At 41.9% G+C, this 54,638-nt stretch carries 68 protein-coding genes (2 of these 68 cut by a window edge); 50 read left to right on the top strand and 18 right to left on the bottom strand.

The window, feature by feature from the left end; translation table 11 throughout:
* Together K1F36_RS09025 and K1F36_RS09020 are read right to left on the bottom strand one after the other, a co-directional pair.
* Positions 1–948: the 5' portion of a SusD/RagB family nutrient-binding outer membrane lipoprotein gene (locus tag K1F36_RS09025; RefSeq protein WP_220113520.1), read on the bottom strand. It extends 744 nt beyond the left edge of the window; only the first 948 of its 1,692 coding nucleotides appear in the window; the start codon lies at positions 946–948; its stop codon lies beyond the left edge, outside the window.
* 12 nt (positions 949–960) lie between these two features.
* A complete protein-coding gene (locus tag K1F36_RS09020) occupies positions 961–4,167 on the bottom strand; it encodes a SusC/RagA family TonB-linked outer membrane protein (protein WP_220113519.1) in 3,207 nt (1,068 codons plus the stop codon).
* Between the two features lie 517 nt (positions 4,168–4,684).
* Between K1F36_RS09020 and rpsL the strand changes: the two genes are divergently transcribed.
* From rpsL to K1F36_RS08840, 36 genes are all read left to right on the top strand, one after another.
* Positions 4,685–5,059 carry a 30S ribosomal protein S12 gene (rpsL, locus tag K1F36_RS09015; protein WP_014032016.1) on the top strand — a complete coding sequence of 125 codons (375 nt, stop codon included), beginning with the start codon at positions 4,685–4,687 and terminating at the stop codon, positions 5,057–5,059.
* A 19-nt stretch (positions 5,060–5,078) separates the two neighbouring features.
* Positions 5,079–5,555 (top strand): 30S ribosomal protein S7, encoded by a 477-nt coding sequence (rpsG, locus tag K1F36_RS09010; RefSeq protein ID WP_127140093.1) that lies wholly within the window; start codon positions 5,079–5,081, stop codon positions 5,553–5,555.
* 8 nt (positions 5,556–5,563) lie between these two features.
* Positions 5,564–7,690, top strand: coding sequence for an elongation factor G (gene fusA / locus K1F36_RS09005; RefSeq protein WP_207035013.1), 2,127 nt, complete (start codon positions 5,564–5,566; stop codon positions 7,688–7,690).
* Between the two features lie 12 nt (positions 7,691–7,702).
* Complete coding sequence (gene rpsJ / locus K1F36_RS09000) at positions 7,703–8,008, top strand: 30S ribosomal protein S10 (RefSeq protein ID WP_108246808.1); 306 nt, start codon at positions 7,703–7,705, stop codon at positions 8,006–8,008.
* A 162-nt stretch (positions 8,009–8,170) separates the two neighbouring features.
* Positions 8,171–8,794 (top strand): 50S ribosomal protein L3, encoded by a 624-nt coding sequence (gene rplC / locus K1F36_RS08995; RefSeq protein WP_220113518.1) that lies wholly within the window; start codon positions 8,171–8,173, stop codon positions 8,792–8,794.
* Positions 8,794–9,423 (top strand): 50S ribosomal protein L4, encoded by a 630-nt coding sequence (rplD, locus tag K1F36_RS08990; RefSeq protein WP_220113517.1) that lies wholly within the window; start codon positions 8,794–8,796, stop codon positions 9,421–9,423. Before rplC ends, rplD begins: the two co-directional genes overlap by 1 nt.
* Positions 9,424–9,430: 7 nt before the next feature.
* Positions 9,431–9,721 carry a 50S ribosomal protein L23 gene (rplW, locus tag K1F36_RS08985; protein WP_163626144.1) on the top strand — a complete coding sequence of 97 codons (291 nt, stop codon included), beginning with the start codon at positions 9,431–9,433 and terminating at the stop codon, positions 9,719–9,721.
* Between the two features lie 9 nt (positions 9,722–9,730).
* A complete protein-coding gene (gene rplB, locus K1F36_RS08980) occupies positions 9,731–10,555 on the top strand; it encodes a 50S ribosomal protein L2 (protein WP_166249057.1) in 825 nt (274 codons plus the stop codon).
* A gap of 12 nt (positions 10,556–10,567) precedes the next feature.
* Positions 10,568–10,846, top strand: a complete 279-nt coding sequence (gene rpsS / locus K1F36_RS08975; RefSeq protein ID WP_108246813.1) for a 30S ribosomal protein S19 — start codon at positions 10,568–10,570, stop codon at positions 10,844–10,846.
* A 7-nt stretch (positions 10,847–10,853) separates the two neighbouring features.
* Positions 10,854–11,261 (top strand): 50S ribosomal protein L22, encoded by a 408-nt coding sequence (gene rplV, locus K1F36_RS08970; protein WP_108246814.1) that lies wholly within the window; start codon positions 10,854–10,856, stop codon positions 11,259–11,261.
* 10 nt (positions 11,262–11,271) lie between these two features.
* Positions 11,272–11,982, top strand: coding sequence for a 30S ribosomal protein S3 (rpsC, locus tag K1F36_RS08965; RefSeq protein WP_108246815.1), 711 nt, complete (start codon positions 11,272–11,274; stop codon positions 11,980–11,982).
* Positions 11,983–12,001: 19 nt separating this feature from the next.
* Positions 12,002–12,421, top strand: coding sequence for a 50S ribosomal protein L16 (gene rplP, locus K1F36_RS08960; RefSeq protein WP_220113516.1), 420 nt, complete (start codon positions 12,002–12,004; stop codon positions 12,419–12,421).
* 19 nt (positions 12,422–12,440) lie between these two features.
* On the top strand, positions 12,441–12,632 hold the full coding sequence (gene rpmC, locus K1F36_RS08955) for a 50S ribosomal protein L29 (protein WP_108246817.1): 192 nt from the start codon (positions 12,441–12,443) through the stop codon (positions 12,630–12,632).
* Between the two features lie 13 nt (positions 12,633–12,645).
* Positions 12,646–12,903 (top strand): 30S ribosomal protein S17, encoded by a 258-nt coding sequence (gene rpsQ, locus K1F36_RS08950; protein ID WP_100816200.1) that lies wholly within the window; start codon positions 12,646–12,648, stop codon positions 12,901–12,903.
* A gap of 2 nt (positions 12,904–12,905) precedes the next feature.
* Positions 12,906–13,274, top strand: coding sequence for a 50S ribosomal protein L14 (gene rplN / locus K1F36_RS08945; protein WP_014032002.1), 369 nt, complete (start codon positions 12,906–12,908; stop codon positions 13,272–13,274).
* Between the two features lie 16 nt (positions 13,275–13,290).
* Positions 13,291–13,602, top strand: coding sequence for a 50S ribosomal protein L24 (gene rplX, locus K1F36_RS08940; RefSeq protein ID WP_220113515.1), 312 nt, complete (start codon positions 13,291–13,293; stop codon positions 13,600–13,602).
* Positions 13,603–13,604: 2 nt separating this feature from the next.
* Entirely contained in the window at positions 13,605–14,156 is a 552-nt protein-coding gene (gene rplE / locus K1F36_RS08935) for a 50S ribosomal protein L5 (RefSeq protein ID WP_220113514.1), read from the top strand.
* A 1-nt stretch (position 14,157) separates the two neighbouring features.
* Entirely contained in the window at positions 14,158–14,427 is a 270-nt protein-coding gene (gene rpsN / locus K1F36_RS08930; RefSeq protein ID WP_108246820.1) for a 30S ribosomal protein S14, read from the top strand.
* Positions 14,428–14,445: 18 nt separating this feature from the next.
* A complete protein-coding gene (gene rpsH / locus K1F36_RS08925) occupies positions 14,446–14,844 on the top strand; it encodes a 30S ribosomal protein S8 (protein WP_220113513.1) in 399 nt (132 codons plus the stop codon).
* A 19-nt stretch (positions 14,845–14,863) separates the two neighbouring features.
* Positions 14,864–15,406 carry a 50S ribosomal protein L6 gene (rplF, locus tag K1F36_RS08920; RefSeq protein ID WP_220113512.1) on the top strand — a complete coding sequence of 181 codons (543 nt, stop codon included), beginning with the start codon at positions 14,864–14,866 and terminating at the stop codon, positions 15,404–15,406.
* 11 nt (positions 15,407–15,417) lie between these two features.
* Positions 15,418–15,771, top strand: coding sequence for a 50S ribosomal protein L18 (gene rplR / locus K1F36_RS08915; protein ID WP_207034999.1), 354 nt, complete (start codon positions 15,418–15,420; stop codon positions 15,769–15,771).
* Between the two features lie 6 nt (positions 15,772–15,777).
* Entirely contained in the window at positions 15,778–16,302 is a 525-nt protein-coding gene (gene rpsE / locus K1F36_RS08910; RefSeq protein ID WP_090293767.1) for a 30S ribosomal protein S5, read from the top strand.
* 12 nt (positions 16,303–16,314) lie between these two features.
* Positions 16,315–16,494 (top strand): 50S ribosomal protein L30, encoded by a 180-nt coding sequence (rpmD, locus tag K1F36_RS08905; RefSeq protein WP_108246825.1) that lies wholly within the window; start codon positions 16,315–16,317, stop codon positions 16,492–16,494.
* A gap of 13 nt (positions 16,495–16,507) precedes the next feature.
* Positions 16,508–16,960 (top strand): 50S ribosomal protein L15, encoded by a 453-nt coding sequence (rplO, locus tag K1F36_RS08900; RefSeq protein WP_220113511.1) that lies wholly within the window; start codon positions 16,508–16,510, stop codon positions 16,958–16,960.
* A gap of 11 nt (positions 16,961–16,971) precedes the next feature.
* Positions 16,972–18,315, top strand: coding sequence for a preprotein translocase subunit SecY (gene secY, locus K1F36_RS08895; protein WP_220113510.1), 1,344 nt, complete (start codon positions 16,972–16,974; stop codon positions 18,313–18,315).
* A gap of 3 nt (positions 18,316–18,318) precedes the next feature.
* A complete protein-coding gene (gene infA / locus K1F36_RS08890) occupies positions 18,319–18,534 on the top strand; it encodes a translation initiation factor IF-1 (RefSeq protein ID WP_014031991.1) in 216 nt (71 codons plus the stop codon).
* Between the two features lie 4 nt (positions 18,535–18,538).
* Positions 18,539–18,655 (top strand): type B 50S ribosomal protein L36, encoded by a 117-nt coding sequence (gene ykgO / locus K1F36_RS08885; protein WP_010519235.1) that lies wholly within the window; start codon positions 18,539–18,541, stop codon positions 18,653–18,655.
* 2 nt (positions 18,656–18,657) lie between these two features.
* Positions 18,658–19,032: a 30S ribosomal protein S13 gene (gene rpsM / locus K1F36_RS08880; RefSeq protein WP_207034994.1), complete on the top strand. Its 375-nt coding sequence runs from the start codon at positions 18,658–18,660 to the stop codon at positions 19,030–19,032.
* 101 nt (positions 19,033–19,133) lie between these two features.
* A complete protein-coding gene (rpsK, locus tag K1F36_RS08875; protein WP_220113509.1) occupies positions 19,134–19,526 on the top strand; it encodes a 30S ribosomal protein S11 in 393 nt (130 codons plus the stop codon).
* Between the two features lie 113 nt (positions 19,527–19,639).
* Entirely contained in the window at positions 19,640–20,245 is a 606-nt protein-coding gene (gene rpsD, locus K1F36_RS08870) for a 30S ribosomal protein S4 (RefSeq protein WP_108246830.1), read from the top strand.
* Positions 20,246–20,266: 21 nt separating this feature from the next.
* Positions 20,267–21,259 (top strand): DNA-directed RNA polymerase subunit alpha, encoded by a 993-nt coding sequence (locus K1F36_RS08865; protein ID WP_127023976.1) that lies wholly within the window; start codon positions 20,267–20,269, stop codon positions 21,257–21,259.
* Between the two features lie 59 nt (positions 21,260–21,318).
* A complete protein-coding gene (gene rplQ / locus K1F36_RS08860; RefSeq protein WP_220113508.1) occupies positions 21,319–21,822 on the top strand; it encodes a 50S ribosomal protein L17 in 504 nt (167 codons plus the stop codon).
* A 97-nt stretch (positions 21,823–21,919) separates the two neighbouring features.
* The gene (gene carA, locus K1F36_RS08855; RefSeq protein WP_220113507.1) at positions 21,920–23,032 is read left to right on the top strand and encodes a glutamine-hydrolyzing carbamoyl-phosphate synthase small subunit; all 1,113 of its coding nucleotides are present in this window, start codon (positions 21,920–21,922) and stop codon (positions 23,030–23,032) included.
* A 118-nt stretch (positions 23,033–23,150) separates the two neighbouring features.
* Complete coding sequence (gene eno, locus K1F36_RS08850; RefSeq protein ID WP_108246834.1) at positions 23,151–24,443, top strand: phosphopyruvate hydratase; 1,293 nt, start codon at positions 23,151–23,153, stop codon at positions 24,441–24,443.
* Between the two features lie 122 nt (positions 24,444–24,565).
* Positions 24,566–26,104, top strand: coding sequence for a glycogen synthase (locus K1F36_RS08845; protein ID WP_220113506.1), 1,539 nt, complete (start codon positions 24,566–24,568; stop codon positions 26,102–26,104).
* A 120-nt stretch (positions 26,105–26,224) separates the two neighbouring features.
* Complete coding sequence (locus K1F36_RS08840) at positions 26,225–27,508, top strand: citrate synthase (RefSeq protein ID WP_220113505.1); 1,284 nt, start codon at positions 26,225–26,227, stop codon at positions 27,506–27,508.
* 68 nt (positions 27,509–27,576) lie between these two features.
* Here K1F36_RS08840 and K1F36_RS08835 read toward each other — a convergent pair whose 3' ends face one another.
* Positions 27,577–27,909, bottom strand: coding sequence for a hypothetical protein (locus K1F36_RS08835; protein ID WP_220113504.1), 333 nt, complete (start codon positions 27,907–27,909; stop codon positions 27,577–27,579).
* Positions 27,910–28,331: 422 nt separating this feature from the next.
* Between K1F36_RS08835 and K1F36_RS08830 the strand changes: the two genes are divergently transcribed.
* The 3 genes from K1F36_RS08830 (at position 28,332) to K1F36_RS08820 (ending at position 30,912) form a co-directional block, all read left to right on the top strand.
* The gene (locus K1F36_RS08830; protein WP_220113503.1) at positions 28,332–29,246 is read left to right on the top strand and encodes a dimethylarginine dimethylaminohydrolase family protein; all 915 of its coding nucleotides are present in this window, start codon (positions 28,332–28,334) and stop codon (positions 29,244–29,246) included.
* 81 nt (positions 29,247–29,327) lie between these two features.
* Complete coding sequence (gene ctlX / locus K1F36_RS08825; RefSeq protein ID WP_417944004.1) at positions 29,328–30,233, top strand: citrulline utilization hydrolase CtlX; 906 nt, start codon at positions 29,328–29,330, stop codon at positions 30,231–30,233.
* A gap of 61 nt (positions 30,234–30,294) precedes the next feature.
* Entirely contained in the window at positions 30,295–30,912 is a 618-nt protein-coding gene (locus K1F36_RS08820) for a Pr6Pr family membrane protein (RefSeq protein ID WP_220113502.1), read from the top strand.
* Between the two features lie 95 nt (positions 30,913–31,007).
* On the opposite strand, the gene K1F36_RS08815 is transcribed toward K1F36_RS08820, so the two are convergent.
* The 4 genes from K1F36_RS08815 to K1F36_RS08800 form a co-directional block, all read right to left on the bottom strand.
* The gene (locus K1F36_RS08815) at positions 31,008–31,193 is read right to left on the bottom strand and encodes a hypothetical protein (RefSeq protein WP_220113501.1); all 186 of its coding nucleotides are present in this window, start codon (positions 31,191–31,193) and stop codon (positions 31,008–31,010) included.
* A gap of 134 nt (positions 31,194–31,327) precedes the next feature.
* Positions 31,328–32,839: a carboxypeptidase-like regulatory domain-containing protein gene (locus K1F36_RS08810; RefSeq protein ID WP_220113500.1), complete on the bottom strand. Its 1,512-nt coding sequence runs from the start codon at positions 32,837–32,839 to the stop codon at positions 31,328–31,330.
* Positions 32,840–33,187: 348 nt separating this feature from the next.
* A complete protein-coding gene (locus K1F36_RS08805) occupies positions 33,188–34,609 on the bottom strand; it encodes an SDR family oxidoreductase (RefSeq protein ID WP_220113499.1) in 1,422 nt (473 codons plus the stop codon).
* Positions 34,606–35,031: a hypothetical protein gene (locus tag K1F36_RS08800; protein ID WP_220113498.1), complete on the bottom strand. Its 426-nt coding sequence runs from the start codon at positions 35,029–35,031 to the stop codon at positions 34,606–34,608. The genes K1F36_RS08805 and K1F36_RS08800 overlap by 4 nt, the downstream gene beginning before the upstream one ends.
* A 93-nt stretch (positions 35,032–35,124) precedes the next feature.
* Here K1F36_RS08800 and argS point away from each other — a divergent pair, with 93 nt between their 5' ends.
* Positions 35,125–36,903: an arginine--tRNA ligase gene (argS, locus tag K1F36_RS08795; RefSeq protein ID WP_220113497.1), complete on the top strand. Its 1,779-nt coding sequence runs from the start codon at positions 35,125–35,127 to the stop codon at positions 36,901–36,903.
* Between the two features lie 159 nt (positions 36,904–37,062).
* Here the strand turns inward: argS and K1F36_RS08790 are convergent, their stop codons facing one another.
* From K1F36_RS08790 to K1F36_RS08780, 3 genes are all read right to left on the bottom strand, one after another.
* Positions 37,063–39,621: a TonB-dependent receptor gene (locus K1F36_RS08790; RefSeq protein ID WP_220113496.1), complete on the bottom strand. Its 2,559-nt coding sequence runs from the start codon at positions 39,619–39,621 to the stop codon at positions 37,063–37,065.
* Positions 39,599–40,513 carry a FecR family protein gene (locus K1F36_RS08785; protein WP_220113495.1) on the bottom strand — a complete coding sequence of 305 codons (915 nt, stop codon included), beginning with the start codon at positions 40,511–40,513 and terminating at the stop codon, positions 39,599–39,601. Before K1F36_RS08785 ends, K1F36_RS08790 begins: the two co-directional genes overlap by 23 nt.
* A gap of 75 nt (positions 40,514–40,588) precedes the next feature.
* Entirely contained in the window at positions 40,589–41,089 is a 501-nt protein-coding gene (locus K1F36_RS08780) for an RNA polymerase sigma factor (RefSeq protein WP_220113494.1), read from the bottom strand.
* 114 nt (positions 41,090–41,203) lie between these two features.
* On the opposite strand from K1F36_RS08780, the gene K1F36_RS08775 reads away from it, so the two are divergent.
* The 3 genes from K1F36_RS08775 to folD all read left to right on the top strand — a co-directional run bounded on the left by K1F36_RS08775 (position 41,204) and on the right by folD (position 44,683).
* A complete protein-coding gene (locus K1F36_RS08775; RefSeq protein ID WP_220113493.1) occupies positions 41,204–42,262 on the top strand; it encodes a hypothetical protein in 1,059 nt (352 codons plus the stop codon).
* A 174-nt stretch (positions 42,263–42,436) separates the two neighbouring features.
* Positions 42,437–43,765 (top strand): signal recognition particle protein, encoded by a 1,329-nt coding sequence (gene ffh / locus K1F36_RS08770; RefSeq protein ID WP_108247058.1) that lies wholly within the window; start codon positions 42,437–42,439, stop codon positions 43,763–43,765.
* Between the two features lie 39 nt (positions 43,766–43,804).
* On the top strand, positions 43,805–44,683 hold the full coding sequence (gene folD / locus K1F36_RS08765) for a bifunctional methylenetetrahydrofolate dehydrogenase/methenyltetrahydrofolate cyclohydrolase FolD (protein ID WP_220113492.1): 879 nt from the start codon (positions 43,805–43,807) through the stop codon (positions 44,681–44,683).
* Position 44,684: 1 nt separating this feature from the next.
* Here the strand turns inward: folD and K1F36_RS08760 are convergent, their stop codons facing one another.
* Positions 44,685–44,831 (bottom strand): hypothetical protein, encoded by a 147-nt coding sequence (locus K1F36_RS08760; protein ID WP_220113491.1) that lies wholly within the window; start codon positions 44,829–44,831, stop codon positions 44,685–44,687.
* 120 nt (positions 44,832–44,951) lie between these two features.
* Here K1F36_RS08760 and K1F36_RS08755 point away from each other — a divergent pair, with 120 nt between their 5' ends.
* Complete coding sequence (locus tag K1F36_RS08755; RefSeq protein ID WP_220113490.1) at positions 44,952–45,578, top strand: DUF2306 domain-containing protein; 627 nt, start codon at positions 44,952–44,954, stop codon at positions 45,576–45,578.
* Positions 45,579–45,580: 2 nt separating this feature from the next.
* Here K1F36_RS08755 and K1F36_RS08750 read toward each other — a convergent pair whose 3' ends face one another.
* Both K1F36_RS08750 and K1F36_RS08745 read right to left on the bottom strand, forming a co-directional pair.
* A complete protein-coding gene (locus K1F36_RS08750) occupies positions 45,581–46,003 on the bottom strand; it encodes a VOC family protein (RefSeq protein ID WP_220113489.1) in 423 nt (140 codons plus the stop codon).
* A gap of 33 nt (positions 46,004–46,036) precedes the next feature.
* A complete protein-coding gene (locus K1F36_RS08745; RefSeq protein WP_220113488.1) occupies positions 46,037–46,876 on the bottom strand; it encodes an alpha/beta hydrolase in 840 nt (279 codons plus the stop codon).
* A 97-nt stretch (positions 46,877–46,973) separates the two neighbouring features.
* On the opposite strand from K1F36_RS08745, the gene K1F36_RS08740 reads away from it, so the two are divergent.
* Complete coding sequence (locus K1F36_RS08740; RefSeq protein ID WP_220113487.1) at positions 46,974–47,396, top strand: winged helix-turn-helix transcriptional regulator; 423 nt, start codon at positions 46,974–46,976, stop codon at positions 47,394–47,396.
* A gap of 10 nt (positions 47,397–47,406) precedes the next feature.
* Here the strand turns inward: K1F36_RS08740 and K1F36_RS08735 are convergent, their stop codons facing one another.
* Both K1F36_RS08735 and K1F36_RS08730 read right to left on the bottom strand, forming a co-directional pair.
* Positions 47,407–47,955, bottom strand: coding sequence for a hypothetical protein (locus K1F36_RS08735; RefSeq protein WP_220113486.1), 549 nt, complete (start codon positions 47,953–47,955; stop codon positions 47,407–47,409).
* Positions 47,956–47,960: 5 nt separating this feature from the next.
* Positions 47,961–49,469, bottom strand: coding sequence for a helicase HerA-like domain-containing protein (locus K1F36_RS08730; RefSeq protein ID WP_220113485.1), 1,509 nt, complete (start codon positions 49,467–49,469; stop codon positions 47,961–47,963).
* A gap of 56 nt (positions 49,470–49,525) precedes the next feature.
* Between K1F36_RS08730 and K1F36_RS08725 the strand changes: the two genes are divergently transcribed.
* Together K1F36_RS08725 and K1F36_RS08720 are read left to right on the top strand one after the other, a co-directional pair.
* Positions 49,526–49,978, top strand: a complete 453-nt coding sequence (locus K1F36_RS08725) for a RidA family protein (protein WP_220113484.1) — start codon at positions 49,526–49,528, stop codon at positions 49,976–49,978.
* A gap of 32 nt (positions 49,979–50,010) precedes the next feature.
* Positions 50,011–50,643, top strand: coding sequence for a 7-carboxy-7-deazaguanine synthase QueE (locus K1F36_RS08720; RefSeq protein WP_220113483.1), 633 nt, complete (start codon positions 50,011–50,013; stop codon positions 50,641–50,643).
* A gap of 7 nt (positions 50,644–50,650) precedes the next feature.
* Here the strand turns inward: K1F36_RS08720 and K1F36_RS08715 are convergent, their stop codons facing one another.
* Together K1F36_RS08715 and K1F36_RS08710 are read right to left on the bottom strand one after the other, a co-directional pair.
* Positions 50,651–51,448, bottom strand: a complete 798-nt coding sequence (locus tag K1F36_RS08715) for a hypothetical protein (RefSeq protein WP_220113482.1) — start codon at positions 51,446–51,448, stop codon at positions 50,651–50,653.
* A 44-nt stretch (positions 51,449–51,492) separates the two neighbouring features.
* Complete coding sequence (locus tag K1F36_RS08710; RefSeq protein WP_220113481.1) at positions 51,493–52,200, bottom strand: class I SAM-dependent methyltransferase; 708 nt, start codon at positions 52,198–52,200, stop codon at positions 51,493–51,495.
* 73 nt (positions 52,201–52,273) lie between these two features.
* On the opposite strand from K1F36_RS08710, the gene K1F36_RS08705 reads away from it, so the two are divergent.
* The 3 genes from K1F36_RS08705 to K1F36_RS08695 are packed head-to-tail and all read left to right on the top strand — an operon-like array spanning position 52,274 to position 54,026.
* Positions 52,274–52,768 carry a YkgJ family cysteine cluster protein gene (locus K1F36_RS08705; protein WP_220113480.1) on the top strand — a complete coding sequence of 165 codons (495 nt, stop codon included), beginning with the start codon at positions 52,274–52,276 and terminating at the stop codon, positions 52,766–52,768.
* 21 nt (positions 52,769–52,789) lie between these two features.
* On the top strand, positions 52,790–53,632 hold the full coding sequence (locus K1F36_RS08700) for a sterol desaturase family protein (RefSeq protein ID WP_220113479.1): 843 nt from the start codon (positions 52,790–52,792) through the stop codon (positions 53,630–53,632).
* Between the two features lie 13 nt (positions 53,633–53,645).
* Complete coding sequence (locus tag K1F36_RS08695; protein ID WP_220113478.1) at positions 53,646–54,026, top strand: hypothetical protein; 381 nt, start codon at positions 53,646–53,648, stop codon at positions 54,024–54,026.
* On the opposite strand, the gene K1F36_RS08690 is transcribed toward K1F36_RS08695, so the two are convergent.
* Positions 54,023–54,638, bottom strand: partial view of an exo-beta-N-acetylmuramidase NamZ family protein gene (locus tag K1F36_RS08690; RefSeq protein WP_220113477.1) — the 3' portion only. The gene runs 608 nt beyond the window's last position; the window shows 616 of its 1,224 coding nt (coding positions 609–1,224); its start codon lies beyond the right edge, outside the window; its stop codon occupies positions 54,023–54,025. The genes K1F36_RS08695 and K1F36_RS08690 overlap by 4 nt on opposite strands.

Genomic DNA, 54,638 nt, shown 5'->3' with positions numbered 1-54,638 from the left:
TGAATCAATTGCACCAGGAGTAGTTGCGGATTGTCTGTAGTAGTAGTACCTAATCCTAGGATCACTATCCTCATAGATGGCCACACCATTTTCAACTTTGGAATTATCCATGTAATTCATAAGCCAATTGCTCATATAATCTGATGAGCCTTGTGGAGTATAGTTATCGATATAATTTGGGTGCCTTGAATCAGGGTTTACAACATTGGTTCCCCATTCGAATTGGAAATCCTCATCTACAGAAGTGATGTAATCACCGCCAGCGATTATAGCATTGAATGCGTCAATAGCACCACCATCTACTAATCTGGATTGTGCATAAATCTTCAACTTTAAGGAGTTTGCCAGTTTTACCCAGTTATCCCAGTCACCGTCATAGTAATAGTCATTGCTAGGATCTGCTGTGTTGTCCTCTGTGGTGAAATTAGCAATGGCATCATCCAATAATCCTAGAGCTGCCTCATAAATATCGGCCCCGCTGTCTGCTGTAGGGTTAAGGTTGTCTAAACCCTGTATAGCACTAGTGTAAGGTACATCCCCATAAAAATCAACCAAAGTAACTGCAGTGAACGCTTGGAATACCTGTCCCATACCTATATGGCGTCTGAAGTTGGCTTCTTCTGCCAAAACGTTCATGGCAGAGATGTCTGTGAACATAGAGGAATAGGCAAACCTCCATTCCGCATCTTGAGATGCTGGCGAGTAAGCTTGTTGATACAATCGGGTACCCATATATTCTATACGGGTTACTTCGGAGCCATTGGTTCCAAAAGCATCGTTGAAACGAGCGAATTCCTCTTGTACACGGTTAAGATAAAAATCGGGTGTAGCTTGGTCCGGACTTACCGCATTCGGGTCTGTAGTCAGATCAAGTTCTGTACTCTCGCATGAAAGTAGGAGCCCCACGGAAGAAATCGCTAGAACTAGTTGTTTTATATATATTTTCATTTTTCTATTTTTTTAAAATGTTGCTTTAATAGACATACCATATCTTCTAGAGCCTGGGCTGTTGATAAAGTCGAAACCTAAGGCGTTACCTACCCCAACCCCAAGGTTTTCTGGGTCAAAGTTTGTTCCTTTAGGGACATTGATACCCTTAAACCATAGGTTTTGTCCAGTTAAAGTTAGGCTCAATGATCCGAAAGGTGTCTTTTCCAAAGCTTTCTTTGGAACAGAATATCCTAATCTTACCTCTCTTAATCGAATGGTACTACCATCGTAAACCTGTAACTCACTTGGACCGAATGCTACGTTACTAAAGTAGTAATCGGAGTTGTTGATTTGAATATCGTTAACGGAACCATCCGCCTTAACCCCAGGAAGGATGAAAGTGGAAACACGATCCTCAGTATCTGTGGTAAGTCCTCTACCAACCAATGCAGAAATCGTGTTGGCATAAACATCACCACCATGTCTATAAGAAATATCGAAGCCAAAGTTCAAGTTTTTGTAGTTGAAACCATTGCTAACGTTCAATCTCCAGTCAGCATTGGGGTCTCCAATCTCAAACAATCCTTGCTCTTCAACATAGCTACCGGTACTCGCAACAACTTTGTTTCCATCGTCGTCTCTTAGCACTCTAGTGCCCATTATAATACCAAATGGTCGTCCTGCAACAGCAAAGTTGGAAAGGTCAGAGAAAAGACCTCCAATGTTGATGTTGTCCGTATCTTGACCAAGGTCTACTACTGTAGACTCATCTGCAGTAAAGTTGGCGTTAACCATCCAGTTGAATCCACCTGGGTTGGAGTTTCTAAATAGGGAAACTCCTAAGTCAGCCTCAATACCTTTAACCTGTACCTCACCGATGTTGGTAACAGTTTCGGTATAACCTGTGGAAGGGTCCAAAGGTCTGTTGGAAATAAGGTCTGTGGTTGTTTTCTTATAGATAGAAACATCCAAAGAAACTCTGTTCTGGATAAAACGGCTCTCAATACCGAATTCCAATTCCTGAAGAAGCTCAGGTTTTAGGGCTGGATTGGCCAATTCGTCATCCACTCTAATGGAGGATACCAACGTACCGTCTTTTAAGAATTCCCTAGTGTCCAAAGTTGCTGTGCTAGCTACTGGGTAACCCCCAAAGAAACCTGCGGAAGTACCATAACCAGCTCTAAGTTTCAAGAAGTTCAATCCGTTTTGGGATTGTAGACCATCTATCAATGCAGTAGGCAGTATAGACAAACTCGCAGATGGATAGAAGATGGAGTTTTCGAAGAAGTTGGAAACCCAGTCGTTTCTTGCTGCTAAAGTAAGGTAAGCAAAGTTGTCATAGCCAAACTCGGTCTGAGCATATACACCAACAATATTCTGTGTCTCATCACGTTGAACTGGTTGAGCCGTGGCAAAGTTATAGTGTCTGAACACACCGAAAATAGACTGCTGGTCACTGGTTACACCTTGTTGAGAGAACTCGGTTCTTCTAGAAGTAGCACCAACGTTAACACTAAGGTCTAATTTTTCCGTTAATAGGAAAGAACCATTTAACTGTAGCGTGTGATCCCAAATTGTATTTCTGTTGTCGTAGGTTTGATATCTACCTTGTATGTAACCTTCGGCACCACCTTTGTTCTGTCCGATTTCGTTACGCTCTGTGTAAAAATCCAAACCGGTTCTCCAGAAAACGTTAATGTTGTCGTTTATTTTGTAAGTAGCTTGTGTGCTTCCAAAGAAACGATTGGTCAACTGATTGGCGAATGCATTCGCAGCTGTCCATCTTGGGTTCTGAATATCGTTACCTCCTCTATAGTAAACACTTCTACCATCAATAGGACTCTGGAAAGGCAGTCCCATCAAATCCACACTACGTGGTGTGAAGAACAGGTGACCAAATACAGACGAACCAGCTCCAAAGGAACCGTTACCGGTACTTGCTGCAATTGGAGGAGATTTTACATCACTCTTGGAAAAGTTAAAGGTAGAGTTGATTGTAAAGTTGTTGCTCAACTCAGCGCGTCCACCTAAACTAATGTTGGTTCTTTGAAGTTTGTTGCCAGGTGTAAATCCTTCGTCCCTCAAGTTACTTGCACTTGCATTAAAAGCAATTTTTCCGTCTTCTGATCCGCCAGAGGCATTAACAGCATTGTTGGTCACAACACCGGTACGGAAAAAATTCTTTACACCATCATAAGGTCTAAATTCATAAGTTGCTCCTTGATATTCAGGAAATGCTGCACTTACACCGGCATTAACGGAATATGGATGTCTGATCAAGATCGTACCATCAGCGGCAGTTCCTCTCCAAGTAGCACCAAAGTTGTTCGGGTCAGGAATGTTAAAGTCAGGTCCCCAGTTACTGAAGAATTCACCGTAAGCCTGGTCAAAACCATTTCCATATTGGTCTTGGTAATCAGGCAATGTCGATATTTCATTAAAAAATATTGATGAAGTAACGGTAATCTCCGATTTTGCCCTGCTGGCCCCGGCAGCACCTGCCTTAGTGGTGATCAATATTACACCGTTTCTACCTGCGGTACCATATAAGTTGGCAGCAGCTAAACCTTTTAATACACTTACGTTGGCAATGGAGTTAGGATCTAAATCCAAAAATCTACTTGACCCCACGTTACCATCGATGGCATCTCCTTGAGTATTGGTGTCAGAGCTGAACGGAACACCGTCCACAATAAACAACGGTTGGTTGGATCCGGAAATTGAAGTGAATCCACGAATAATAATGTTGGTAGCAGAACCGGATACACCGCTTGCTGCATTAATAAGTACCCCGGAAGCTTTACCGTTTAGTACCCTTCCTACATCACCTTCCGCCTTTTGCTCCAAATCTTCCGCTCCAACTGAGGAGACTGCGTAACCAAGGGCTTTCTTTTCCCTTTTAATACCCTGTGCGGTAACAACAACCTCTTCAAGGGCTTGGGCGTCTTCCACCATTTGAACATTGATTACACTGCTGGCACCCACAACTTTGCTGGAGGGGCGTTGTCCAATGTAAGTGAAAAGCAATGTCTGTCCTTCACTTGCACTGATAGCATAATTTCCATCGAAATCTGTTTGGGTACCGGACGAGGTCCCTTCAACGACAATGTTGACCCCAGGTAACGGGAGGCCATCGGCATCCGTAACTGTACCTGTAATCGTCTTGTCCTGTGCATAGGATATATGCACAACAAACGCCAATAATAGCGTTAACAATCCATTAAGTTTTGTTCTCATTGTTAAATTATTTGAATTAGCTAATCGCTAAAATCATAATTTCATGTTAATAATCCAAACTAATTTTATAAAATCTTTAAGACTGGTTGTTTAAATGAAGTAACGGCAAAAACATCAAGTTTGATTGATAACTATATAATTTAAAAGGGGTGTAATTGTTCTTATTGCAATATTTTTGATTTAACCCATAAATTAAAAGGGGTTGAGTTCAATAAGTTTGGTTTGATGTTAGTTTTGTCTTAAAGAATAGATGTGATAAAAAAATGTTAGGGTAATGTTAAGGGTTTATTTCTTGTCTTAGTAACCTTATACCTTAATATGTATTGGTTACTTATGTTCAAGAATTTTGCCTTTCAAAGGGGTGTTTGATGTAGGTGTGAGTTATTGTTTTTAAGATGGCTTTTATCTTTTTTTGCATTCTGCTTAAAATTAATTGCTTGGGATTTGAATTATTGGGAATTATCATTACATTTGCAGCCCTCAAAATGAGGGTTATTTAGTTTTTAAAAGGAATTTAATGCCAACAATTTCACAATTAGTACGAAAAGGAAGGGCCACGATTACCAAGAAGAGTAAATCGGCTGCTTTGGATTCGTGTCCTCAAAGAAGAGGGGTTTGTACGCGTGTTTACACTACTACACCAAAAAAACCAAATTCGGCAATGCGTAAAGTTGCAAGGGTAAGGTTGACCAATGGTAAAGAAGTGAACGCATACATCCCTGGTGAAGGACACAACCTCCAAGAGCACTCGATAGTATTGGTAAGGGGCGGAAGAGTAAAGGATTTGCCTGGTGTGCGATATCATATCGTTCGCGGTGCTTTGGATACCGCAGGTGTTGCGGGAAGAACCCAGCGACGATCTAAGTATGGTGCAAAGCGTCCTAAAAATTAATCATTTTTAAGAAAGAGAGATGAGAAAAAAGCAGGCAAAAAAGAGACCTTTATTACCGGATCCAAAATTTAACGATCAGCTTGTTACACGTTTTGTGAACATGATGATGTGGGACGGTAAAAAGTCAATTGCGTTCAAGATATTTTATGATGCAATTGAGATCGTTGACGAGAAGAATACTGACGAAGAAAAAACTGGATTGGAGCTTTGGAAAGACGCTCTTTCCAATGTAATGCCACATGTTGAAGTTAGAAGTAGGAGAGTGGGTGGTGCTACGTTCCAGATTCCAATGCAGATTCGTCCAGATAGAAAGATATCCACTGCCATGAAATGGTTAATCAGCTATTCAAGAAAGCGTAACGAGAAATCCATGGCGCAAAAATTGGCTGCCGAGATTTTGGCAGCTGCCAAAGAAGAAGGTGCGGCGGTGAAGAAAAGAGTAGATACACACAAAATGGCTGAGGCCAATAAAGCGTTCTCACACTTTAGATTCTAAACAATACAATGGGAAGAGATTTAAAATATACAAGGAATATAGGTATTGCAGCTCACATTGATGCTGGAAAGACAACTACTACAGAACGTATTCTTTTCTACACAGGTGTGAGTCACAAAATTGGGGAGGTGCACGATGGTGCAGCTACCATGGACTGGATGGAGCAAGAGCAAGAGCGCGGTATTACCATTACCTCTGCTGCTACAACATGTACTTGGAAGTTCCCAATGGAGAATGCCAAGGACTTGCCGGATACAAAAGATTACCATTTTAATATTATCGATACTCCCGGACACGTTGATTTTACGGTTGAAGTAAACCGTTCGCTTCGTGTATTGGATGGATTGGTGTTCTTGTTCAGCGCCGTTGATGGTGTTGAGCCTCAATCCGAAACCAACTGGAGATTGGCTGATAACTATAAAGTGCCAAGAATCGGGTTCGTGAATAAAATGGACCGCCAGGGTTCTAACTTCCTTGCGGTTTGTAAGCAAGTTCGCGAAATGTTGGGGTCAAATGCCGTGCCGATTGTATTGCCAATTGGTGATGAGGCTGACTTTAAAGGAATCGTTGACTTAGCCAAGAACAGAGCTGTTGTTTGGCACGAGGATAACTTTGGTTCCACCTTTGATGTTGTTGATATCCCTGCAGATATGCAGGATGAGGTGAGAGAGTACAGGGCTGCCTTGATAGAGGCTGTTGCCGAATATGATGAGGAGTTGATGGAGAAATTCTTCGAAGATGAAAACTCTATCACTGAAGAGGAAGTGCATGCTGCGCTACGTGCTGCGGTTATGGACAGAGCCATTATTCCAATGATTTGTGGTTCTTCCTTTAAAAATAAAGGAGTTCAGTTCTTGTTGGATGCGGTTTGTCGCTACTTGCCTTCACCTTTAGATAAGGATGATATTGTAGGTGTTAACCCTGATACGGAAAAAGAAGAAAGAAGAAAACCAGACCCAAAAGAGCCATTTGCTGCTCTTGCTTTTAAAATTGCAACTGATCCTTTCGTAGGTCGTTTGGCATTCTTTAGGGCATATTCTGGTCGTTTGGATGCAGGTTCTTATATTTTGAACAACCGTTCAGGTAACAAAGAGCGTATTTCTCGTATCTATCAGATGCACTCCAATAAACAAAATGCCATCGATTTTATCGAAGCGGGAGATATTGGTGCTGCTGTTGGGTTTAAGGATATCAAAACAGGGGATACCCTTTCAGATGAGAAACATCCGATAGTTCTGGAAAGTATGCAGTTCCCTGAGCCTGTAATCGGTATTGCCGTTGAGCCTAAAACTAAGGCCGATGTTGATAAATTGGGTATGGCTTTGGCTAAATTGGCCGAGGAAGATCCAACGTTCCAAGTAAAAACAGATGAGGCTTCTGGTCAGACCATTATTTCTGGTATGGGCGAGCTTCACTTGGATATTATTTGTGACCGTCTTAAGCGTGAGTTTAAAGTTGACGTTACTCAAGGTCAGCCACAGGTGGAGTACAAAGAAGCTATTACTGGTACAGCTGATCATAGAGAAACTTATAAGAAGCAAACTGGTGGTCGTGGTAAATTCGCAGATATCGTATTTACTATGGAGCCTGCAGAGGAAGGTAAATCCGGACTTGAGTTTGTAAACGTTATTAAAGGTGGTAACATTCCTAAGGAATTTGTTCCATCTGTTGAAAAAGGATTCAGGGAGGCTATGAAGAATGGTCCTTTGGCCGGTTTCGAAATGGATTCCATGAAGATTACCCTTAAAGATGGTTCCTTCCACCCTGTGGATTCTGACCAACTTTCTTTCGAATTGGCTGCAAAATTGGGTTACAAGGTTGCTGCTAAGAAGGCAAGGGCTATTATAATGGAGCCAATCATGAAGTTGGAGGTTCTAACTCCAGAGGAAAACATGGGTGATATTGTAGGTGACTTGAACCGTCGAAGAGGTCAAGTGAACAGCATGTCAGATAGAGCAGGGGCAAAAGTTGTTAAGGCTGAAGTGCCACTATCCGAGATGTTTGGTTATGTTACTGCTTTGAGGACATTGTCTTCTGGTAGAGCAACATCAACAATGGAATTTTCACATTATGCAGAGACTCCTTCCAATATTGCAGAGGAAGTGATCAAAGCAGCTAAAGGAGTAACCGCTTAATTTTTCAGCAAGATGAGTCAAAAAATTAGAATAAAATTGAAATCTTACGATCACAATTTGGTGGACAAATCTGCTGAAAAGATTGTGAAAACAGTAAAAACTACAGGTGCTGTGGTAACTGGACCAATTCCGTTGCCAACTCGCAAAAAAATATTTACAGTTTTGCGTTCACCTCACGTGAATAAAAAGGCTAGAGAGCAGTTTCAATTAAGCTCGTACAAGAGGTTGTTGGATATATACAGCTCTTCATCAAAAACTATCGATGCCCTTATGAAGCTTGAGCTTCCGAGTGGTGTGGAAGTTGAGATTAAAGTCTGATAATATTTCCGCTGAATAGCGGGGGTCACATGTCCCGAACGATGGTTCGGGAAAAACGGAGAAAGAAAAGAATCTGGGTCAGAACAGAATATTTTCTTGACCCAATTTTTTTGCCAATTATTTGGTATAAATAGAAAAAGAAACAATTAATAATTAATAATTATGTCTGGGTTAATAGGTAAGAAAATCGGTATGACCAGCATTTTCGACGAGAATGGAAAGAATGTTCCATGTACCGTTTTGGAGGCTGGACCATGCGTGGTTACCCAAGTCAGAACCGAAGAGGTAGACGGGTACAAGGCCCTTCAACTAGGTTTCGATGACAAGGCAGAAAAACGTGCTAACAAGGCCGAAACAGGTCACTACAAAAAAGCAGGTACTTCTCCTAAAAAGAAAGTCGTTGAATTCCATGGGTTTGAAGGAGAATACAAATTGGGAGATACAGTAGGTGTCGACCTTTTTCAAGAAGGAGAGTTTGTTGATGTAGTGGGTACGTCAAAAGGTAAGGGATTCCAAGGTGTTGTAAAACGTCATGGTTTCGGTGGAGTTGGCCAAGCCACCCACGGTCAGCACAATAGATTGAGAGCCCCTGGTTCCATCGGTGCTGCGTCTTATCCATCCAAAGTTGTTAAAGGTCTTCGTATGGCCGGTAGAATGGGTGGTGACAGAGTTACTGTACAAAACTTAAGAGTATTGAAAGTGGTTCCTGAGAAAAATCTTTTGGTTGTTAAAGGATGTGTACCGGGCCATAAAAATGCATATGTAACTATTCAAAGGTGGCAATAATGAAGGTAGCAGTTTTAGATATCAAAGGAAAAGAAACAGGTCGGAGTGTAGAGCTTTCTGACGATGTTTTCGGGATAGAGCCTAACGAGCATGCTATTTATTTGGATGTTAAGCAGTACTTGGCCCATCAAAGGCAAGGAACTCATAAGGCCAAAGAAAGAGCTGAGATCGCTGGTAGTACCAGAAAAATTAAAAAGCAAAAAGGTACTGGTACCGCAAGGGCCGGTAGTATCAAATCACCTGTGTTTAGAGGTGGAGGTAGAATCTTTGGTCCAAGACCTAAGGACTACACCCAAAAGTTGAACAAGAACATGAAGCGTTTGGCCAGAAAATCTGCCTTGAGCTTGAAGTCCAAAGAGCAATCTTTGGTGGTAGTTGAAGACTTCAATTTTGAAGCTCCAAAAACCAAGGACTTCGTTAATTTCTTGTCTTCCTTGGGAATAGAAAAGAAAAAGTCCCTTATTGTGTTGGGTGATACAAATAATAACGTATATTTGTCGTCGCGTAATTTGGAACGTTCCGAAGTTGTAACAAACTCAGGATTAAACACTTACAAAATTGTTAATGCAACAAGTTTGGTGTTGACCGAAAGCGCTTTGGAAGGAATTGAATCGAACCTAAAGAAATAAGAGTATCATGAGTGTGTTGATAAAACCGATAATTACGGAGAAGATGACCGCCGATAGCGAGCTTTTCAATCGCTACGGATTCTTTGTAAATCCAACTGCTAACAAGTTGGAAATCAAAGAAGCGGTAGAGGCTACTTATGGTGTGTCTGTTGAAAAGGTAAGAACCATGAATTATGGTCCAACGCGTAAGAGTCGTTATACAAAAACCGGTATTCAGCATGGCAAAACAAATGCTATCAAAAAAGCAATTGTTGATGTGGCTGAAGGTGATATTATTGATTTTTACAGTAATCTATAAAGACGAGAAATGTCAGTTAGAAAATTAAAACCGATAACCCCTGGTCAGCGTTTTAGAGTAGTAAACGGATTTGACGCGATTACTACTGATAAGCCGGAGAAAAGCTTGCTTGCTCCGATCAAAAAGACAGGTGGTAGGAACAGTCAAGGAAAAATGACCATGCGCCACAAAGGTGGTGGTCATAAAAGAAGATATCGAATCATCGATTTCAAAAGGGATAAACAAGGTGTTGAAGCTACTGTAGTTTCAATCCAGTATGATCCGAACAGAACTGCATTTATTGCCTTGGTAGAGTATAAGGATGGTGAAAAAAGATATGTGGTTGCCCAAAATGGTTTGCAGGTAGGTCAGGCTATCCAGTCTGGTTCCGGTTCTGCTCCGGAAATTGGAAATGCACTGCCTTTAGGTGAAGTTCCATTGGGTACTATTGTTTCTTGTATCGAGTTGAGGCCTGGCCAAGGTGCAATTATGGCACGAAGCGCAGGTACATTTGCTCAATTAATGGCAAAGGACGGTAAGTTCGTAACCTTGAAATTGCCATCTGGGGAGACTAGAATGATTTTGGCCACTTGTTTGGCCACTATCGGGGCAGTTTCCAACTCTGACCATCAATTGCTTGTTTCCGGTAAAGCGGGTAGAAGTAGATGGTTGGGTAGAAGACCAAGAACTAGACCTGTAGCGATGAACCCTGTAGATCACCCAATGGGAGGTGGTGAAGGTAGAGCTTCAGGAGGTCATCCAAGATCTAGAAACGGTATTCCTGCAAAAGGATTCAGGACCCGTTCCAAGACCAAGGACACCAATAGATATATCATAGAACGTAGAAAGAAATAAAAGAAAAGTTAAATGGCACGTTCGTTAAAAAAAGGACCATACGTTCATTTTAGTCTGGAGAAAAAAGTCCAGACCAATATAGAATCAGGTAAGAAAACAGTTATCAAAACGTGGTCTAGGGCCTCTATGATAACACCAGACTTTGTAGGGCAGACTATCGCAGTGCACAACGGAAGACAATTTGTTCCCGTTTTTGTTACTGAGAACATGGTTGGCCACAAATTGGGAGAATTTTCACCTACTAGATCTTTTAGAGGTCATGCAGGGGCTAAAAACAAAGGTAAAAAGTAAGTAAGCTATGGGAGTTCGTAAGAGAGAAATGGCCGAAAGGTTGAAGGAAGAGAAAAAGCAACTTGCTATTGCAAAGCTTAACAATTGCCCAACGTCTCCAAGAAAAATGCGTTTGGTCGCTGACTTGGTAAGAGGTAAGCAAATTGAGATGGCTTTGGCTACCTTAAGGTTTAACCCTAAAGAGGCATCCAGAAAGTTGGAAAAGCTTTTGCTATCGGCAATCGCTAACTGGGAAGCAAAAAATGAGGGTGCTGATATCGAAGCGGCAAATCTTTACATCAAGGAAATCCGTGTAGACGGAGGAACTATGTTGAAGAGATTGAGACCTGCTCCACAAGGTAGGGCACATAGAATCAGAAAGCGTTCCAATCATGTAACAATGATCTTGGAGGCCAATAACAACGTTGAAAGCTAGAAATTAGAATATGGGACAGAAGACCAATCCAATAGGAAATCGCTTAGGAATTATCAGAGGATGGGAATCCAACTGGTACGGAGGAAATGATTACGGCGATAAACTGGCTGAAGACGATAAGATCAGAAAATATATCCATGCACGTTTGGCAAAAGCCAGTGTGTCAAGGGTAATTATCGAGAGAACCTTGAAATTGATCACTATTACCATTACCACATCTAGACCTGGTATCATTATCGGTAAAGGTGGACAAGAGGTTGATAAACTTAAAGAAGAACTTAAGAAAATCACCAACAAAGAGGTTCAGATCAATATTCATGAAATTAAGAGACCTGAGCTTGATGCTAACTTGGTAGCTGCAAGTGTTGCAAGACAGATTGAGAGTAGGATTTCATACAGAAGAGCTATTAAAATGGCGATTGCTGCTGCAATGCGTATGAATGCCGAAGGTATCAAGATTCAGATTTCCGGACGTTTGAACGGTGCTGAAATGGCGCGTTCAGAATCTTACAAAGAAGGAAGGATTCCATTGTCTACTTTCCGTGCGGATGTAGATTATGCTTTGCACGAAGCTCATACTACTTACGGTAGATTAGGGGTTAAAGTGTGGATCATGAAAGGAGAGGTCTATGGAAAAAGAGAGCTTTCCCCATTGGTAGGATTGAGTACTGGTCAAGGAAAAAGCGGTAAGGATAATAAGAAACCTCGCCGTAGAAAGTAATTAGATAAAGTAAGGTAAAATGTTACAGCCAAAAAGAACAAAATTTCGTAAGGCCCAGAAAGGGCGTATGAAGGGTATCTCCCAGAGAGGGCACCAACTTTCCAATGGAATGTTCGGTATCAAGTCCATGGATTCGCACTTCATTACTTCCCGTCAAATAGAGGCTGCACGTATCGCTGCGACAAGATACATGAAGAGACAAGGTCAATTGTGGATCAAAATATTCCCGGACAAGCCTATCACCAAAAAACCTCTTGAGGTCCGTATGGGTAAAGGTAAAGGTGCTCCAGAATATTGGGTAGCCGTGGTAAAGCCGGGTAGAATCATGTTCGAGATTGCTGGTGTACCAAAGGATATTGCCCAAGAGGCCTTAAGGCTTGCGGCACAAAAACTTCCGGTCAAGACCAAGTTTATTGTAGCAAGGGATTATTCCGCCTAATTTTTAATTGAGAAGAAAGATGAGACAATCAGAAATAAAAGAACTTTCAATTGAAGAGCTAAAGGAGAGATTGGCCGAGTTGAAAAAACAACACGCCGACCTTAAAATGGCACATGCCGTTACTCCTTTGGAAAATCCTTTACAGATCAGAAAGACTAGAAGGACGGTAGCAAGACTTGCGACTGAAATAACTAAAAGGGAATTACAATAATCGGTTCTGCCTTATGGAAAACAGAAATTTAAGAAAAGAAAGAATAGGCGTTGTTACCAGCAACAAAATGGAGAAATCGATAGTGGTTTCTGAGGTAAAAAGAATGAAACACCCTATGTACGGGAAATTCGTTTTGAAGACCAAGAAGTATGTTGCCCACGACGAGAAGAACGATTGCAACGAAGGTGATACCGTCAAAATAATGGAAACACGACCATTGAGCAAAACAAAATGCTGGAGGTTGGTAGAAATCCTAGAAAGAGCTAAATAATTATGGTACAGCAAGAATCAAGATTAAGAGTTGCGGACAATACCGGTGCAAAAGAAGTTTTGACCATCCGCGTACTAGGAGGAACAAAAAGGAGATATGCTTCCTTGGGTGACAAAATCGTTGTTACTGTAAAAGAAGCTACTCCGAACGGTACTGTAAAGAAAGGTTCTGTGTCTACAGCAGTTGTTGTTAGAACAAAGAAAGAAGTGAGAAGACCTGACGGTTCTTACATCCGTTTCGATGACAACGCATGTGTGTTGTTGAACCCAACCGGGGAGATGAGAGGAACTCGTGTATTCGGTCCTGTTGCCAGAGAGTTGAGGGACAGACAATTCATGAAGATTGTTTCATTGGCGCCTGAAGTGCTATAAAAGAAATATCAGAAAGATGAAGTTGAAAATAAAAACAGGGGATACGGTAAGAGTCATTGCGGGAGACCACAAGGGCAGCGAAGGTAAAGTGCTTCAAGTAGACCGTGAAAAGAACAAAGCTATCGTGGAAGGTGTCAATGAGGTGTCCAAACACGAAAAGCCAAGTGCGAACAATCCTCAAGGAGGCATAACTAAAAAGGAAGCTCCAATGCATATTTCCAATCTTTCCTTGATTGATCCAAAATCTGGCGAGGCAACTCGTGTTGGGTACGAAGTAAGGGATGGAAAGAAAGTAAGGGTTTCTAAAAAATCCAATGAAGTAATTTAGTCATGAGTTATATTCCAAGATTAAAACAAGAATATAAGGAGCGCGTGGTCAAGGCGCTAACGGAAGAGTTTGGTTACAAGAATGTAATGCAGGTTCCTAAGTTGCAGAAAATAGTAGTGAGCCGAGGAGTTGGTGCTGCTGTTTCAGATAAAAAGCTTATCGATCATGCCGTGGACGAGCTGACCAATATCACAGGTCAAAAGGCGGTAGCTACGCTTTCAAAGAAAGACGTTGCAACCTTTAAACTGAGAAAGGGTATGCCGATTGGTGCTAAAGTGACATTGAGAGGTGAGCGCATGTACGAATTTTTGGATAGATTGATCACAAGTGCCCTTCCAAGGGTGCGTGATTTCTCTGGAGTTAAAGCCACTGGTTTCGACGGGAGAGGTAACTACAATTTGGGTGTTGCCGAACAAATCATCTTTCCAGAAATCAATATCGATAGAATTAACAGAATCAATGGGATGGACATTACGTTCGTTACTTCCGCTGAAACTGACAAGGAAGCAAAATCATTGTTAACCGAACTGGGAGTACCCTTTAAAAAGAACTAGTATGGCCAAGGAATCAATGAAAGCCCGCGAAAGAAAAAGGGCTAAAATGGTAGAAAAATACGCCGAGAAAAGAAAGGCGCTAAAGGAAGCGGGAGATTATGAGGCTTTACAAAAGTTGCCTGTAAATGCATCTCCAGTTCGTATGAGGAACCGTTGTAAACTAACTGGTAGACCTCGTGGTTACATGAGAACTTTTGGTATATCAAGGGTAATGTTCAGGGAAATGGCCAACAAAGGTTTGATTCCTGGTGTTAAAAAGGCAAGTTGGTAATTTAGATAAAGAAAAGAAATGCTTACAGATCCAATTTCAGATTATTTGACCAGATTGAGAAATGCCAGCAAGGCAGGTCATAGGGTTGTAAATATCCCAGGTTCCAATCTAAAGAGACAAATTACCAAAATATTGTTCGACCAAGGATATATTTTGAGTTATAAGTTCGAGGAGAACGAAGTACAAGGGAATATCAAGATAGCCCTTAAGTATGATAAATTCACCAAGGAGCCTATCATAAAAAAATTGCAGAGGGTTAGTAAACCAGGTTTGCGTAAATATTCAAACTCAAGCGATTTGCCAAGAGTATTGAACGGGTTGGGGATTGCCATCATATCAACTTCTCATGGAGTGATGACTAGCAAGCAAGCTCAACAAGAGAACGTAGGTGGTGAAGTTTTGTGCTACGTATATTAATTGAGAAAAGAGAAGAAAAATGTCTAGAATAGGTAACAGTCCAGTTAAAATTCCTGATGGAGTCACTATAGAAGTGAAGGATTCCGTGGTTACTGTAAAAGGTAAGCTAGGTGAGCTTTCACAAGAGTTTTCAGGGATTGACATAAAAGTCGAGGACGGAAGTGTTGTTTTGGAAAGACCTTCCGATAACAACGAACATAAAGCAAAACATGGTTTATACCGCGCTCTTATCAATAATATGGTAGAAGGTGTGACCAATGGTTGGACCAAGCAATTGGAACTTGTAGGTGTTGGTTACAGAGCCAGCAATCAAGGTCAAAAGTTGGATTTGGCCCTTGGGTTCTCTCATAACATCGTTTTGGACATCGCTCCAGAAGTACAGATTGAGACTATCTCCGAAAAAGGGAAGAACCCTATCGTAAAACTAACATCTCACGACAAGCAATTGGTAGGTCAAGTGGCTGCCAAAATAAGATCTTTCCGTAAGCCAGAGCCTTACAAAGGAAAAGGTGTGAAGTTTGTAGGTGAGCAATTAAGAAGAAAAGCAGGTAAATCAGCTTAATAATTAAGACTATGGGATTATCTACTACTGAAAGGAAATTACGCATCCGAAGAAGAATACGAAAAGTATCCTTCGGAACTGAAGCAAGACCAAGGTTGTCTGTCTTCAGAAGCAATAAAGAAATATACGCCCAGTTGATAGACGACAATAAAGGTGTAACTTTGGCGGCAGCTTCATCCAGAGATAAGGATGTCGATGCCAAAGGAACAAAGTCCGAAATCGCGACCAACGTGGGTAAGGCCATAGCTGAAAAGGCCCTTAAGCTTGGTGTTGAAGCCGTGGCTTTTGATAGAGGAGGAAACCTATATCACGGAAGAGTAAAATCATTGGCTGAAGGCGCGAGGGAGGCCGGACTAAAATTTTAATAAACTATGTACCAGAATTACAAGAACGTAGAGACAGTAAAGCCAGGTGGACTGGAGTTGAAAGACCGTTTGGTTGGAGTACAAAGGGTTACCAAGGTAACAAAAGGTGGTAGAGCCTTTGGCTTTTCGGCAATAGTTGTTGTTGGTGATGAAAACGGAGTAGTTGGACATGGTTTGGGTAAATCCAAAGAGGTTGCCACAGCTATCGCCAAGGCTATCGAGGATGCTAAAAAGAACTTGGTTCGTATACCTTTGACAAAAGCAACACTTCCTCACGAACAAAAAGGAAAGTTCGGAGGCGCAAGGGTGTTCATCAAGCCAGCATCGCATGGTACCGGGGTGATCGCCGGTGGAGCAGTGAGAGCCGTATTGGAAGCAGTTGGAGTACAAGATGTACTTTCTAAGTCCCAAGGATCTTCAAACCCGCACAATGTGGTAAAAGCAACTTTCGATGCTTTGTTGCAATTGAGAAGTGCTGACACCGTAGCGAAGCAAAGAGGAGTTTCCTTGGAAAAAGTCTTTAAAGGATAAATAGAGGATATTATGTCAAAGATTAAGGTTAAGCAAATAAAGAGCGGCATTAAAAAGCCACAAAACCAAAAAAGGACTTTGGAGGCTCTTGGACTGAAAAAAATCGGACAGGTAGTTGAACACGAAGCAACACCTAGTATCCTTGGAATGGTAAATAAGGTAAAACACTTGGTTTCCACAGAGGAAGCTTAAAATATAAAGGCACATGGATTTGAATAATCTTAAACCAGCGGATGGCGCTGTGCACAGAGAAGGAAAACGTGTAGGACGTGGAGAAGGTTCCGGTAAAGGAGGTACTTCTACCCGTGGACACAAAGGAGCCAAGTCTAGATCTGGATATTCCAAAAAGATTGGTTTCGAAGGTGGTCAGATGCCATTGCAAAGACGTGTACCCAAGTTTGGTTTTACCAACATCAACAGAAAAGAGTACACAGGAATCAATTTGGGCAAACTTCAAGAATTGGTGGACAAAGGAACCGTGAAAAACGAAGTTACTTTGGAAACCCTTATCGAGAATGGATTGGCCCACAAAAATGATTTGGTAAAGATATTGGGTGATGGCGAATTGAAGACGTCCCTTAAAGTATCTGTACATAAATTTACTGCTTCCGCAAAAGCTGCCATCGAGTCAGCAGGAGGTGAAGCAATAAGTTTATAAGAACATATAGCATGAAGAAATTTATTGAGACCATATCAAATATCTGGAAGATAGATGAACTGAGACAACGTATTATCCTAACATTGGGATTATTATTGGTGTACCGATTCGGTGCACAAGTTGTACTTCCTGGTATTGATACCACCCAATTGGCCCAATTATCCTCGCAGACCGAAAATGGAATCTTGGGTATTCTGAATGCTTTTACAGGTGGTGCTTTTGCGAATGCTTCGGTATTCGCTTTGGGTATTATGCCCTATATCTCCGCTTCCATTGTGGTTCAGTTGATGGGAATTGCGATTCCTTATCTTCAAAAACTGCAAAAAGAAGGCGAGAGCGGTAGAAAGACCATCAACCAGATTACCCGTTGGTTAACAATTGGTATCTGTATAGTTCAAGCCCCTGCCTATTTGTACGGTCTTGGTGCCCTTGGTGTGCCGGATAGTGCATTTGTTTTGGGCAAAGGTTTGGATTTTATCGTTCCAGCTGTTATTATATTGGTAACAGGATGTGTATTCGCCATGTGGTTGGGTGAGAAAATTACCGATAAGGGAATTGGAAATGGTATCTCCCTTTTGATTATGGTGGGTATCATCGCTACGTTGCCACAAGCATTTGCTCAGGAATTCGTCTCAAGAACAACCAACAATACTGGTGGAATCATGTTTATGTTGATTGAAGTGATTGTTTGGTTCTTGGTAATCTTAGCCAGTGTTTATTTGACCATGGCCGTAAGACAGATTCCGGTACAATACGCAAGAAGGACAGCCTCTGGAGGATATGAAAAGAACGTAATGGGAGCACGTCAATACATTCCTTTAAAATTGAATGCATCTGGTGTAATGCCGATTATCTTTGCGCAGGCAATTATGTTCGCACCAAGTTTGATCGGAAGAACATTTAATGATACAGCTGCAGGTCAGTGGATGGAAGTACAGTTTGCCGATATATTTGGGTTGGCTTACAATATCCTATTTGCAGTGTTGATCATCATATTCACATACTTCTATACAGCAATCACAGTACCGACCAACAAAATGGCCGATGATTTGAAAAGAAGTGGTGGTTTCATTCCTGGCATACGCCCTGGGAAGGAAACAGGAAATTATTTGGACAAAATCATGTCCTTGATTACATTACCAGGATCCATATTTTTGGCCTTGTTGGCAGTATTGCCAGCAATCGTTGTAAAATTGATGGACGTACAGGCCGGATGGGCATTGTTTTATGGAGGAACATCACTATTGATTATGGTAGGTGTGGCCATAGACACTGTGCAACAAGTAAATTCTTATTTGTTGAATAGACATTACGACGGCTTGATGAAAACCGGTAAAAACAGAAAAGTAGCATAATTTATGGCAAAGCAGCCAGCAATAGAACAAGACGGGACTATTATTGAAGCATTGTCTAATGCAATGTTCAGGGTAGAATTGGAAAATGGGCACGTGGTAACGGCGCACATATCAGGGAAAATGCGTATGCACTATATTAAGCTGCTTCCCGGTGATAAAGTAAAGTTGGAGATGAGTCCATACGATTTAACAAAAGCAAGAATTACGTATAGATACTAGTTACATGAAAGTAAGAGCATCAATAAAGAAGAGAAGTGCCGACTGCAAGATCGTTCGCAGAAAGGGCAGATTGTATGTAATCAACAAAAAGAATCCTAGATTTAAACAAAGACAAGGGTAATTATGGCAAGAATTGCAGGGGTAGATATACCTAAACAAAAGCGTGGCGTTATTTCGCTTACCTACATCTTCGGTATAGGTAAAAGTAGGGCGCAAGAAATTTTGGCAGCAGCCCAAGTAAGTGAAGATACCAAGGTTTCCGATTGGACCGATGATGAAATCGGTAAAATCAGGGAAGCGGTTGGAGCTTACACGATTGAAGGAGAGCTTCGCTCTGAAACCTCAATGAACATCAAACGTTTGATGGACATCGGTTGTTACCGTGGAATTCGTCACAGAGCAGGATTGCCATTGAGAGGTCAACGTACAAAGAACAACTCTAGGACCAGAAAAGGAAAAAGAAAAACGGTTGCCAACAAGAAAAAAGCAACTAAATAATAAGAACATAGTCATTAGTATTTAGACGTTAGAAGAATCTGTTTGAAATGTAAAAGTCTAGGATTCCAATAACTAAGAGCTAACACTAGAAACTAAAAAATATGGCAAAAACAAGTAAAACTACAACCAAGAAGCGCAAAGTAATAGTAGATGCTACTGGAGAGGCGCACGTTGTAGCATCTTTCAACAACATCATTATTTCTCTTACCAATAAGAAAGGTGATGTTATTTCATGGTCATCTGCAGGAAAAATGGGATTCCGTGGTTCAAAAAAGAACACTCCCTACGCAGCTCAGGTTGCAGCGGAAGATTGTGCAAAGGTTGCTCATGAAGCAGGCTTGAGAAAAGTGAAGGTTTATGTAAAAGGACCAGGTAACGGTAGGGAATCTGCCATTCGTTCCATTCACAACTCAGGAATCGAGGTAACAGAGATCGTAGATGTTACTCCACTACCACACAATGGTTGTAGACCTCCTAAAAGAAGAAGAGTTTAATTATCAATTATATTGTTTAACGGGCCCCCTAAAAAGGGTCTTCACCCGAAGGTGCAGTTAGATTATCGAAGGATAAGCCTTAATTCATAATCGCACTTTCAAACTAAAAGAAGATGGCAAGATATACAGGACCAAAAACAAAGATCGCTAGAAAATTTGGAGAAGCGATTTTCGGAGACGATAAGTCATTCGAAAAGAAAAATTACCCTCCAGGACAACACGGTAACAACAGACGCCGTGGTAAAAAATCTGAATATGCAATCCAGTTGATGGAGAAGCAAAAGGCAAAATACACGTATGGTATTTTGGAAAAACAATTCCGTAATCTATTTGCCGAGGCAAAAAGAAAAGAAGGAGTTACCGGTGAGGTTTTGCTTCAATTGTGTGAGTCACGTTTAGATAACGTGGTTTTCAGAATGGGAGTATCCCCATCAAGAAGAGGTGCGCGCCAATTGGTATCGCACCGTCATATTACTGTAAACGGAGAGGTAGTTAACATTCCATCTTACTCGCTAAAAGCTGGCGATGTTGTTGGTGTTAGGGAAAAATCCAAATCCGTACAATCCATCGTGGATTCATTGGCTAACAATAGCAGTGTTTACGAATGGATTACTTGGAACTCTGAAAAGAAAGAAGGTACTTATGTAGCTGTTCCAGAAAGGCTTCAGATTCCTGAGAATATCAAGGAGCAACTGATAGTCGAATTATACTCTAAATAAGAATTCAACATTAATCCAATTATGGCATTACTTAATTTTCAGAAGCCCGATAAAGTTATAATGATCGATTCAACAGATTTCGAGGGGAAATTCGAATTTCGTCCCTTGGAACCTGGATATGGATTAACAGTTGGGAATGCGCTGAGAAGGGTTTTGCTTTCCTCTTTGGAAGGTTTTGCCATCACTTCTGTGCGCATAGATGGAGTTGAACATGAGTTTTCTGTTATCCCAGGCGTTGTTGAAGACGTTACCGAAATTATCCTGAACCTTAAACAAGTTAGGTTCAAAAGACAGATTGATGATGTTGAGAGCGAAACTGTATCTATTTCCGTTAGTGGAAAAGAGCAGATGACTGCCGGTGACTTCCAAAAGTTCATCTCAGGATATCAAGTGCTGAACCCAGACTTGGTAATCTGTAACATGGACCCCAAGGTGAGCATCAACATGGAAATCGTTATCGAAAAAGGTCGTGGTTATGTTCCCGCAGAGGAAAACAAAAAATCCAATGCACCTTTGGGAAGCATTGCGGTTGATTCTGTTTACACTCCAGTAAAGAACGTAAAATACAGTATCGAGAACTATAGGGTAGAGCAAAAGACCGATTATGAAAAATTGGTTTTCGAAATCATCACCGATGGTTCAATCCACCCAAAAGATGCGTTGACCGAGGCCGCTAAAGTCTTGATTCATCACTTTATGTTGTTCTCCGATGAGCGTATCACCCTTGAGGCTGATGAAATTGCTCAGACCGAGACCTACGATGAGGAATCATTGCACATGCGTCAGTTGTTGAAGACCAAGTTGGTGGACATGGACTTGTCCGTAAGGGCACTGAACTGTCTTAAAGCCGCCGAAGTGGATACTTTGGGAGATTTGGTTTCCTTCAACAAGAACGATTTGATGAAGTTCAGAAACTTCGGTAAAAAATCATTGACCGAATTGGAAGAATTGGTTATCAATAAAGGCCTACAATTTGGTATGGACCTTTCCAAATACAAATTAGATAAAGATTAATAATCATATTTTGCTCTCCTACACAGCAGGATCTGGTAGCAAGATGATAACTTAGAACAATGAGACACGGAAAGAAGTTTAATCACTTAGGAAGAACAGCTGCCCACAGAAAGGCAATGTTGGCCAACATGGGAAGTTCCCTAATTGAGCATAAAAGAATCAACACCACGGTTGCAAAGGCCAAGGCGTTGAAAACGTTTATTGAGCCCTTGATTACAAAAGCAAAGACGGAGAACAACCAGACTACCGAAAAAGGTACGCACAACAGAAGGGTTGTTTTCAGTAACTTGCGTAGCAAAGAGGCCGTAACAGAATTGTTCAGCACAGTTGCCGAAAAAGTTGGCGACAGACCAGGAGGTTACACAAGAATCATTAAATTGGGTAACCGATTGGGAGATAACGCTGACATGGCGATGATCGAGTTGGTAGATTTCAACGAGCTTTACAACGCAGGTAAGCCCAAGAAAAAGTCGACCAGAAGAAGTAGAAGAGGAGGCGGAGCCAAGAAAGCTGAAACACCAGCTCCAGCGGCTGAAACCAAAACTGACGATTCTGAAGAATAAGAAGAATGTTATTAACTATTGTATTTAACGAAAAAGGATAAGTGAGAACTTATCCTTTTTTTATGTTTTTTTGTCAAAACTGAAACTAGAGCACGAAATGAAGTATCACACAAAGAAAAAAGCGTTGATTTTGTTAGCGGATGGAACCATATTTTATGGCAAGGCCGTTGGAGGAAGAGAAGGTACCGCAGTAGGGGAAGTTTGTTTCAATACTGGGATGACGGGTTACCAAGAGATTTTTACAGATCCGTCCTATTACGGACAGTTAATGGTAACTACTAATGCACACATTGGAAACTATGGAGCCAATTTGGAAGAAGTGGAATCTGATTCCGTGAAGATTGCCGGTCTAATCTGCAAAAATTTCAGTTACGATTACTCCAGACCCAATGCAGATATGAGTTTGTTGGAGTTCTTGGACAAGAACAATCTATTGGCCATTTCAGATGTGGACACCCGTGCTTTGGTGAGCTACATTCGTGATAATGGCGCCATGAACGCACTGATTTCCACAAGAGTTGACGATATTGATGCGTTGAAAGAAGAATTGAAGCAAGTTCCTAGTATGGAAGGCTTGGAACTTTCATCCAAAGTATCCACAAAAGAGCCGTATTTCTACGGGGATGAGAATTCCGAAATAAAGATTTCTGCTTTGGATATCGGAATCAAAAAGAACATTTTGAGGAATTTGGCCAAACGAGGAGCTTATATCAAAGTGTTTCCTTACAATGCATCTTATGATCAGTTGAAAGAATGGAACCCGGACGGATATTTTATATCCAATGGACCTGGAGATCCAGAACCGTTGACCGATGCAGTAGCGGCCACTAAAGAAATGATTGCCTCTGATAAGCCTTTGTTCGGAATCTGTCTAGGTCATCAAGTGTTGGCTTTGGCCAATGGTGTTTCCACGTATAAGATGCATAATGGACACAGAGGGATTAATCACCCCATCCTTAACTTAGTTACTGGGAAAGGTGAAATCACTTCCCAAAACCACGGATTTGCGGTGAATAGGGAAGAGACGGAAGCAAATGAAGAGTTGGAGATCACCCACACGCATTTGAACGACCAGACCGTGGCCGGAATCAAAATGAAGAACAAGGATGTATTCTCGGTACAATATCACCCGGAAGCAAGTCCAGGTCCACACGATGCAGATTATCTGTTCGACCAGTTCTTCGATTTGATCAAGGCCGGTAAAAACTAAAACGATATAGTTCTGTTTTTAAGTATTTAAGTGCGTTTTGTGAGTAATATCATGGAGTTAAAAACGCTGTCTTTTGTATCTTTAGCCAATAATCACAACTATAAAACATTGAATTAAAATGAGCATCATTATCAACATTCATGCAAGACAAATATTGGATTCCAGAGGGAACCCGACAGTAGAAGTAGATGTAACAACAGAAAATGGAATAGTGGGAAGGGCAGCCGTACCTTCCGGAGCCTCTACTGGGGAGCATGAAGCCGTTGAATTGCGTGATGGCGGAGATTCCTTTATGGGTAAAGGGGTCGGTAAAGCCGTGAACAATGTAAATACGATCATAGCCGAGGAGCTTATCGGAACATCGGTTTTTGAACAGAACCATATTGATCAAACCATGATCGAGTTGGACGGTACTCCAAACAAATCAAAATTGGGGGCCAACGCCATTTTGGGGGTATCATTGGCAGTGGCAAAAGCTGCAGCGAATGAGTTGGGTATGCCATTGTACAGATACGTAGGTGGTGTTAGCGCAAACACGCTTCCCGTTCCTATGATGAACATTATCAACGGAGGGTCGCACTCCGATGCACCAATCGCTTTCCAAGAGTTTATGGTAATGCCGGTTAAGGCAAAGGATTTTAGCCACGCCATGCAAATGGGTACCGAAATCTTCCATAACCTTAAGAAAGTATTGCACGATCGTAATTTGAGCACTGCTGTAGGTGATGAAGGTGGTTTTGCACCTACCTTGGAAGGTGGTACCGAAGATGCCTTGGATACTATTGCAAAAGCTGTGGAAAAAGCAGGTTACAAATTGGGTGACGAGATTATGATCGCATTGGATTGTGCATCAGCAGAATTTTACGTAGACGGTGCTTACGATTATACCAAATTCGAAGGAAGCAAAGGTGTGGTTCGTACTTCTGAGGAGCAAGCTCAGTACCTTGCCGACCTTTGTGAAAAATATCCAATCATCTCCATAGAAGATGGAATGGACGAAAACGATTGGGAAGGTTGGAAAGTTTTGACCGAAAAAATCGGGGACAAAGTTCAATTGGTTGGGGATGACTTGTTCGTGACAAACGTTGAGCGTCTTTCCCGTGGAATTGAAAACGGTATTGCCAATTCCATCTTGATCAAAGTGAACCAAATCGGAACATTGACAGAGACCATTGCCGCTGTTAACATGGCAAAGAATGCAGGATACACTTCTGTAATGTCCCACAGATCTGGTGAGACAGAGGATAATACCATAGCAGATTTGGCAGTGGCATTGAACACAGGTCAAATCAAAACAGGTTCTGCGTCCAGAAGTGACCGTATGGCCAAATACAACCAGTTATTGAGAATTGAGGAAGAATTGGGCGAAGTTGCCTATTATCCACAAGAAAAAGCCTTCAAGGTAAACTAAGAATAATGATTTTTTAGCATACAAAAAGCCTTTCCTGATCAGGAAAGGCTTTTTTTTGTTTCAGTTCCAAACTTTGGTTAAATTAAGGGTTCACTTAACAAACATTCAAATATCTCTCCCGCATGAACAACTTTCTTTTTATTGCCGCCGAAAATGACGCTTTGGAAAACTGTAAAGCAGGTGGTATGGGCGACGTGGTCCGTGATGTGCCAAGGCAGATATCCGAACGGGGCGATAAGGTACATGTGGTTGTGCCCGCTTATTCGAGACTTCATCATGGAGGATTGCCAAGAACAACGGTGAACTTTACCTTGCGCGGTTTGGGGTATACCGCAGAACTTTACGAAGTAAAACCTAAAAAGGAATTCCCCAATATTTTTCATTACGTTTTGCACCATCCGGAAATTGAGGCGGGTGATATTGCGCACATTTATCACAATGACCCAGAAGAGCCCTTCTATACCGATGCCATTAAGTATTTTATCTTTTGTACCGCGGTGGCCGAGGCCATAAAGCAAGGTGCATTCGGTGATGTGGATTTGGTACACCTACACGATTGGCACTCCAGCTTATTGTTGTTCTTGAGGGAATATCATCCGGAGTATGCCAACCTTAAAGATATTAGGATAGTCTATAGCATCCATAATCTGGCCATTCAAGGCATACGTCCATTCGACAATAATTATTCCTCCGTAAAAAACTGGTTCCCCAATGTTCCGTTGGATTATCAAAAGTTGATGGACCACAGATACCAAGACTGTATCAACCTTATGGCCGTGGGCATTCGATTTGCAGATGCCGTACATACTGTGTCACCATCCTATAAAGATGATGTCTTGTTACCGAGTTCTCCTCCCGAATTTATTGGAGGGGAAAGCTTGGAAACCGATTTACAGAAAGCAGATGAAGAAGGACGATTGTTCGGCATACTGAACGGCTGTAACTATAAAAACATCAACAAGGAGAAGAAAGGAAATATTTACCGGAATACGGTCAAAGCATTGTTTGGATGGTTGCAGCAAGAGGATAAAAAGTACAAGGCCGATTTCTTGGCCCACACAGGCGAGAAAATCATGGCCTATGTAGAGGAGAGACCCAAATTCATCGCTTCGAGCGTAGCCAGGTTGACAGAGCAAAAATTTTACTTTTTCATGAGGTCGCCAGAAGCCTTTGTGGAAATACTGAAAAAACTCGAAAAGGTCGATGGTATCTTTATGTTATTGGGTACCGGAGCTCCCGAGTATGAGGAACTCTTCAGAAAATTGAGCTACCAGCACAAGAACTTTATATTCACCAACGGTCAGTCAGAAAAACTCATTGATTCCATGTACCTGGAATCCGACCTTTATTTTATGCCCAGTCTTTTTGAACCTTGTGGTATTAGCCAAATGTTGGCCATGAGAAATGGAAATCCATGTTTGGTACATCACACTGGTGGACTAAAGGATACGGTGGAGCACATGAAAACCGGTTTTAGTTTCGATGGGGACAGCTACGACGAGAAAATAAAGAGCATGTTGGAAGCAATGGATGTAGCTTTGGATGTGTTCGCAAATGATAAACCAACTTGGAAAAAAATACAGACTGCGGCACGAAAAAAACGCTTTACATGGCAGAAATCCGTAGACGAATATTACAAAGTGCTCTACAAATTGGATTGACCCAATTTATATATATCATTTTAGCGTTAATATCAACACAAATAGCGGCTGGAAATTGTTAATGGCTATGCTTTTTCGTAATTTTCGCATTCTATTTTTACTAATCTATTAAAACATAAAATGTCGGATAAAGCTATACTCGAATATGGGGGAGAAAGATATGAATTCCCTGTTATAAAAGGTACTGAAGATGAATTGGCCATTGATATAAAAACCTTAAGGGCCTCAACAGGAATGGTGACGATCGACCCGGGATATAAGAATACGGGGTCTTGTGAAAGTGCCATAACGTTCCTAGATGGAGAGAAAGGTATTTTGAGATATCGAGGATACTCCATTGAAGATCTTGCCGAGAAAGCTGACTTTTTGGAAGTAGCCTATCTTCTGATTTTTGGCGAATTGCCAAACAAAGAACAGCTTGAAAAGTTCCATAGTGACATTAAAGAGGAATCCCAAGTGGACGAGGAAATGAAGAAAATTTTGGATGGCTTTCCTAAATCTGCCCACCCAATGGGCGTGCTATCTTCGTTGACAAGTGCACTTGTTGCATTTAACCCATCATGCGTTGATGTGTCATCCGAGTCCGCCATGTACAACTCCATTGTTCGTATTTTGGCAAAGTTCCCGGTTTTGGTCGCATGGACACTACGCAAGAAAAAAGGTCTTCCATTGGATTATGGGGATGATACTTTGGGTTATGTGGAGAACATCCATAAAATGATGTTCAAAAGACCGAATCAAGAATATAAAAGAGATCCAATAGCCATAGATGCTTTGGACAAGTTGTTGATTTTGCACGCAGATCACGAACAAAACTGTTCTACATCTACGGTAAGAATTGTGGGCTCGTCCCATGCCGGTCTTTTTGCTTCACTTTCCGCAGGTATATCTGCACTATGGGGTCCATTGCACGGAGGGGCCAACCAAGCCGTTCTGGAGATGTTGGAAGCTATTGAGGCTGATGGAGGTGATACCAAAAAATACATGGCCAAGGCCAAGGACAAGGACGATCCTTTCAGGTTAATGGGCTTTGGGCACAGGGTATATAAAAACTTTGACCCAAGAGCCAAGATCATTAAAAAGTCGGCAGACGAGGTGTTGGGCAACTTAGGAATAGAAGACCCTATTTTGGACATTGCCAAAGGTCTTGAGAAAGAAGCCTTGGAGGACAGCTATTTTGTGGATAGAAAACTGTACCCTAACGTGGATTTCTATTCAGGGATTATCTATCGTGCGTTGGGTATTCCAACAGAAATGTTCACTGTAATGTTTGCATTGGGTAGATTGCCCGGATGGATTGCACAATGGAGAGAAATGAGATTGAGAAAAGAACCGATAGGTAGACCAAGACAGGTTTACATCGGTGAAAACCATAGAAGCTTTGTTCCTTTGGAAAAAAGATAAGATTTGGAACATTGAGAAAATAAAAAAGGGGCGATATCGCCCCTTTTTCAATGGGACGGATTAACTAACTATAGAATGCGACCTATTGTATTTTGGTTTAAATGCTTGTCCTTATCTAGGCACATTCGCATTATTTCAAACTGGTAATGCCTTTGCATTTCGGAAATGTCCTCTTTGGATGCTTCACTTTTTGCATCTTGAAAAGTCTTGTGAATAAAGTCATGCGCATCCACAGTACTCATGCTCTGTAAGGTAGAGTCCAATAACATACCATATTTTCTCGCCGATTCGTTTACTTTACTGTATTCAGGCTCTAAATGCTGATGAGTTATCTGGTGGGTAAACAGAAAATGTCTCTTGGGCAAGTCTTCTTGGGTAATACAATCATTGTATTTTGCCATATGGATTGGTTCAGGATTAGCAGGAGTCCCAGTTTTGGAAATAAAGCTAAAACGATCTTTGTTTTGGAAAGCATTCATGCCTCCAAATACAACTGCTAAAGTTGCCAGTAGAGTGGATGTGAGTATTAGTTTTTTCATGAGTAAGAAAAATCTCAAAACAAAAGTAGTAATAAAAACATTTTAAGTATCTGATATATGTCAGTTTTTGAGGATTTGAACAGTATTTTGAGGATATGATAAAAATTAGCCCGTTTTTAAACCCGTAAATTGTAGTTCTAGAGGGTAAGGCATTGAAAAGTTGGAGGATTTTCTCATTTTAGCGAGCAATAAAATTCAACTAAAACACTAGATTTGCCATAGAAATTTTAGGATTTTCTGTGTTGATCATATCTGCGATATTTTCGGAGACAAATAACCCTAGTATGATAGATTTGAACGTTGTTGATGAGACCAGCCCTTTAAAAGCAGTCATTTTGGGAACTGCAGAAAGTTGTGGGCCAGTTCCGACCATTGAGGAGGCCTACGACCCCAAATCCATCGAATACATTAAGGCAGGTACGTATCCCAAGGAGGCGGATATGATCAAAGAAATGGATGCCTTTGCCCATGTATTTCATAAATATGGAGTAAAGGTTTACCGACCCGAAGTTTTGGAGGATTGTAACCAGATATTCGCCCGCGATATTGCTTTTGTGATCGAGGATAAGTTGTTTCACGCCAATATTTTGCCAGACCGCGAAAGAGAGTTCGAAGCAATCCATGAAGTATTGGAAAACATAGATCCCAACTGTATTATTAGGCCGCCTGAAGAAGTTCATATAGAGGGTGGCGATGTAATGCCTTGGAACGATCACATTTTTATCGGAACCTATACCGGGAGCGATTATTCCAGCTATATAACCGCTAGGACCAATATTGAAGCGGTAGAGTTTATCCAAGACATGTTCCCCCATAAAACCGTGAAGTCCTTTGAACTGAGAAAATCGAATACCGACCCTAGGGAAAATGCACTGCACTTGGATTGCTGTTTTCAACCTGTGGGAAAGGATAAGGCTATCTTGCACAAAAATGGATTTCTTGTGGAAGAGGAATACCAATATTTGGTGGATTTCTTCGGACCGGAGAATATCTTTGAAATCGATAAGGAAGAAATGTACCAAATGTTCAGCAATGTATTCTCGATATCTCCCGAAGTTGTAGTTTCGGAAAGGAACTTTACACGATTGAACAATTGGCTACGTGACCAGGGATTTACCGTTGAGGAAATCCCCTATGCCGAAATAGCCAAACAAGAAGGCCTGTTGCGATGCAGCACCATGCCTTTGATAAGAGCATAAGTTTATAACCCCGTTTCCTGCTGCCACAGGTATACCAAAACAGTCAAAGTATTGAAAAATCAGATTACCGGTACCATTCTTATGGTGCGCCCCGTTAACTTTAGGATGAACGAACAGACCGCGGTCAACAATTATTTTCAGGAAGACCCGCATCTTAAAAATGCTGAAATCAATAAAAAGGCACAAGAGGAATTCGACCAATTTGTAAAGGTGCTTCGGGAACATGGTGTCAACGTGATCACCATAAGCGACAACATGGAGCGCGATACACCCGATTCCATATTTCCGAATAACTGGGTCTCTTTTCACGACAATGGAACCGTGTGCGTATATCCCATGTTCGCCGAAAACCGAAGAAAGGAGCGCAGAGAGGATATTTTTGAACTTTTGGAAGACAATGGTTTTATGATCAATAATTTTATGGATTACACGGCCGCAGAAGAGGAAGAGGTGTTTTTGGAAGGAACCGGCAGTATTTTATTGGATAGGGTAAATCAAAAAGCATATTGTGCGCTCTCCGAACGCGCGCACGAAGACCTGTTTATAGAATTCTGCGAGGATTTTGATTGCTTTCCCGTAATCTTCCATGCCAATCAAACGGTGGAAGGTGAGCGATTGCCGATTTACCATACCAATGTGATGATGGCCATGGCGGAAACCTTTGCAGTCATTTGTTTGGATTCCATCGATGATAAAAAGGAACGGAAAAACGTGGTGGACCATATTAAAATGGACGGCAAGGAAGTCATACGCATTACAGAGGAACAAATGTGCCACTTTGCGGGAAACATGCTCCAGGTAATCGGTGCCAACGATAAACGTTTTATGGTGATGAGCACCCAAGCATACAATAGTCTGACCCAAGAACAAATCACGGCCATTGAGAAACATTGCTTTATAATACACAGTCCGCTGGATACCATTGAGACCTGTGGTGGTGGCAGCGCCCGTTGTATGATGGCCGAAGTATTTTTGCCAAAAGCCTAATTGTCCCGTTCAGGGAATTTAAGGGCGTACTTGCCCAATTGAGAATAGAATTAAGTAGCATATGCGCAGAAATTTTGAGATTTTAGGGATGTGTGCAGGATGGTTTGCCGTACTCGCCCAACTCTATCTGATGCTCCAAAATAGAGAGGCCGGCCTAGGGGAAAACCTGATGCGTTTTATCAGCTATTTTACCATTCATACCAATACGTTGGTTGCCCTTTTTTTTACGACCAGGGTCTTTGGGGCGGACCAAAAACGATTGACGCTTTTTCATCAAAAAGCAACACCCATGGCATTTACTGTTTTTATGGTGGTTGTGGGCTTGGTGTACCAATTGTTATTGCGTGATATTGGGAACCCAACAGGTCTACAAATGGTGTTGGACGAATTGTTGCACACCATAATCCCGGTATTTATGTATGTGTATTGGCTCATGTTCTGTGCTAGGACTGTAGTTAGTGGGAAACAACTCTTCAAGTGGTTGCTATACCCTTTAGGGTATTCGGTTTTTATGATGGTTCGTGGACATTTTTCCGGGTTTTATCCCTATCCATTTTTTAATGTGACAGAACTTGGTTTGGGAACAACGCTGTTGAATGTTGCTTTGGTATTTTTGCTGATGCTACTGATTATGACAGCTCTTTTCTTTCTGGGAAAACTACTTCAGCCCAGACAGTGAACAATTCACAATGATTAATTTGTCATTTCGAGCCGATTGAAAGGAGTGTGAGAAATCTAAGGAAAGTTGAGATTTCTCCATCGCTGCTTTGCATTTCATTTTCTCAACCCAACCACAATCCCTCGAAGCGCAGCAACCACCTGTTGCACTTCTTTGCGGTCAAACGTATCTTCTTCCAAATAAAAAAGCATTTCCAGCGCCAAGTCCAGAACTTTGGCCAATTCTTCAGGAGAACCGTACCAGTCTTCAATCCATTGCAATAAAATTTCTTCTTTACCCATTTTTACCTTTAGGTAAGCAAGAAACACTATTTTGAAAAATGGTTTAATGCCATAAATGGCAAGTTGCCATCAAGCCTTGGAAGTCCCCTTATCCGACCTCTGTAATCTAAAATCTGACGTCTGATATCTGAAATCTATTCTTCCTCAACCGTAAACCCGCGAATGGCCTGGTTGGGCTCCATAATGGTATAGCCTTTCCAAAACTCCGCGTCGTACCGAGGCATATAGGTGGCCCTCACCGTTTTATCCTCTTTAAAGGACTTGAACTCGTTTTCGGCAATGCCATCTTGGTTGAAGACCACCAACTCCCATTTGGAGGTTAAATGCATCTGGAAGTCAATGTTCAGTTTTAGTTCGTTCTGCTTGCGGCGGCCTTTAACGTGTTTGTTCTTTTCCACCACCTTTAACGGTCGGTCCACCCCAAAGAATTTACCATCGGCCAATTCCATAAACTGTAGGTCGTACTTGCCGTTGGACAATTTGGCAAAACGCATGGTGCCCTTGTACACCGTTTCCCGATAGGTAATGCCCAAAAGTCTAAAGTTCCGCAGGCGTTGGGTGTTGGTAAAGTCTAGTCGCATTACAGCAAAGTCTTCGATGTTGATGTATAGACGTCCCTTAAAATCCGCGCTGCCCCGTTTGGGCCAAAAGTCGACCACATAGACCCCTGCATCGCCAATATCGGAATAGCCGGCCAGTTTAAACTCGTAACGACTGGTTTTGTCCACAAAGTCCAGTTTGGTGTCTTCCTTATAGTAGAGTTGGCTCAAAAGTTCCTTGAACTGCCAACGCTGGCTATCCGTAAGTCCAGAAATACTGTCCTTTTTTACTTGGGCTTTCAGTTTTTTGGCTTGGTCCATTCGTTCATCGTCCATGGTGTCCAAAATGGAATCCACCTGTATTTTTTCACTAAAAATCCCTGATTTTATTTTTAGGTAGGAGCCTGGCTTTACGTTTTTTGTGAAGATGTCCTCCATATGTTCCGCCAGTTCCTCAAAAGAACTCACATCGCGTTTATCGTAAAGGTCGGCCGCTTTTATAATGTTGAGTTTGTAATCGGTGTTGTTTTTGTAGAGGTCGCCAAAACTTTCGGTGTAGTGCGATGCATTTTTGGGAATGGACCGGGCAATACTGTCCATCAACTCCTTGTTCAGCTCTTTTATGGATGATTTTTCGAACCCAAAATTTACTTTGTGCATATTGGCCAGTTCCGCCTTCCTTAGGAAAAAGCGTTGTTTTATGGGAGCTTTGTTCACATTCTGGGGAATGTTTTCTTTCATTTTATCGATGATGTCGTCCACTTCCAGTTCCTTGTCGAACACATAAACGCCGCTGAGCTCAATGGCCTTTGCATTCAATACCACCAAGCTGTCCTTAATTTGTTCCAGTGTGAAACCTTTTTTCTCATAGCCCATTGAGGTCACAAAAATGGAGTCGGGGAGGATGGTGCCCTCTTCCAGCACAAAACTGAAGCGGCCCTCTTCATTCGTGATTACGCCTTGGCCCTCTCCATATTGAATCGTGGCATACGGAATTCCTTTTTGGGTCTTGGCATCCACCAATCGGGAACTGATGGTCTGGGCGCACAAGGGAAATGCCATCAAAAAAGAGGAAAAGGTGAGGAATACGGACTGTTTTACGAACATGATTACTTGTATGGTTTCATAGTTAAGACGCCTTTTTGTGAGGAAAGGTTGTCTGCTGTTTAGACGAGCTTGGAACAATTTTGTGACAATGTGCGAAGAAATATGGAATGACCGATACAGGTTAATAGTAATTTAACAGCGCAAGAGTTAGGGGTTAGGGTGATTGTCATTTCGAGATTTCACCCTGAGCAAAGTCGAAGGGGACAGGCGAGAAATCTAAGAAGGGCCTAGATTTCTCAATCGTCCCGATGGCTATCAGGACTCATTTCGAAATGACGCTGCGAAATGCTAAACTCCTTCCTGCCATAGGTGGGCAATCGATGTGACAGAGGTTTTTGCTTTAAGTATTTACACTCTCGCTATATTCCGGATCATATTCCGAAAAATAAATAGGTGAAAAGGAAGGACCGAATACCAGTATAGACGCCCCAACAATCCCTTCGGACGGAAGGTTGCGGTTTGATACAGCACACCATCCTCAATTTTAAACTCGAGCCAAGCCTCTCCGGGAGTTCGCATTTCGGCAAAGAGAAGCAGGCGTTTGTTCTTTTTGTCCGCCAAGAGCACGCGCCAAAAGTCCAATGCATCTCCCGGGAAAAGCCGGGTCGGGTGTGTTCGTCCGCGACGGAGCCCCGGACCGCCGACCATTTTGTCCATAAGGCCACGGACTTTCCACAACCAATTGCCGTAATACCAGCCGTTTTGTCCACCAATCCTCCAAACATTTTCCAAAACAGCGTCTTCATCCTTTATTTTGATGGATTTTTTGTCCCTGAGCACACCATATTTGGGTACCTGGATGTAGTTTTCGAGGTCTTCTTGGATTTGTCCACTGGCAATGCTGTCTTTCCAACTGCTGATCACGAGGTTCTGTTCAATTTTTTTGAAGGCCAGGTCTATGGCCTCTTCGTAGGTGTGGGTTTCAATGCCCAACATCTCCTGCAGGCGATTGTCTTCGGCTATGACTTCCATCTTCATGCTGTCCACCAAGTTCATTGCCAGTTTGTAGGAGGTGGAGGTAACAAAATAGAGCCAATAGGACGACAGTTTGGGGGTCATCACGGGAACCGTGAAAATCCAATTTTTAAAACCACGGACTTTGGCGTAGCCGTGGAGCATATCCTTATAGGTAAGAATATCGGGCCCGCCAATATCAAAAGATTGGTCGTAGGTTTCTGTGTTGCCCAAGACTTGGGTCAGGAATTGGATCACATCCCGAATGGCAATGGGCTGTGTTTTGGTAAGCACCCACTTTGGCGTGATCATCACGGGCAGTTTTTCGCAGAGATCGCGTATGATTTCAAAAGAGGAACTGCCAGAACCTACAATGATCCCGGCACGGAGCACGGTAAGGTCAAAAGGGCCTTTATAGAGGATTTCTTCCACATTTTTTCGTGAGCTGAGGTGCTTGGACAGTTCTTTGTCGTTGACAATACCGCTAAGATAGATTACTTGCTTGCATTCGGTCCGCTCTAAAATGATATTGAAGTTTTTAGCTGCTTGCGCTTCCTTTTCATCAAAATCTGTGACGGAAGAGGTCATGGAATGTATCAGGTAGTATGCGGCATCAATATCTGCGGGAACTTTCTGTTTATCCGGATTGTCCAAAAAATCAATTTCCACGATGTCGATTTTGGAGCGCGTTTTGGCATCTACCGATAATCGTTTTTCATCACGAACGGCACAAACTACGTTGTGTCCCATATCCAAAAGTTGGGGAAGCAAACGCATCCCGATGTAGCCATTGGCTCCTGTCAACAGTATTTTCATAAATCCTCAAGATTGGTGGGAAGGTTGTCCGCTCGATGGTCCAATAATTTACGAAAAAATCGTTGGATGGCCTTGGTATCCGAGCGTACTTTAATGAAATAATGGTCCATATAAATGGAATAAATGCCAATGTCTCCCTTGTACACGTTCAATTTGTAGTAGGGAATGACAAGGCCATAGGTTTCCAAGCGGGAACGGAACCTGACGATAATGCCATTGGGGCGAATTTCAACATTGCAGGTATTGGTGCTGTTGTCCAAAACGAGCAGGTTGTAAATGTCGATGCTGGCCTCGGTAATGTGCAATTTTGGCGAACCGATGCCGCCCATCGCAAAACGCTCTTTTATGGGAAGGGGTTTGCCGACGGCTTCGTCAATTTTTTTGGTGATTTTTTTATCGTTGTAGGAGACGTTCAATAGCATATCTAAAAATAGTCAAATTAAGACCGACCATTTGATAATGGTGTGGGAAAAGCCCAAAAAATGCGTAGTTTTGCGCCCTGAAAAGCCTTTTAGATGAGTTTGCAAAACGATTTGACCCAAAAAGTGATCGAGGCGGTAAAACAACTGTACCAAGTTGAGCTGCCCACGGTGGAATTTCAACCTACCCGAAAGGATTTTGAGGGTGATATTACCGTAGTGGTGTTTCCGATGTTGCGTCAAATTAAAGGGAATCCCGTTCAGATTGGAACCAAGATCGGCGAGTATTTGGTAGAGCATGTTGATGAGGTGTCCAAATGTAATGTGGTGCAAGGCTTTTTGAACATTGTTATCGAGGATGGGTATTACCTCAATTTCTTCAACAACATCATTGATGAATCCAATTTTGGCTATGTAAAATCCCAGTCGGATGATGCGGTGATGGTGGAATATTCTTCTCCCAACACCAATAAACCATTGCACTTGGGACACATCCGAAACAACCTTTTGGGGTATTCGGTGGCCGAAATTTTGAAGGCTTCTGGTAAAAAGGTGTACAAAACCCAAATTATAAATGACCGTGGCATCCACATCTGTAAGAGTATGTTGGCTTGGCAGAAATTTGGGGAAGGAGAAACTCCTGAATCTTCTGGATTGAAAGGAGACCACTTGGTGGGTAAATATTATGTGGCGTTTGATAAGGCGTACAAAGAGCAGATTGCTGAACTGGTTCAGGCTGGAACACCAAAAGAAAAGGCTGAAAAAGAGGCTCCAATCTTGTTGGAAGCACAAGATATGCTCCGTAAGTGGGAGGCCGGTGATGATGAGGTGGTAGCACTTTGGAAAAAAATGAACGGTTGGGTGTATGATGGTTTTGACATTACCTATACAAACCTAGGTGTTGATTTCGATACGCTGTACTATGAGAGCGATACCTATTTATTGGGTCGTGATGTAGTGAAAGATGGTCTGGAACGCGGTGTTTTCTTTAAAAAAGGGGATGGTAGTGTTTGGATCGACCTTACCGATGAAGGATTGGATGAGAAAATCGTATTGCGTTCGGATGGAACAGCCGTGTATATGACACAGGATATCGGTACGGCCATTCAACGGGTAACCGATTTCCCCGATATCAACGGAATGGTGTACACCGTAGGGAACGAACAGGACTATCATTTTAAGGTGTTGTTCCTTATCCTGAAGAAATTGGGCTATGCTTGGGCGGAGCAGTTATACCATTTGAGTTATGGAATGGTAGACCTGCCGAGCGGAAAAATGAAGAGTAGGGAAGGTACCGTAGTGGATGCGGATGACCTGATCCAAAATATGGAGGATACGGCCGAATCCATTTCGCAAGAATTGGGCAAATTGGACGGCTATTCCGAAGAAGAGAAAAAACAATTGTACCGAACCATAGGCTTGGGTGCGCTTAAATATTACATTTTAAAAGTAGACCCGAAGAAACGCATTTTGTTCAATCCTGAAGAATCGGTGGATTTTCAAGGCAACACTGGGCCGTTTATTCAGTATACCTACGCTAGGATTCAGTCTATTTTGCGTAAGGCAGAGGATGTTGGGTTGAGCGCAGTCGAGACCTCAATGGACTTGCACGAAAAGGAGAAAGAGTTGTTGAAACAAATCCAATTGTTCCCGGAAACGGTTCAGTTGGCGGCGGAAAACTTTAGCCCTGCTTTGATTGCGAACTATACTTACGATTTGGTGAAGGAATTCAATTCCTTCTATCAGCAAGTTTCCATTTTGGGTGAAACGGATGAGCAGAAGAAAAATTTTAGGGTGCGGTTGTCACAAAAAGTGGGCGAGGTGATTCAATCATCGTTCCGCTTATTGGGTATTGATGTTCCTGATAGGATGTAGATTTCTGCTTTTGCAGGAATGACATGTTTTGATATTTAGAGCAGGTAGCCTGAGCGGAGTCGAAGGCTTTATAAAAGTACTTTCGATATTTTGACATGAATTACTCGAATGCTCACAAATTTTCTTGGGTCATTTCGAGCGCAGTCCAGAAATCTCTATTTAAAAACTCACCCTAAAACTCACATTTGGCGTAATACCCAGCGAAAAGTTTTCCACGGTCTCGATTTCATTATCTTGGTTGACCCGATAATACTTGTTAAGGCTGTTTCTTCTATTTGTGAAGTTTAAAATGGACAGCCCGGCGTTGGCCCGAATAGTTCTACCGATTTGAAAATTGTATATGGCCGAGGCATCCGCCCTAAAATATTCTGGCAACCTACTGCTGTTTGGTTCCTGAAAGTTGATTCTGGGCGGGGAGAAGTTGTCATTCAGCCCTTCATCGCCCGGAACAGGTTCGGTAAAGGGTTTACCAGTTCTGTAATTAAGTCCAATGCTCAGCTTCAAATCTTTATAATTGTAGGTGCTGGCAAAGGTAATGGTATGTCTTATGTCCAAATTGTTCGGGAATGTTTGAGGTACAATGGAGTCGAAGGTGTAATCATTCTTATTGTAAGCGTAGCTTAGCCAAGTACTGTAGTTATCACCTTTTTTATTGATGAGCAGTTCCAATCCCTTAACATTGTAGCCCCCTATTTCTCCCGAAAATTGATATTGATTCTGGAATCCTTGCGTGCTGGTGCTGATGCCGTCCACATTTTTATAGAAGCCCTCGACACCCACATAAAAATTGTTTTTTTCGTAATTGATGCCTACCGAGCCTTGTTTACTCTTGGTCACGGGAAGCGTGTTATCGTTGGAAAGAATCCATCTGCGCTTTTCAATGCCTAAAAAGTTTTGTTCCAAATCAATGATTTGGTTGGTGGTCTGGCTTTTGAACTCACCCAAAACCTCGGCCCTAAGATAATTGGCCAATTTAAAGTTCAGGTTGATTCTAGGTTCCACCAAAAGCTGTTGAAAGGTGTTTAGGTTTTCGATAAAATTGAATCGAGCTCCAATTTTTCCGATGAATTTATTCCCGGGAGAATTGTAATTGAGTTGCGAATATGGTGCGTGGGTTCTGATTACGCCTTTAAGTTCACTTTCAAAATTGGGTTGATTGATGATCGTGGCATTGACAATACCGGTTTCAATGTATTGATACCCATTGTTCCAATTAAATACATCATTAAGAATAAAGGTGGTGTTTAATTTTAATGCATTTTCAATCACTTGATTGTTTTGAAACAACTGCTGTATCTGATTGTCATAAATATTTTGTGCATCCAAATTGTACTTGGAGTAATAGATGTTCAGGTGCGTGGAGAACCTATCCGTCCAATCGCTTTGGAGTTGCCCGCCAACGGAAATATTGTCCTGTCTCAATAGGCTGATGTTGGTTTCATCTGCCGTAACATTGGTCTCATCAAATTTTAAATTGTTTTTGATGTGTATGGCACTCAGTCTGATTTTGTGATATTCGTTGAGGTCGTACAGGATTTTTCCGGAAAAATCATAAAAGAAAAAATCTTCGTCACGTATAAATTCATCATCAACGGTGCTGTTGTTTTGAAGTGTAATCTCACTATCCTGAAATGCACGATTAATAAACTGTTTGTAGGTGGGTGTCCTCAAAAAATCGGTAGCGGAACGCCTAGCGGAAAACTGTATGCCAAGGTTATTGGTTATCGGGGCCTCGGCATAGATATCGCCGCTTATCAAATTAAATCCACCTCCACCATTAAACGTTTCTGGGACGGAATTTCCCGTTTCCATTTGAATAACGCTGCTCACCCCGTCACCAAAGTTGGCGGGCGTCCCATTTTTATAGATGGTCACTTTATCCGTTTGATAGGGGTTAAAGGCAGATATCAACCCAAAAAAATGCCCGGATTGATACATTTTTATGCCGTTCCAAAGAATAAGGTTCTGGTCGTTGGTACCACCACGAACGTTGATGTCCGATACGGTCTCGTCAATACTTTTTATCCCCGGTAAGGCTTGTACGGTTTGCAGAATGTCGGGTTCAATAAGTCCTGGAAGTATTCCAAACTCTGCGGTGTTCAATGTGATGCTGGCATCCTTTTCCTTTATAATTCCCGAGGTAAGGTATTTGTACACGAACACTTCATCCAATTGTTCGTAATAAGGTGCCAAAAGTATTTTGGGGCATCCGCTTTGTTGCAAAAGACTTTCAACTTTTACATATTTGGTCACATATCCCAAGTACCGAATTTGCAAGGATGCGTTTCTAGGAACATTCTCCAATGAAAAAGAGCCGTTATTGTCCGTGATTTTAGCGATGCCTGTTCCTAAAACCTCTATCGTAGCGCCAAGAACGGTGTTGTCCGCAAAATTATCCAAAACTATACCACAAACATTGACCTGATTTTTGGTGGAGAGGGTGTAATATCGGTCATTGAGTTTTTCTGTTTGAATACTGAAGGAGTCCTTGATGTATTTAAGGATTTCTTCAAGGGTATTAAGGCTTTCTGGAATTTTAAGGGTGAGACCATCCAAATCCTCATCGAGATAGGAGAACTTGACATCAAAACGATTCTCTATATTTTTTATGTATGAAATAAGGGATTGTTGTTCTTCCTGTGCATTCATTTTGCCTACCAGAAAAAACAAAACACCGAGGACGAGGCCTATATGCTTATTGTTGTGTGTTCCCAGCATAAAAAAGTACGTTGTCTCCGTCTATTTTAAAACGTGTTTGGGAGGGGGTACTTATACTTTTTAACGCCATTTTTAGGTCTGTGTTGTTAAAAGACCCTGTAAATAAAAGATTTGTATCAATGTTTTCAATGCTGACCTGGATATTGAACTGTCTTTCCAGCTCGGCAAAAACATAGGTGAGAGGTATACTTTTAAAACTACTTTCGTTGTTCATCCAGGAAGGAGAACTGCCATTGGGAACTTCGGTTTCAACAATTTTCCCATCGATCATCAAAAAGGATTTTCCTGCGGGCAGTTTTATTTCCTTGTTGTTATGGGTAACGCTTACCAAGCCTTCGTAGCAGGTTACTTCAAAAAAACCTTTTCTGTTTTCTACATTAAACTGTGTTCCTAAAACGGCCACGGTACCGTGATCTGTGGAGACCGTGAATTTTTTTCCTTTGGCCACCTTGAAAAAAGCCTCACCTTTTAAATCGATGTTTCTTTTATTTTTCCAGTTTTTTTCGCTGTAGGATATTTTGGAATCTGCATTCAAAAAGATTTCTGAATTATCTGGGAGCACGACCTCGGAACGTTCCGCAAACTCGGTGGTTACATTTTCGTCCAAAGTATTTATGTAGAAGTATGAACCAGCAAGTAGAACAGCAATGACCGCGGCCACTCTAAGGAATTTCTTGAACGGGTTCAAGGAAATTACCTTTGGCGCATTGTCGATGTACTCATCTTTTAGGCGTTGCAATGCTTGGTCGGCATCAAATTCAGGAGCTGCCAACCTACTAGAAACATCCTTTAGCTTTTGGTACGAGGCATACTCTTCGGAGCCTTTAAATTCCCGAAGCTCATCTTCTGAAAGCTCTCCGCTCAGCCATTTTGCCAAATAATTTTCTTGCATGGGTTCTATTCTTTACGTTATACAAACAACTAGTTGTTAAAATACCCTACTTAAAATTCAAAATAAATTCTATATCTAAATACCATCAATATGTTTCCGTAAACTTTTGAGGGCCAAATGCATTCGTTTTTCAATGGCTTTTACGCTCACCTCCTCCATTTCTGCAATTTCTGCATACTTTTTACCATCGATTCGGTTAAGTAAAAATGTGGTCCGTTGATTTTCGGGTAGGGCGTTAAGCGCATTGTCCAATTTTTCCTTGTATTCTTGTTCCTCCATTAAAAATTCTGGAGACTCGTTGGTTCTGTCCTTTACAAGGCTGTCGGCATGTTTCAACCTCACCTTTTCAGCCTTTATTACATTTAAATAAAGGTTGTTGGCAACCGTGTAAACGTAGGATTTTGCTTTCTCCGGGCTCACTTTTGCACAGTTTTGCCATAATTTTACAAATGCCTCCTGTACAGCGTCATTTGCTTTTTCCTCATTGCCGAACTTGTAGAATATATAGTTGAAGACCGTTTTGGAATGGGTCTTGAAAACCTTGCTGAAAATTTGCTCTTCACAAACGTTGCTCATTGAAGATGGTTTGATTAGGGAATCAAATATATTTGAAAAACATTAAGGAAAAGTAGGGTTTTTTTTTTGAGAATTGTTTAGTGGTAAAGAATAACCCCAAAAAAATCAATAGTTATGAAGAAGCTGATTGACAATGTGATGCGTGTTGTGCTCATGGTGTCTGTTATTGGGTTGTATTCCTGTCAAGAAGAATATGAAGATGTCGGGGGCAGTGACGAGGAACAAACCATTGCGGCCCAATCTGACATTGCCGGTTTAATAAAGCAAACCTCCTCCCAAGATGGTTCTTTTGACAATATTGTGGACGAAGCCAGTTGTTTCGCCGTCGAGTTTCCTTACACCGTAAATGCAAATGGGGTTGAGATCAGCATCAATTCCAAGAGTGATCTAGAAAAAATCGAAAACCTTTTGGATGCTAGCACTAATGTGAATAATATCCTGGAAATAGTTTTTCCCATTACAATAACATATGCGGATTATAGCCAAATTACTGTTGAAAATAAGGGGGAACTTATGGTAAGGGCCCGTGAGTGCATTGAAGGCGGCGGCGACGACGATATCGAGTGTATTGACTTCGTATATCCCATAACCCTGTTCACCTTTGTGATAGATGCACAACAGAGTTCCGAAATCCAAGTTGAAACCGATTTTGATATGTACCGTGTATTTTCCGAGTTGGAAGACAATCGATTGGTCAGTTTCCAGTATCCGATTACACTAACAAAGCATGACGGCACCGAAGTTGTCATTGAAAACAATGCTGATTTGATGGCTACCTTGGAAATGGAAAAAAATCAATGTGATGAGGACGATGATAATGACTATAACGATGACGATTTCTCAGAAGCCGAGCTGGATGAATATTTAATGACCTGTCCATTGCAGGTAAAGCAGGTAATCCGTGACCAAATGGACAATACTGAACAATACCTTGAACATTTAATGGTATTTAGAGAAGATGGTTCTGTTGTTTTTTCCACGTATACGGCAGATGTGATAACAGGAACTTGGAACACGAGTATATCAAATGGAGCAGTGAACTTGAGGTTAGAGTTTGAAAACTTCACCGATTTCACCTCATATTGGCAAGTATATAAACTTGAGGAGAATCTTATAAAGTTGTACAAAGATGATGGCAATAAAATTGCTCTCGAAAGAAGATGTGATATATAACCCACAACAATTGGTTCTCAATTAAAAAATTTTAGAAGCCCTGATTAGTCAATAATTCAAGAAGAAATAAAAATTTTCCCCATTCTTTTTCCAAAAGAAGGACGGCCTACCCCAAAGCCGTCCTTTTTCTTTTATATTATTCTTAAATTTGTCCCTCTTTAAAACAAAGAACATATGTTCGATAATTTAAGCGAAAAATTAGATAAAGCATTCCACGTCCTAAAGGGGCATGGTCAGATAACGGAAATCAATGTAGCGGAGACCCTTAAGGAAGTTCGAAGAGCTTTGTTGGATGCCGATGTTAACTTTAAAATAGCCAAGGAATTTACCAATACGGTAAAGGAAAAGGCACTGGGTCAAAACGTTTTGACCACACTTCAACCGGGCCAGCTTATGGTGAAGCTGGTAAAGGATGAGCTTACTGAGCTTATGGGGGGCGATGCTGAGGAAATCGATTTATCCGGCAATCCTTCGGTTATCCTAATGTCCGGTCTTCAAGGTTCGGGTAAAACCACCTTTTCCGGTAAATTGGCCAACTATCTCAAAAACAAAAAAACAAAGAAGCCGCTTTTGGTGGCTTGTGATGTGTACCGTCCTGCAGCGATAGATCAGTTGCATGTAGTGGGAGACCAAATCGGCGTAGAGGTTTATTCCGATAGGGACAACAACGACCCTGTCGCCATTGCCAAGGCAGGTATTGCCCATGCAAAAAGTACAGGATGCAACGTTGTGATCATTGATACCGCCGGTCGTTTGGCCGTGGACGAGCAGATGATGGATGAAATCTCCAACATCCACAAGGCCATTGAGCCGCAAGAAACCTTGTTTGTGGTGGATTCCATGACGGGTCAAGATGCCGTGAATACCGCAAAGGCGTTTAACGATGTCCTTAATTTTGATGGTGTAATCCTTACCAAGTTAGATGGAGATACCCGAGGTGGTGCTGCGATTTCTATTAAATCTGTAGTGGACAAGCCCATCAAATTTATCGGTACAGGCGAGAAAATGGAGGCCATTGATGTGTTCCATCCCTCTCGAATGGCCGACCGTATCCTTGGAATGGGAGATGTGGTGTCCTTGGTGGAGCGTGCCCAAGAACAATTCGATGAAGAACAGGCACGTAAGATTCAAAAGAAAATTGCCAAGAATAAATTCGGGTTTGATGATTTCTTGAGCCAAATACAGCAAATCAAGAAAATGGGGAACATGAAGGACCTCATGGGAATGATTCCAGGTGCAGGAAAGGCCTTGAAAGGATTGGATATAGATGACGATGCTTTCAAGCATATTGAGGCCATCATCCATTCCATGACTCCCGAAGAACGATCTACACCAGCTATGTTGAATGCAAGCCGCAAAAAAAGAATTGCCGCAGGTAGCGGAACTTCAATTCAAGAGGTGAACCAGTTGCTTAAACAATTTGATCAAATGAGCAAGATGATGAAGATGATGCAAGGCGGTGGAGGCAAGAAAATGATGCAGATGATGCAGAACATGAGATAACTTTATTCAAAAGGCCAGAACTAAATACCAACACAACCCATGGAAATCCTTGACGGAAAAAAAATATCGAACCAAATTAAAGAAGAAATCACCGTTGAGGTGGCCCAAATGAAAGAACGGGGAGAAAAAGTCCCTCATTTGGCCGCTGTTTTGGTGGGTAACGATGGTGCCAGTCTAACCTATGTGGGAAGTAAGGTGCGTTCCTGCAAAAAAATAGGTTTCGAATCCACCTTGATCCATCTTCCGGAGGAAACTACAGAAGAAGATTTGCTAAAGCAAGTACACCAATTGAACAACGACCCGGCAATTGACGGTTACATAGTTCAGCTTCCATTGCCCAAACACATTGATGAGGAAAAAGTGCTTATGGCTGTAGACCCCGATAAAGATGTGGATGGATTCCATCCAACCAATTTTGGGAAAATGGCCTTGGATATGGAGACCTTTATATCTGCCACGCCATTTGGAATCATGGAATTGTTGAAGCGGTACAATGTGGATACCGAAGGAAAACACACCGTTGTGATCGGGAGAAGCCATATCGTCGGTAGGCCCATCAGTATTTTAATGAGCCAAAAAGGAAAACCTGGTAACTCTACCGTGACCCTTGCGCACAGTAGAACCAAAAACCTAAAGGAGTTGACCTTGCAAGCGGATATAGTCATTTCTGCCCTAGGAGTTCCAAGGTTCTTAAAGGCCGATATGGTCAAAGAGGGTGTGACCATCATAGATGTGGGAATCACTCGGGTTGCCGATGACACTAAAGAAAAAGGATACTACATCACAGGTGACGTGGATTTTGATAACGTGAGTAAAAAAGCTTCCTTTATCACACCCGTACCTGGAGGGGTGGGGCCAATGACGATAGCGATGTTACTCAAGAATACCTTATTGGCAAGAGAGCGCCATAATAACTAGCTTAGTTTTTCTGCTCTGTTTCTAATGCCATTTGTTGCTCCTCATCGGGATTAAGGTGTTCAAATTCCGTTTCACCTTCATCGTTGGTGCAGCTGGATACTGCCATAGCTGAAAAAACAAGGGTCACCAATAGTAAAATTGTCTTCATAGTAATAAGATTTGGGTACGGCTTGTTAGCCTAATAGGTACACTTATAACGAATTACCATTCAAATTCTTGTTTTTGTCATCAAAATATCGATAACTTACCTTTTGCTAAACAAGGCATTATGGCTCAAACAGCAAGAAACAAGTTAGCTTGGGTGGTATTCATCTTTTTGGCCATAGGAATAGGTTTGTACCCGTTGGCGTATTTACTTGCTTCCGATGATTTCGGCGTAGTATTGAGCAAGGCACCGGATATTAGAGCCAATAACGTTTGGAAGACGACGTTTTACGGGCACATTAGTTTTGGTGGAATAGCACTTTTGGTAGGTTGGTCCCAGTTCTTGAAAAGGCTGCGGGCCAAACGCTTGCAATTGCATCGCAATCTTGGAAAAATCTATGTGGTCTCTGCTTTGATCAGTGGATTGTGCGGAATTTATCTTGGATTTTTCGCCACAGGCGGTATCGTTCCCGCCATTGGTTTTATAAGTCTCGGGATTATTTGGGTCTTTACCACGACTAGAGCTTATGTCGCCATCAAAAAGAAGGACCTTTCGCTTCATCAAGGTATGATGATTTACAGCTACGCGGCTTGTTTTGCAGCAGTGACCTTACGTATATGGCTGCCTTTGCTCACCATTGTTTTTGGTGAATTTTTATTGGCCTATAAAATAGTGGCGTGGCTTTGTTGGGTTCCCAACATGATTTTTGCCATGCTTTGGGTACGCAAAAAAGGTTTGAACCTTGCCTAAACCTATTTGGCGAACAATTGCCCCATGTCCTTAAAAGCTTTGAATTCCAGAGCGTTTCCTGCCGGGTCCAAAAAGAACATAGTAGCTTGTTCCCCTGGTTCCCCTTTGAAGCGAATGTAAGGCTCAATTACAAAGTCAATTCCTTTTTCAATAAGTTCCTGCGAAAATGTTTGAAAGGTATCCCACGGTAAAACCACGCCATAGTGGGGAACGGGTACGTTTTTGCCATCAACAGGGTTGGTGTGGGTTTCTTCTTCTGATTTTGGCTTATAATGAATCACAAATTGATGTCCGAAAAAATCGAAATCGACCCATTGCTCGGCACTTCTACCTTCTTTGCAACCAAGAACCTCACGATAAAATATCCGACATTCTTCAAGGTTGTGTACTGGTACGGCAACATGAAAGGGAGTTATTTTTTGCATGGTGTATTTTTTCTGAAAAGTAGAACAACTTTATCAAGCTTCCAAAAATGATACAATTTGATCGTTCACATCGTCTTGGTGCATGGAATGCCCTAGTCCTTCGGTACTGACCAATTGGCTCCCTTTCCAATTTTTATTGACGGCGACAGAGGCATGGTACGGTGTAATCAGGTCGTGCTTATCATGGAATAGCAGTCCTTTTTTACTGATGGATTGTGCAAACTTCGATGTGGAAAATTCATTGATTTTGAACCCGAAACGATTCAATACATAATCATCCAAATGTTTCATTACCCTATTGTTGAATTTTAAAATGTTCTGAAAATGCTCCATGATTTCATGGAATTCTGAGGGTGAGCCTATAGTGACCATTTTCTCTACATGGGAACTTGGGTTCTTATATTGGTTGTAAACGATGGTCATGCCACCAACCGAGTGGCCGATAAGGTGCCTTGGGTTGTACTTCATCACCATGTGGTTCACAACTTCCTCATAAAGTGGGACATACAGATGTTTGCCAGAAGAATATCCATGTGAAGGAGCGTCAAAAGCAATAATGTTAAAATCGGCCTCCCTAAGTTTTTTGATCAGGTTGCGCCATCTAAACGTATTGCTCTCCCAGCCATGTACCAATAATACCGTTTCCTTATTCCCTGGCCAACGGTACGATTGTATTTTATGTCCGGCAACATCCTCAACGGTAAGTTTAAAGTCATCCAAATAGGCGGCCTGTTCGGGTTTGATTCTACCTTTTCGCACCGTACAAAATATATGGAAAGCGTCGTCAGCCACTTTTTTGGGGGCTATAAGGCTGTATACATTGAAATATTGTCCGTAGGCCCGGGGAACTATTTTATTGATTAGTTTTTTCATGAGGTTACTTTTTGTAACTTACTCTTAATATGATACTAAAAGTACATATTCCTTTTAGAAAAGAAAAGAAGTGGCGAATCCAAAACCAAGTATATCTATGGAAACTATTGCTGAAAATCAGAAGGTTAGGACTGTAAAAAAATTGGAAAAAATGTTCGGTCACATTGATTTGAAGAATCCTCCCGAGCTATGCCCCGTTCGGGATGTAATGTCCGTGGCTTCTGACCAATGGAGTGTTTTGATACTGTTATGGCTGGGGTACTTTCCCGTACTCAGGTTCAATAAGCTTAAAAAATACGTCTATGGTATATCCAACAAAGTGCTGAGCCAGCGTCTAAAAGTACTGGAAGCTGATGGTTACATTCAACGGAAGGCATATCCCGAAGTGCCCATCCGGGTTGAGTACAGTCTTACCGAATTTGGACAATCCTACGTGGAAAAACTACTGAACCTGGCCGAATGGATGCACGACAACAGTCCAAAAGTATTGGCCAATCGTGAAAAATTCGGATTGTTGTAGTCTTGGGAAGCTATTCCCAGCCCACCATTAAATATTTGATTTTGGCCTCATCGGGAATTTGTACCGCTTCAATATTTGAAGTTGAAAACCGTAAATTTTCAGGGAGTTCTTCTTTGTCAATCGTGAAGTAGAGATTGCTTCCCTTTGGGAGAATCACGATACTTTTCAAGGTGGTCACGATTTTCTTGATATCATATTTGCTCTGGATATCTTTAAACGTACTTTTTAGTCCAATTCCTTTTTCTGATTGATACCGGGAATCCATGATTCTGACATTTTCTATGGTAGGAACACTGTCTGTGTTCACGGTAAGTGTCAAAAGATGTTTGCCCCCTTTTTCAAAAACTTCGAATTTTTTAGGTGAGGCCCCCAAATCTATTTGAACTTGGTCCCCTACTACAGAGTCTTTAGCGAATGTGGTTTCCAGATCGGTTGCCTTAGTATCTTGGGTCAATGGACCAACACTGGTCTCCGTAATCAAAAAAGTAGTGTCTTTTTGGCAAGAGTGGATTAGTATTGTCCCAAAAATTAATGCAATTGCTATACTTGTTTTTTTCATATAAATTATCGAATCACTTTTTTTAACACCCCTAAAACGCCTCTTATGAATGTTGCACTGGTCAAAACTTTGACCACGGGGTTCATTCGGGTACTGGTCCGGCCTGATGATTTTCGGCTCGTTGATTTTTCTTCTTTTTCTTTTTCAGCCTCTTTTTCGGCTCTTTCTATTTTTTCCGTTAAGATTTCGTAAGCACTTTCACGGTCAATCTCTTCATTGTATTTTTTTATCAATTTGGAGTTGTCCAACACATCCTTGATTTCGGAATCGTTCAGAATATCCATTCGGCTCATGGGAGCTCGCATCATGGTAGCTGCCAATGGGGTAGGGCGTCCCTTTTCGTCCAAAGCGGAGACAAGGGCTTCACCAGTTCCCAATGAGGTCAGTACCTCGGCAGTGTCGTAAAACTCGGTTATGGGATAGTTTTGTGCCGTTAGTTGTATCGCTTTGCGGTCCTTGGCGGTGAATGCGCGCAGTGCGTGCTGTATTTTTAGTCCCAATTGTGCCAAAACCTCGTCCGGCACATCAGTTGGGTTTTGCGTAACGAAATAGAGTCCAATTCCTTTGGAACGAATCAATTTAACGATGCTTTCAATTTGGTCCAAAAGAGCCTTACTTGCATTGTCAAAAATCAGATGGGCCTCATCGATAAACAAGACCAGTTCCGGACGCTCACTATCCCCTTGCTCGGGAAAAGTGGCATAGATTTCCGCCAAAAGACTCAACATAAAGGTCGAGAACAATTTGGGACGGTCCTGGATGTCGGTCAAACGGATGATGTTCACATAACCCCGCCCGTTTTCATCGATGCGTGTTAAATCATCCACATCAAAGGATTTTTCTCCAAAGAAAAGGTCAGCACCTTGCTGTTCCAGTTCGATTACTTTTCTCAAAATTGTTCCGGTGGAACTTGTGGAAATTCGTCCGTAAGCTTTTTGAAACTCGTCCTTGCCTGCATCGGTGGCATATTGCAGCACCTTTTTAAAATCCTTAAGGTCGAGTAATGGGAGTTTATGGTCGTCACAGTATTTAAAGATGACAGCAACGATTCCCTCCTGGGTAACGCTAAGATCCAAAATACGGGAAAGCAAAACAGGCCCAAACTCAGAAACGGTGGCCCGCAGTCGAACCCCACCTTGTTTGGAGAGCGACATAATTTCTACAGGGAATCCTTTGGCCTCAAAAGGAAGGCCTATTTTCTTCTGACGCTCATCAATTTTTGGATGGCCCGGACTTGGCTGGGCTATACCGCTCAAGTCTCCTTTAAGGTCCATGAGCAATACGGGAATCCCTTTGTCGGATAGGTTTTCTGCCAAAACTTGCAGCGTCTTGGTTTTTCCCGTACCCGTTGCTCCTGCAATCAGGCCATGGCGGTTCATCGTTTTCAAGGGAACCTTTACATGGGCATTGGTCAAAGTCTCGCCATCCAGCATTCCTGCTCCCACAGTAATGTAATCGCCCTTCATGGCGTATCCTTGTTCTATATGCTCGAAGAATTTTTCTTTGTTGCCCATAGCGCTCAATTTGCGATAAAAATAGGGTAATTTTAAGCAAAACTAAAAATGAGATTATGAAACATATGCAATGTGCAATCTGGACTGTTTTGTTGAGTTGCTTTATGGCAACCACTTATGCGCAAGAATTCACTGAGATTATTTTTTATAAATCGCACGAACCCAAAAAACAAAATGCACCATTTAGTGATGTGGTACAGGCGGGCAATATGTACTTTTTGGCCGGACAAATAGGTATGGACCAAACAACTCGGACTTTGGTCGAAGGAGGGATTCAAGCAGAGACCCGGCAGGCCATAGAAAATATTAAGGATGTTTTGGCCCAGCATGATTTGACATTGGATAATGTGGTGAAATGTACCGTAATCTTGGCGGATATAGGCGACTTTGCGGCCTTCAACGAGATTTACATCCAATTTTTCACAAAGAAACCGGCAAGGACCACCTTTGCAGCCAGCGGACTTGCGGCCAATGCCCATATTGAGATAGATGTTATTGCCGTAAAGTAGGTGAAACCATAGAAGTGGATTATCTTTGCACCATGGTAGAAGAAAACGTGATGGATTTGGTGGAAAAGGGCTTGATGCTGCCTCTGATGGAAGAATTTTATACCATTCAAGGGGAAGGGTTTCACAAGGGAACAGCCGCTTACTTTATTAGGGTAGGGGGGTGTGATGTGGGTTGCCACTGGTGCGATGTAAAGGAAAGCTGGAATGCCGAGACGCATCCACCCACGGCAATCGATAGTATTGTGGCCAATGCCGAGAAATATTCCGATACCATTGTGATTACCGGCGGAGAACCGCTAACCTGGGATATGGGGCCGCTCACCCAAGGCCTTAAGGAAAAGAATATGAAAATCCATATCGAAACCTCAGGTGCGTATCCATTGACAGGTGTTTGGGATTGGATTTGTCTATCACCCAAAAAGAACAAACTTCCAGAGGGAGAAATCTATAAAAAAGCCCATGAACTAAAGGTAATCGTGTACAATAAGCACGACTTTATCTTTGCTGAAGAACAGGCCGCTCAAGTTGGGGAGGACTGCATTCTTTATCTTCAGCCCGAGTGGAGCGTTCGGGATAAAATGGTTCCGTTGATCGTGGATTATGTGATGAAACACCCCAAGTGGAAAGTTTCCCTACAGACACATAAGTATTTGAATATTCCCTAAACGGAAGTTATCGTCCCCCGTATTTTTGAAGGTCCAAAAGGCACTCAGCATCCAAATCTGGAATCGAGGCCAGTCCTTTGGATGTATTTTTTTCCATCTGTTTGAGCAAAGATGCACCGAACTGCAATTCGGCACGCATTAAACAGCCATCAACATTACAATGGTTTTCAGTTTCTGTGTCCTCATGGTCGTTTACCGATTCTGTGGAAAGGTTCACCAATCCGAACAAATGCCCAAATTCATGAAGAATGGTAGCCGTTTCAACCTCTTCGGTGCTTACGGCAGTGCTACTTCCGGCCATATCTTTAATGGTGGATTCATAAATAACCATGGAGGTGTTTCTGTACACCGCTCCCAAGGTCACCAACCCTTCGCTTTCATCGTCGCTTTCTGCCGGAGCATCAGCAAAATATATGTGAATAGCCAAGGTTGAGCCGTTATTATATTCATCTCTGTTCTCCTTTTCCAATTCCACTACCTCATCAAGCGATAAACTATCCTCGTTGGGAGAGGAAACAGCAGAATATGTAAATTCAATAATTTCTTTGTGGGTACGCGCTCTTAAAAACTCCTCAAAATTGGCTATGGCTCCGGCAGTAGGGGCAAAACCGGTCACATAATCTATTTCTATCAAGAGTCTGTCAAAAGTATCATTGGAGAGAAAATCCCTTGCGGATGCACCTGTGGTCAAGCGATTTCCGGCCATAAGGTTGGTGTTGGATTCTGGTGATGAAACATCGGCATCCTTGGAACAACTTATCAGTAATCCAAAACTACAAAGGGCAAAAAGGACAATTTTTTTCATGATCAACTAATATACAATAGAACGTTCCATATTGGAAACTAGTATTATTTTAAAGTGAGTTTGGCCAAATAGTCGTAATGTTCGCCCGATAGTATAAGTTCACAATTAAGACCGTTCGACTCACAAGCATTTTGCAATGTATTTATATCTACGTAAACCCAATCAAAAGGTTTGCTTTTATGTCCTTTGTATTCCATTTCAAATTCAACCTCACCATAATAGCTTCCATCATCCGGAATCCAGTAGCCGCCATCATCATCCTGTTCAAACATATACACGATATCACTGGAATCGAGCAATATTTGACCATTGGGTTGCAATAAGGACGCCAAATGTTGTAAAAAGGCACTTAAATTTTTCAGTTTTCCTGCCAGTCCAACACCGTTCATCAACAATAGTAAAGTGTCAAAATTTTCCTCCGAGTAGTTCAGAATTGAGTTTTTTACGGTTGATTCCACACCGCGAGCCTTGCATACGGAAATGGCGCCTTCAGAATTGTCCAAGGCCGTTACCTTAAGTCCCTTATTTTGAAGGTAAAGGGAATGGCTTCCGGCCCCGGCCCCGATATCCAATACGTTTCCCCGTGCCAATTCCAAGGCTTTCTGCTCAATCTTGGGCATTTCATCAAACGTTCGGAACAAATAGGGAACAGGAATCACATCTTCTTCGTCCAAAGATGAAAAGGTTTTTATGTCCTCCGTATATTGGCCGTTTTGATAATCTTTCAAGGCCATTCCAAAAACATCTATCATGATTCGGGTTTGTTTCTGCAAAGGTGGGACTTTAATTGCTTAGAAAGGTTTAAAATGGATAAGTTTGTGCCCTATGGAAGAAGTGTTGAAGGAATTACCGCAAAAGGCCAGGGAGAAACATTCCGAGAACAAAAAGTTCTTCGCCAAGCTGAAAAAACGTCCGCCAAAGGATTTGGATTACACCATGCAGGAATTGCACGAGGCCGAGTTTGAGCGTACCGATTGCCTTACCTGTGCCAATTGCTGCAAGACCACGGGCCCGTTGTTCACCAATGCCGATGTTGAACGTATCGCCAAACACTTTAGGATAAAACCCTCGCAATTTATTGATCAATTTTTAAGGGTAGATGAAGAGAACGATTATGTGCTGCAAAGCGTACCCTGTACCTTTTTGGGCGCTGATAATTACTGTTCCATTTATGACGTACGCCCCAAAGCTTGTCGCGAGTTCCCGCATACGGACCGAAAAAAATTCCAACAGATTTCCAACCTCACTTTAAAAAATGTAGCCATTTGCCCGGCAGCTTTTAACATTGTTGAAGAAATGAAAAAGGCCATCAAATTTTAATGATTTGCTATATTTGAAGGAATGGAGCAACTGATTTCTTATTTTGAGACCATCCCTTCTTTGCACCGAAGCTTGATTTTGGTGGGAGGCATCACTTTTTTCTGGGTTTTGGAAGGAATTGTTCCCTTGTTCAACGTGCCCTATAAAAAATGGAGGCACTCGGTTCCCAATTTCTTTTTTACGCTCACCACGATTATTGTGAATTTTCCGTTGGCGTTTTTGTTGTTGAAGTCTTCGGACTGGGCGGTGGAAAACCAATTTGGGATCATTAATTGGTTGCCCGATATGCCGTTGTGGCTTTATGTGCTCCTCGGTGTGATGCTCTTGGACCTTATCGGGGCCTACGCAGCGCATTGGGTGGAGCATAAGATAAAGCCTCTGTGGATGGTACATTTGGTACATCATTCCGATCATAATGTGGACACCACTACGGCGAACCGTCACCATCCCTTGGAAAGTTTGATAAGATATGCGTTTACCCTTGCGGGCGTGCTGATTGTTGGAGCACCCATTGGCATCATTATGTTGTATCAAAGCTTGTCGGTCGTGTTTTCACAGTTCAACCATGCGAATATTCGCTTGCCCAAAAAGGTGGATAATGCCATGAGCTGGATTATTGTTAGCCCCGATATGCACAAAGTGCACCATCATTATCAATTGCCCTATACCGATTCCAACTACGGAAATATCTTCTCCATTTGGGACCGTTTGTTCGGCACCTATATGTCCATGGACCCCAAGGATATCGTGTACGGTGTGGATACCTTCCCCGACGAAAAGGAGAATGCGAGCATCAAAGGACTGCTAAGACAACCTTTCCATAAGTATCGAAGATCAACTACAGATGGATTTGCCAAAAAATAAAGTATTCGTTAATATGAGAAGGATTGTCCTCTTTATTATTGTTACTATTTGTTTTTCTTATGAAGGTTTAAGTCAGAAATATAATAAGGAAGACATAATGGGAGCTTGGACAGCTTATAAAGAAACAACTCTAGAAGGGGATGATGGAAGCTCAATTACGTTTAGTGGTGAACCGTTTAAAGTCAAACTTGATTTGGTCTTTTATGACAATAGCAAAGTTAAACGTATTAATTGGATTGAAGAATTGGATACTGTTTATTCACTCAAAAAGGATACACTTCGGATCTCTCATTTTATTTATACGATTAAAAAACTTACCCTCGATGAACTTGTCTTGAAGGAGGAAAAGCTGATGGGAAATTTAATTTATCTCCATCGGAATTCTGAGAATTAATCATAGATCAAATACTTCGCCCTGATTTTTTTGAAGCCTTCCAAATCCTCCTGCCAGGTGGCCTTGATTTCTTCGTTGGAGAGTCCTTCCTCAATCTGTTTTTGAAGCAGGGGCGTGCCCGCGTGTTTGGTAAAACCGTCGGTCAAAAAGAAGTTGGACTTCTCCAAGGTGTTGTTGTAGGCATCAATGATCCATTGCATGGTCATCTCGTTCATCCTTGGCGTATCGGCCAGGTCACGACCGTAACAGGTTTTGCCTTCCTCTTTGGGGTATTTGGAGCCGAAATTGGGCTCGGGCACATAACTGAAATCGTAGGCAGTGCTGTCCATAAAAGATGCCCCGTAGCGCTGAAACTGGAATTCGGTGCCACGCCCCGCATTGACGTTGGTGCCCTCAAACAATCCCAAACTGGGATACAAAGTAATCGAAGTATCGTTGGGTAAGTTCGGAGAAGGCCGTATGGGCAGGTGGTATTCCGATTCGTGGGTGTAGTTCTCCAGTTCAATCACGGTCAAATCAGCTTTGCTGCCATTTTCCAGCCATCCTTCGCTATTCAGCATTTTTGCGTATTCGCCCATCGTCATCCCATACACCAAAGGAATCGTGTTCAGA

This window comes from Flagellimonas abyssi, assembly GCF_019457905.1.
Lineage (GTDB): Bacteria > Bacteroidota > Bacteroidia > Flavobacteriales > Flavobacteriaceae > Flagellimonas > Flagellimonas abyssi.
The sequence above is the reverse complement of the archived record's forward strand: the minus strand, read 5'-3'. Positions and strand labels throughout refer to the sequence as shown.

What these genes read in the sequence shown, in the direction of transcription:
- K1F36_RS08840 (WP_220113505.1), top strand. Translation starts at nt 26,225, where the DNA reads ATGTCGGATAAAGCTATACTCGAATATGGGGGAGAAAGATATGAATTC.
- eno (WP_108246834.1), top strand. Translation starts at nt 23,151, where the DNA reads ATGAGCATCATTATCAACATTCATGCAAGACAAATATTGGATTCCAGA.
- K1F36_RS08735 (WP_220113486.1), bottom strand. Translation starts at nt 47,955, where the DNA reads ATGAAAAAAACAAGTATAGCAATTGCATTAATTTTTGGGACAATACTA.
- rplX (WP_220113515.1), top strand. Translation starts at nt 13,291, where the DNA reads ATGAAGTTGAAAATAAAAACAGGGGATACGGTAAGAGTCATTGCGGGA.
- K1F36_RS08715 (WP_220113482.1), bottom strand. Translation starts at nt 51,448, where the DNA reads ATGAAAAAAATTGTCCTTTTTGCCCTTTGTAGTTTTGGATTACTGATA.
- fusA (WP_207035013.1), top strand. Translation starts at nt 5,564, where the DNA reads ATGGGAAGAGATTTAAAATATACAAGGAATATAGGTATTGCAGCTCAC.
- K1F36_RS08725 (WP_220113484.1), top strand. Translation starts at nt 49,526, where the DNA reads ATGAAACATATGCAATGTGCAATCTGGACTGTTTTGTTGAGTTGCTTT.
- K1F36_RS08745 (WP_220113488.1), bottom strand. Translation starts at nt 46,876, where the DNA reads ATGAAAAAACTAATCAATAAAATAGTTCCCCGGGCCTACGGACAATAT.
- K1F36_RS08800 (WP_220113498.1), bottom strand. Translation starts at nt 35,031, where the DNA reads ATGCTATTGAACGTCTCCTACAACGATAAAAAAATCACCAAAAAAATT.
- ffh (WP_108247058.1), top strand. Translation starts at nt 42,437, where the DNA reads ATGTTCGATAATTTAAGCGAAAAATTAGATAAAGCATTCCACGTCCTA.
- K1F36_RS08815 (WP_220113501.1), bottom strand. Translation starts at nt 31,193, where the DNA reads ATGGGTAAAGAAGAAATTTTATTGCAATGGATTGAAGACTGGTACGGT.
- K1F36_RS09020 (WP_220113519.1), bottom strand. Translation starts at nt 4,167, where the DNA reads ATGAGAACAAAACTTAATGGATTGTTAACGCTATTATTGGCGTTTGTT.
- K1F36_RS08720 (WP_220113483.1), top strand. Translation starts at nt 50,011, where the DNA reads ATGGTAGAAGAAAACGTGATGGATTTGGTGGAAAAGGGCTTGATGCTG.
- rpsG (WP_127140093.1), top strand. Translation starts at nt 5,079, where the DNA reads ATGAGAAAAAAGCAGGCAAAAAAGAGACCTTTATTACCGGATCCAAAA.
- K1F36_RS08845 (WP_220113506.1), top strand. Translation starts at nt 24,566, where the DNA reads ATGAACAACTTTCTTTTTATTGCCGCCGAAAATGACGCTTTGGAAAAC.
- rplR (WP_207034999.1), top strand. Translation starts at nt 15,418, where the DNA reads ATGGGATTATCTACTACTGAAAGGAAATTACGCATCCGAAGAAGAATA.
- rpsJ (WP_108246808.1), top strand. Translation starts at nt 7,703, where the DNA reads ATGAGTCAAAAAATTAGAATAAAATTGAAATCTTACGATCACAATTTG.
- K1F36_RS08755 (WP_220113490.1), top strand. Translation starts at nt 44,952, where the DNA reads ATGGCTCAAACAGCAAGAAACAAGTTAGCTTGGGTGGTATTCATCTTT.
- K1F36_RS08730 (WP_220113485.1), bottom strand. Translation starts at nt 49,469, where the DNA reads ATGGGCAACAAAGAAAAATTCTTCGAGCATATAGAACAAGGATACGCC.
- K1F36_RS08710 (WP_220113481.1), bottom strand. Translation starts at nt 52,200, where the DNA reads ATGATAGATGTTTTTGGAATGGCCTTGAAAGATTATCAAAACGGCCAA.
- rplN (WP_014032002.1), top strand. Translation starts at nt 12,906, where the DNA reads ATGGTACAGCAAGAATCAAGATTAAGAGTTGCGGACAATACCGGTGCA.
- rpsL (WP_014032016.1), top strand. Translation starts at nt 4,685, where the DNA reads ATGCCAACAATTTCACAATTAGTACGAAAAGGAAGGGCCACGATTACC.
- K1F36_RS08700 (WP_220113479.1), top strand. Translation starts at nt 52,790, where the DNA reads ATGGAGCAACTGATTTCTTATTTTGAGACCATCCCTTCTTTGCACCGA.
- K1F36_RS08750 (WP_220113489.1), bottom strand. Translation starts at nt 46,003, where the DNA reads ATGCAAAAAATAACTCCCTTTCATGTTGCCGTACCAGTACACAACCTT.
- infA (WP_014031991.1), top strand. Translation starts at nt 18,319, where the DNA reads ATGGCAAAGCAGCCAGCAATAGAACAAGACGGGACTATTATTGAAGCA.
- rpsD (WP_108246830.1), top strand. Translation starts at nt 19,640, where the DNA reads ATGGCAAGATATACAGGACCAAAAACAAAGATCGCTAGAAAATTTGGA.
- rpsS (WP_108246813.1), top strand. Translation starts at nt 10,568, where the DNA reads ATGGCACGTTCGTTAAAAAAAGGACCATACGTTCATTTTAGTCTGGAG.
- rpmD (WP_108246825.1), top strand. Translation starts at nt 16,315, where the DNA reads ATGTCAAAGATTAAGGTTAAGCAAATAAAGAGCGGCATTAAAAAGCCA.
- K1F36_RS08740 (WP_220113487.1), top strand. Translation starts at nt 46,974, where the DNA reads ATGGAAACTATTGCTGAAAATCAGAAGGTTAGGACTGTAAAAAAATTG.
- rplE (WP_220113514.1), top strand. Translation starts at nt 13,605, where the DNA reads ATGAGTTATATTCCAAGATTAAAACAAGAATATAAGGAGCGCGTGGTC.
- K1F36_RS08820 (WP_220113502.1), top strand. Translation starts at nt 30,295, where the DNA reads ATGCGCAGAAATTTTGAGATTTTAGGGATGTGTGCAGGATGGTTTGCC.
- carA (WP_220113507.1), top strand. Translation starts at nt 21,920, where the DNA reads ATGAAGTATCACACAAAGAAAAAAGCGTTGATTTTGTTAGCGGATGGA.
- rpsN (WP_108246820.1), top strand. Translation starts at nt 14,158, where the DNA reads ATGGCCAAGGAATCAATGAAAGCCCGCGAAAGAAAAAGGGCTAAAATG.
- rplW (WP_163626144.1), top strand. Translation starts at nt 9,431, where the DNA reads ATGAGTGTGTTGATAAAACCGATAATTACGGAGAAGATGACCGCCGAT.
- rplF (WP_220113512.1), top strand. Translation starts at nt 14,864, where the DNA reads ATGTCTAGAATAGGTAACAGTCCAGTTAAAATTCCTGATGGAGTCACT.
- K1F36_RS08805 (WP_220113499.1), bottom strand. Translation starts at nt 34,609, where the DNA reads ATGAAAATACTGTTGACAGGAGCCAATGGCTACATCGGGATGCGTTTG.
- rpsQ (WP_100816200.1), top strand. Translation starts at nt 12,646, where the DNA reads ATGGAAAACAGAAATTTAAGAAAAGAAAGAATAGGCGTTGTTACCAGC.
- K1F36_RS08835 (WP_220113504.1), bottom strand. Translation starts at nt 27,909, where the DNA reads ATGGCAAAATACAATGATTGTATTACCCAAGAAGACTTGCCCAAGAGA.
- rplQ (WP_220113508.1), top strand. Translation starts at nt 21,319, where the DNA reads ATGAGACACGGAAAGAAGTTTAATCACTTAGGAAGAACAGCTGCCCAC.
- rplB (WP_166249057.1), top strand. Translation starts at nt 9,731, where the DNA reads ATGTCAGTTAGAAAATTAAAACCGATAACCCCTGGTCAGCGTTTTAGA.
- K1F36_RS08760 (WP_220113491.1), bottom strand. Translation starts at nt 44,831, where the DNA reads ATGAAGACAATTTTACTATTGGTGACCCTTGTTTTTTCAGCTATGGCA.
- folD (WP_220113492.1), top strand. Translation starts at nt 43,805, where the DNA reads ATGGAAATCCTTGACGGAAAAAAAATATCGAACCAAATTAAAGAAGAA.
- K1F36_RS08785 (WP_220113495.1), bottom strand. Translation starts at nt 40,513, where the DNA reads ATGCAAGAAAATTATTTGGCAAAATGGCTGAGCGGAGAGCTTTCAGAA.
- rpsK (WP_220113509.1), top strand. Translation starts at nt 19,134, where the DNA reads ATGGCAAAAACAAGTAAAACTACAACCAAGAAGCGCAAAGTAATAGTA.
- K1F36_RS08810 (WP_220113500.1), bottom strand. Translation starts at nt 32,839, where the DNA reads ATGTTCGTAAAACAGTCCGTATTCCTCACCTTTTCCTCTTTTTTGATG.
- secY (WP_220113510.1), top strand. Translation starts at nt 16,972, where the DNA reads ATGAAGAAATTTATTGAGACCATATCAAATATCTGGAAGATAGATGAA.
- rplO (WP_220113511.1), top strand. Translation starts at nt 16,508, where the DNA reads ATGGATTTGAATAATCTTAAACCAGCGGATGGCGCTGTGCACAGAGAA.
- rpmC (WP_108246817.1), top strand. Translation starts at nt 12,441, where the DNA reads ATGAGACAATCAGAAATAAAAGAACTTTCAATTGAAGAGCTAAAGGAG.
- rplV (WP_108246814.1), top strand. Translation starts at nt 10,854, where the DNA reads ATGGGAGTTCGTAAGAGAGAAATGGCCGAAAGGTTGAAGGAAGAGAAA.
- K1F36_RS08775 (WP_220113493.1), top strand. Translation starts at nt 41,204, where the DNA reads ATGAAGAAGCTGATTGACAATGTGATGCGTGTTGTGCTCATGGTGTCT.
- rplD (WP_220113517.1), top strand. Translation starts at nt 8,794, where the DNA reads ATGAAGGTAGCAGTTTTAGATATCAAAGGAAAAGAAACAGGTCGGAGT.
- rplP (WP_220113516.1), top strand. Translation starts at nt 12,002, where the DNA reads ATGTTACAGCCAAAAAGAACAAAATTTCGTAAGGCCCAGAAAGGGCGT.
- ykgO (WP_010519235.1), top strand. Translation starts at nt 18,539, where the DNA reads ATGAAAGTAAGAGCATCAATAAAGAAGAGAAGTGCCGACTGCAAGATC.
- rplC (WP_220113518.1), top strand. Translation starts at nt 8,171, where the DNA reads ATGTCTGGGTTAATAGGTAAGAAAATCGGTATGACCAGCATTTTCGAC.
- K1F36_RS08780 (WP_220113494.1), bottom strand. Translation starts at nt 41,089, where the DNA reads ATGAGCAACGTTTGTGAAGAGCAAATTTTCAGCAAGGTTTTCAAGACC.
- K1F36_RS08790 (WP_220113496.1), bottom strand. Translation starts at nt 39,621, where the DNA reads ATGCTGGGAACACACAACAATAAGCATATAGGCCTCGTCCTCGGTGTT.
- rpsC (WP_108246815.1), top strand. Translation starts at nt 11,272, where the DNA reads ATGGGACAGAAGACCAATCCAATAGGAAATCGCTTAGGAATTATCAGA.
- rpsH (WP_220113513.1), top strand. Translation starts at nt 14,446, where the DNA reads ATGCTTACAGATCCAATTTCAGATTATTTGACCAGATTGAGAAATGCC.
- K1F36_RS08865 (WP_127023976.1), top strand. Translation starts at nt 20,267, where the DNA reads ATGGCATTACTTAATTTTCAGAAGCCCGATAAAGTTATAATGATCGAT.
- argS (WP_220113497.1), top strand. Translation starts at nt 35,125, where the DNA reads ATGAGTTTGCAAAACGATTTGACCCAAAAAGTGATCGAGGCGGTAAAA.
- K1F36_RS08830 (WP_220113503.1), top strand. Translation starts at nt 28,332, where the DNA reads ATGATAGATTTGAACGTTGTTGATGAGACCAGCCCTTTAAAAGCAGTC.
- rpsE (WP_090293767.1), top strand. Translation starts at nt 15,778, where the DNA reads ATGTACCAGAATTACAAGAACGTAGAGACAGTAAAGCCAGGTGGACTG.
- K1F36_RS08705 (WP_220113480.1), top strand. Translation starts at nt 52,274, where the DNA reads ATGGAAGAAGTGTTGAAGGAATTACCGCAAAAGGCCAGGGAGAAACAT.
- K1F36_RS08695 (WP_220113478.1), top strand. Translation starts at nt 53,646, where the DNA reads ATGAGAAGGATTGTCCTCTTTATTATTGTTACTATTTGTTTTTCTTAT.
- ctlX (WP_417944004.1), top strand. Translation starts at nt 29,328, where the DNA reads ATGGTGCGCCCCGTTAACTTTAGGATGAACGAACAGACCGCGGTCAAC.
- rpsM (WP_207034994.1), top strand. Translation starts at nt 18,658, where the DNA reads ATGGCAAGAATTGCAGGGGTAGATATACCTAAACAAAAGCGTGGCGTT.